This window comes from Mesorhizobium sp. WSM4820 (assembly GCF_055811075.1).
This window is the reverse complement of record NZ_JBVVQN010000029.1, coordinates 1-50,306: the sequence shown is the minus strand read 5'-3', so window position 1 is coordinate 50,306 and position 50,306 is coordinate 1. Positions and strand designations below refer to the sequence as shown.

Here is a 50,306-nt window from a genome sequence, read left to right as displayed (position 1 = left end):
GACGAAGTCAGCGCGCTGCCATCCGAATATCCGGGCTGGATGCTCGAGCGCCAGGCGGCTGGCCGGCGTCCGGCGCCTTTCGTGCCGAAGCCGTAATCGCTCGCCGTGATTGAATTCTTCCAGCAGCGGCACAAGCCGCCCAGCGACAACGTCTGGCTCGACATGCAGCGCGCCAGCCGCGCGATGCCTGCTCCCGCCAAAGCCGTCAGCCTCATCGGCTCGCCGTTGTTGACCGCGCGCTGCCGGTGATCGGGACGATCATCGGGGGTTTTGTTGCAACGGCTGAATGGGAATGTAGAGAGAGTCTGACACGAGGCCAATCACGCGGCAAGCATTTGGAACTGCTCGGCAAGGCCAACGCCGCGCCGTAATTGCTTGCGGGTCAATTCCGCAAACCAGCGTCGACTTGGTTCATGAAGCCGAGGTTCGTGTGAAGTGGAGGTGGTAGCATGCCCGCCGCATCAGCCAGTTCTTGATCGATGCAGTTTTGAAGGATAGCAAGAAATATTTTACATAACATTTACTATACATAACCCCGCTCCTGTGGCACGCTCACTTCACTAGCTGGGAACACTATGACGTAAAAGTACGTTCAATGTATTGTCGAAGTTTAACCTTGATCAACGCCGAGATTACAGGTTGAGTCGGGAACGTTGGGCGGCTTGCTGGCAGGCTGTCGCTGAAGCGAAGGCTAGTTGGTTGTGGGCCTTGATGAAGGCGTTGGATATGAAGGGCTCAATCACCTGTCTCGTAGGGCGGCGAGGCCAACTTCGTGAGTGGTAAATGGCCAATCCGAATGATGTGGCGTCTTGCAGCTGAAAGGTTGTCGTACACTCCAGTAGAGTGACATTTTGGTCCGCAACGCCGGCTGCTCCTCGACCCGTCCACGTGCACACTTCGTGCCCTTCGTCAGATGCCATGCATCTTGCGGACCGCCCTATTGAAGCGACATCCGCGGTTCGTCTAGTCTAAATAGGAGGTGGTAGCATGCCAACTAGGATAATTCAGGTTGGGCTTGGTGAATGGGGTGCAGACTGGGCTGAGACGGTCATACCTCATGTGCCCGAAGTCGAGGCGGTAAGTTGGGTCGACCCGAATCCTGAGGCGCTGCAGCGAGTGAAGCTTCGGCTCGGGGCTCCCCCGGACCGGTGCTTCCCAACTTTGGAGGCAGCGCTCTCGAGTGTCGGTGCCGACGCCGTCTTGGTTACGGCGCACGTCCGGGCCCATGCTTCTCTCGTTGAACTTGCTCTGGAGGCCGGTAAGCACGTATTGGTGGAGAAGCCGTTTGTGTCTACGATCGTCGAGGCGGAGCGCCTTGCTGATTTGGCGGACCGTTACCACCTAACACTTATGGTCAGCCAGAACTTCCGCTTCTTTCCTGCAGCCATCAGTGCTGCCCGGCTTGTCAGAGAGCAAGTACTCGGACCGGTAGGCGCAGTCCACATCGAATTCCGACGGTTCCTGAACTGTACGCCGGCCGATGAACCTTTTTATGCCCTACGACAGCCCCTTCTTGAGGATCTTGGTATCCACCACTTTGACCTGATGCGTATGGTGCTCGGGCAGGAGCCCCGGCAGGTATATTGTACCGCGTGGCAGCCGGAAGGGAGTTCGTTCAGTGAGCCGCCCGCAGCGGCTGCGACGATCATCTTCGGTCGAGGCACCGTCGTCACCTATCGCGGCAATTGGCTTAGTGGTGGAGTGGAGACGCCGTATGGCGGCGAGTGGCATTTGGAATGCGCCGAGGGCGAGATCATCTGGACCTGCCGCGGTGACCGGGATGTCACATTGGACGGCGATCACGTCAGGATTCGAAAGCGCGGCCACCCCGTAGTGCCGATCGACCTTCCCGCGACGGCATCGTTCGGACGTAGAGAAAGCTTGGCGACCTTCGCGCGCGCCGTCGAGATCGGCACCGTCGCACCGTTCGCCAGCCTGGGGCGTGACAATATTGGCAGTCTCGCTCTCATGCAGGCCGCGATCACGTCGGCGACGACGGGGCGAGTGATATCGGTCGAAACGATCAATAGCTCGCCCGAAATCGACCGCCCAGACCAAGGCTGGAGCGCGCCCTGTGATCGATGATACGTTGTGATGTGACCACGGCGTTCGCTGGTGATTCAAATCCCCGTTCATGAGGTAGATGATAGGAGGAGCAGCCCGGACCCGAAGGCCTCGGACAATGGCACCTCGTCGGCGTGAGCGCGCCATCATCGCCGCACCGTCAACCTGCCTGTGCTGCGGTTCGGCCAAGCTGGCACAGCTTGGCGAAGGAACCGCATAGTGGCAGATTGAAAGGCCGGCATTGTACCTTTAGGTTCTCCTGCTAACGAATTGACCGCCTTGGCCGGCCCAGTTTCTTGGCAGGCTCGAGGCCGAAGCAACGCGACGTCTACCCAATACAGGCCCGATCGCCGCGCTGGAGCGGCTCGTTGCAAAGACGCACACAAACCCTTTCGTTGCAACAAAACTCGAAAATAAGATTCGTAGATTCTTCACGCCGAAAATCGTTGGAAGCCTGCGGGCAAGGTCTGCGGTCAAGCGCGGCTGCAAAGATGCCGGGAATCCTTCAGACCGCCGCACGGCACGCACAGAAGGGGGCCAATGGAAAGAGCGCTGATCCTACTTGGAGGCTCGAAAATGGGCTCGGGTTTGCTCTACGTCCAGGCTGCTCAGCGTCTTGGTCTCCAGCCAATTACCCTTTCTGACAATCCAAGTCGCTACGACAATTTGGAGCGAAAGTCGTCGAGACAATCCGTATTGATACAGACGATCTGGGTGCGCTGATCCGCGAATGTTCCCGGCTCCAAAAGACCTATGAAATCGCTGGTATACGGCTGCCCGGGACTCAGTATATGCGACAGTTGGGAAGCTCTGTCGGCATTTCGATCCACCGTCGAGGCGGCGAGCCCTCTCTCATTCGTGAGGTAAGCCGCGAACACATCAACAATCTGGTCGTACTCCATGCGCTCAATCGGAAGGGCGGTTGGTATCAAACCTGCTTGCCGCAACGCGGCAAGCAAGCGCCGGAGCGCCGATCGTTCGCCCGAATCGGTACTCCAGTGTTTGCAACGTAAATGTCACGAGCACCGCACGGCTGTCCTTGCTTGACAGAGGCAGAAGTCAGATGCGGGTCGCTTTGACCCGCTTGGGCATGAACTACGAGCGGATGGCGACGATCGCCTTTGCAACGGCGGCGACGCCGCGTCGTCGAGACGGGAGTTCACCCCCGTTGTGTCCCGGATCGGGGCGATGATGTCGCCGGTTGCGGCATGACCGCGGAGAACGGGACGCCAGAGTCTTGTGGCATAAGCGAGACCATCTTCTCAGCATCCAGGGGAGCTAGGAGAATACGCACAAATCATCGCTGCGAAAGATTTTGTTCTTGCGGAACCCGCGCCGGGCGGAGCTTCTATCTCGGGGACAATCCAGTCTGCCTTGCCAACGCCCGTGATTTGGGTCCGCGTGGCAACCTCGGCCTATCTGTTCAAGGCAATGGAATCTATATGCCGCTAGCATCGGACCTTATGCTTTGCGCATGATTTCCGTCAATCATCAATGGGCTGAAAGAAGCCCAAAGCAAGCGAAGGAGGCTCGGCAGGCCCAAGCTGTGGCGCGTGTGATGAAAGGTGAAATTTCAGCGGCTGGGATGAGGGAATTGATGGACAGCGCCAGAGCCGCAGAACGACCCGCCGAGGAATTGCTTTCAGCCACCGAGGGAGGGCATGGTCGGGCGTGTCACCGCTTCGCAAATCGCTTCCGCGTTCACCGCATCATTCTTTCCGCGCTTCACATAGGGCTTCACGTAGGACGGTGGCATCAGGCGGACTTCATGGCCGAGTTCCGTCAACTCTCGAGCCCAATGATGCGATGTGCCGCACGCCTCCATGCCGATCAGGCAGGGCGGCAACTGGTGAAGAACGGCAGAACTTGGGATCGGCGCAGTGCCTTACGAACAACAACGTCTCCAGACGCGTCGACGGCGTGAATTTGAAAATTGCGCTTGGCCAGATCAAGGCCCACGGTGGTAATCTGCATGGCGGAAGGCTCCTTAGCTCGGGTTGCCTGACAGCAAACCCACTGTGGCACAGTGATGCCGAGAGCGGGAGCCATCCACCCCATCTGCTTTCAGGAACGGCGAAGGTGACGTAAAGACCAATATTAGGCGCGAACCCGACAGCCCGCGCCGAACGGCGAGTACACCCTACGACAGATTGGTGCGGGGACAGAGCGCTTACTTCGTCTGGCTCCAAGGAGTCGGTCTGTCTAGACCTGAGATCGGACGCGGACCGCGAGATCCTCAACACCCTCATTGCAGCTTTCGACGTCTTTGAAGCCATGCAGTATCGAAAAATTGGGTTTCGGGTCTGCTGATCTCCGTCGACAATATCCGCGGCTGATCACCTGCGACATCTCTGGATTCGGGAACACAGGGCTGAAGGCTTATGATCTCATCGTACAAGCTGAAACAGGTTTATGCGCCATCACCGGCAACAACCAAGGCCCCGCCCGTGTGGGTGTGTCGGTTTGCGACATTTCGGCGGGCATGACAGCACATAGCGCCATTTTTCAGGCGCTGTATCACCGCGAGGTTGCAAATTGTCTTTGAAAGATTCTTGCAACGGCTTTCAGAAAAGCGTTGCCCAGATGAAAGGCGGCGGTGCGTAGCGTAACCCCCAGGATGCAGTCGATCTCGCAATCGGACTGCCCACTGCAGGCACTCGTATTCCCGCGGCGTTAGCAAGACACCATCGATCATTCGATCGGCGGACAGTTTGCGGCGAACGAACGATCGGATTCCCAACGAAACGGGCATCCGCCACCGCGTGCACGCACAATAACGGGGTCGACGCTCTGATACCGATTCTCAAGATAACGTGCTGTCCATGGCGCCGGATAATTCGAGATCAGCGTGGGTTTGCCATCAGACCGCGGGGGCACGGAGAGGTAGGCAAAAGTGAGCAGATTGAGTCCAGAGGCGACATCGGCCAGGGCGCCGCGGAGATCAGCCTCATCGAGGGTCGCCGGAAGCTTGGGCTGACGACCACCCGGCAGGCAATTGGGCGCCTGGCCCGTTCGGGTTTCAGTTCATGACAAGTTAGCTTCACCTGCGCGGCGGCATTCAAGCGTCGCCTATGCGCGCTCGAGTGGCTCAATGCCCTTTGTGCTGCCTTCCGCCAAAAAGTGCTCGATTGAATGTCGTTCTTCGGGACATCGACGGATCGCTCGCCGGACCTTCACATCGCGAGATTCGCTGAAGTGCTGATCGGAGAAGTCGGGTCCACGCCGACTGGACGGATCCTGGCGATCACCTCAGCGACCGCATTCGGCGCGTCTCTCCGGCCGTGCGCTCAGGAAGGGGGACTGTCGTGAGTTCCTTGCCCTAAAAAGGTGACATTTCCAGCCGTGCGTCAGCCGCCGAACAGTTCCTTGTAGCCGGTCGTCACCATCCAGTTCGCCCGATCGATATGGCTGCGAACAGCCTTGCGGGCGCGCACCGGTTCAAGGACGGGGTCGATACCGAGAATGAGCTCGGCCATTTCCTCTACACTCGCATTGTCGGCGCAGGCGTCCAGGATGCGCAGGTAAATGGTGGAATGTTGCCTGTCGTAGCCCGTGATGCTGTCTGACCATGGGACCTCATCGCGCAGTGTTGAGCTTTGAGTCCCGTCTGTTCCCGTTGATGGATCCATATCTGCCGCGAACCTCGCATGTTGAACGCTGGATTCAAGACAGCATATCCCAAAATGGGATAATCCGGAACCGGGATTAGTGGCTGAGCCGGTCTTTACCTGACCGGTTCGCCTACATGCCCAAGTCACTTCGATCTGCCCGCCACCAGAGGTTTCTGGCCCAGTTGATATCGCTGCGCAAGGCCAAAGGCCTGACCCAGGCGCAGGTGGCTGAGAAACTTGGTCGGCCGCAATCCTTCGTGGCCAAGTATGAGGGTGGAGAGCGGCGTCTCGATGTCATTGAGTTTCTCGACCTAACTGCGGTGCTTGACGCTGATCCGTGCGAAATTCTGTTGAGCCTCCGGACGTAGCGGGCGCCCTCGCGCCGCGCGGAGCCACGGTTGCCGGGCGGACCAGCCCCGGTTTTCTTCGGCAATCTCAGGCGTCTCAGCCATTCCGCTCCCGCCCTGGCGCGGGCAAGGGCGGGCGCAGCTCTTCTTTGGCCCCCCGGCGGAGCAGGGTAGGCGGCACTCCCTTCTAGGCCGCCGCGTCATCCCGCAACCCTTCGCTCTCGCTTCGGGTCCTTCTCTTCGTTTCGGTCCTTCGGATGCGGTCCGCCTGGATGGCGGCCCTTCCGGTCGCAACTCGCCGCCCACCACCCGCTTCCGGGGAAAGCCGCTATTGGCGAGCGAAGGCAAAGGCAGGCAGAGGCGGGGCGCCCATGTCCTCAATTCCCGCTTTGCGGCCGTCGAGCGTCGGAACGTTCCCGTTTCCGTCTTGCTAAGGCCCGTTGCGCAGGAATCGGCGCAGGCCCCCTCGAGCGGTTCTCCGCTCGCTCGCCGCCTCGATCACAGCCAACAAAACGGGCACGAGGATTGCTATAGGCAGAAGCTGCCGAAGCATCATCGTGACGATTGCTCTTTTGCAGCTATGTTCGTTTAGCGTTCCAGTCGGGTGGGGTCTGACCAAGAATGTTGCGCACGAAGAAGTCCAGGAGTTTGCGCTCAGTGTAGATGCCTGGCACGTTGTGATCGGCACCAGGCACATAGACCATGTCGAAATCTTTTCCCGCCTTGATGAGTCGGTCGGCAAGCTGCAGCGAGGAGGACGGGTCGACATTGCGGTCCATTTCGCCCACGACGATCATCAGCTTGCCCCGCAGCCTGTAAGCATTGTCGATAGCGGAGGATTGGGAATATTCAATGCCGACTGGCCACCCCATCCACTGTTCGCTCCACCTGATCCTGTATATCCGGTTGTCGTAGCAGCCGCTGTTGGCGACCGCGACCTTATAGAATTCGGGATGGAAGAGCAGCGCGCCCACCGCGTTCTGGCCGCCTGCGGACCCGCCGAAAATGCCGACATTGGAGATATCGTACCACGGATACCTCGCGGCGGCCGCCTTGTGCCATAGAATGCGATCGGGAAAGCCTGCGTCCTTCAGATTTTTCCAGGCAACGTCATGAAAGGCGCGCGAGCGGTTGTTGGTACCCATGCCATCGATCTGCACAACGACGAAGCCCAGCTGCGTGAGCGGCTCTGTCCGCGTTGAGAAGGATTTCGGGACGCCGGAGCCCTGGGGCCCGGCATAGATTTTCTCCACCACCGGGTACTTCTTCTTCGGATCGAAATTGGCGGGCAGGTGGATCACGCCCCAAATATCAGTCTTGCCGTCGCGCCCCTTGGCGTGGAAGCTGAGTGGCGGCTGCCAGCCGGCGGCGACGAGCTCGGACATGTCGGCGGTCTCCACCTCCATGAGTGTGACATCGTCGCTGGCGCGGTAGAGCATCATGCGGGGCGGCAGATCGATGCGTGACCAGAGATCGACATAGTAGCGGCCGTCGGGAGAGAACTCGACATGGTGGTTGGCCGGCTCGGGCGTGAGCTCAGTCAGCCCCTCACCGTCGAAGCCGATGCGGTACGCATGGACGAAATAGGGGTCCTCCCCCGGGTTCCTCCCGCTCGCCTCGAACCAGATCTGGCGCTTGACCGGATCGACATGGTTGACCGCGCGGACCACCCACTCACCGCTGGTGATCTGGTTCTTGAGCGCGCCCGTCTGGCCGTCGAACAGGTACAGGTGCTCGTGCCCGTCGCGCTCGGACGCCCAGATGATCTCCTTCCCGTCGTCGACATCGTAACGAAAGATTTTCCCGGTACGGTACTGGTTCATCACCAGCGGCCGGTAATCAACGAAGGTCGTGCTGGTCTCTTCGATCAGCGAGCGTGCGCGGCCCGTGGCGGCGTCTACCTCGACCAGCCGATAGAGCTGATGCCCGCGCTGGTTATATTCGAAAGTGAAGCCGCGACCGTCTGCCCACCATTGGAGAGCGGAAAGTTTGAAGGGGTTGGAGAACAGGGCGTTGTCGATCACGATCTGGCGCTGGCTGGCAATCTCGAACAGGACCGGCTGGGGCAGCGGAAGGACATCGCCCGGCTTGGGATAGACCATTGCCGAATATTCGCGCTGCAACCGGTCCGTCGACGAATTGAGGTAGGGGACCACCCGCTTGTAGCCGGGGCGAACGCGGTAGGCCGCGAGATGGCGCGAGTCCGGCGACCAACTCAGTGTCGAAAGGACGTAGTAATTGCCCTCTGACCCATCCCGGCTCAGCGCAACATCCTGCAATCCGTCCTTGCTGCGCAGCAAAACATTGCAGTTCTTTATAGAGACGATCCATTTGCCGTCGGGCGAGACGCTCCTCTGGTCGGGGTTATTCTTAGCCGGGGGGGTGTAGACGTGGCGGAGCTGAAAGTCCGGCGCGTCCACATCCGAGTTTGTGCTGGTGCAAACATAGCTTGCAACGTCGCAGCTCCACCGGACCTGCTCAATCAGGAAGTCGAGCCTGCGACCATCCTCGGTCAATTCGAAACGCTCGAAGGGAAGATCGCCGGCCTGATAGCTCTTATGGCTCGCTTCATTTAGCGCCGCCGCCAGACGGGCATGGTCGAAGGCGGCCCGTTTCAAACCCGTGGCAGCATCGACCCGCATAAACTGCTGCTCGCCGTGGATAGTCCGGCGGTATACGAACGTGTTGGCTCCAGTCAGCCAGAACGGCCCCTCGGGAACATTCACGGTGAGCCCGCGATAGCGATCGTTGATCGCCAGTGCCCGCTCCAAATCGCTCAGCGCTAGCGGTGGATGTGCACCGTTTGAACCGTTGGACAGCGCCCCAGCGGTTGCCGATCCCGATGCCTCTTCAGTTAATAACGAGAGCGCCGAAGCGCCGATCTTGACCATATCTGTTCACCTCTTCGGTTTTCGGGAGACGCATTGTTGGATCTGGCTTTTGATCGCCGGTGTGCAGCGGCGTTGAGCGTTGCTCGAAGGAGTCAGCACGCGGTGCGGCCGAGACGGCAGTCAACATGACCCGTCGCCTACGCCGATATCCAGGAACTGGCCGGGTGAACCAGACTGAAGAGTTGGCGCCGAGCCAGCAGGGTATTTTCCATGTCCACAATGATGGAATGTTCAAAGCCCGATGACGCTTGCAATCACACTCCCTTCCTTTCTCTGTACCTGGAAGGGCCGGAATTGGGCCCGGCACAAAGTGTTGGCTATGGACATTCTCTGCATGGCTGTCGTCAGTCCGTTGATCCGTGTCCGGATGAACGATGCAATATGCGCCCCAAAGGAGATCCTTTTAGATCATGGCAATCGATCGGACTGTCTGTGTCGGGTGAACGACTTTAACGTCGCATATCCGACAGCTCGGACAATCCCAAGTCACATGACCTTGGGTGTATGTCGGTTGACAAAAGTGGACCGTCGGGCCGACGGCAAAAGGGCGCACGAGGCGCCCTTCATTCGACTCGGGCTGCGCGTAAGCCGACTTCGCCGGCGTCAGAAATGGTACGTGACGCCTGCGCCAATCAGCCAGGGGTCGAGCTCCGCCTTCCCCGTCTGCTTCGTGCCGGCCACGGTGACGTCGAAGTCTGGCTTAAGGAAAAGCTTCTTCACGTCGAAGTTGACGCCCCAGTGCTGGTCGACCATGTAGTCGAACCCGACCTGCAGCGCGGTGCCGAACGTGTTCTTGACCTTGAGATCATCGGCGCTGCCGGCTTGCTGATGATAGAAGATCGTATAGTTCACGCCGGCGCCGACATAGGGCTTGAAGGCGCCGAAATCGGTAAAGTGGTACTGCAATGTCAGCGTGGGCGGCAGCAGCCAAACCTTGCCGATATTCCCCAGCCCGCCGATCGAGCCTTGGCCTGTGATGTTGGCATAGGTGGTGCCGAGGATAAGCTCGGCTGCGACATTGTCCGTGAAGAAATACGAAATATCGAGTTCCGGCGTTACGGTGTTCGAATAGGAAAGACCGGAGCCGGGCACCGCGTTAACGTAGCCCGAATCCTCAGTGATAACCCCCAACGCGCGCAGGCGGATCTGCCAAGGGCTTGGCCATTCCCTGAACAAGGCACCCTCATCCGGGTCGCACGGTTCTGCAAGGTCTGCCGCGGCCGCCTGCTGTCCTACCAGCAACAGGACGACGGCCGCTGTGAGTCCCCGCAACACGTTCATTCGCTTTGTTGCCATAATGTTGTTTCCTTGCTCGTTAGACTTCACTTTGAATAGTCCTGCTGTGTTGATTGATATCAACAGAATACTGGCGCGAATTATTTGCAAATTCTGCGCGCATTGTTAGGCCTGTACTCACTTCGTCGAAGTTCGCCCTTGTTGATCTGCCGGTCGCCAATGAACGCTATCGGCGTGCGAGCCGATCGCGCTGCCAAGGAAATTGTCGCCAAGGCAATGAATACGGCCCGCTCGGATTGTCCTTGCCGTAGCTGTGCCCGCCTGCGCTGGTCCGTAGAAGTAAGCGGGATAGGCATCGTATTAACGTAGCCCGAATTATGTCCCCGAGGCGGAGAGGCGCAGGGGGCTTTTGGAGTCGCGATAGCCGGCTGTGCCAGCAGCACCAAGACGACGGCCGCTGTTACTCCCCGCGCCACCTTCACTCGATTTGTTGCCATGATATTTCTCCTTGCTCTTCAGAAATGGTAGACTGCAATAGTCCTGCAGTATTGATTGATATCGACAGCGTGCGGGGCGCGCATTTGCGCAAACCGTGCTCGCATTATTTGCACCTTGTCGCAGTCCTCGACCTCTACTCACTCATTCGACGCCCGCCTTTCTCGAGCTCCCGGTCGTCTATGAAAGCTATCGGCGTGCCAGCCGATCGCGCTGCGAAGGAAGTGGATGCCAAGACTGATGAATGCAGCGCGCTCCCGATTGTCCTTGCCGTAGCCGTGGCCGCCCGCGCCGGGCTCGTAGAAGTACGCGGGATAGCCAAGGGCCTGCAGCTTTGCCGCCATCTTGCGCGCGTGGCCCGGATGGACGCGGTCGTCCCGCTTCGTGGTCGCGAGCAGGATAGGCGGATAGGGCTGTCCGGGCGTCGCGGCGTGATAGGCGGAGATTTCCTTCAGGAAAACCCAATCGTCAGCCTTGTCGGGATCGCCATATTCGTCGATCCAGCTCGCGCCTGCCAGGAGCTTGGTGTAGCGGCGCATGTCGACAAGCGGAACCCTGCAGAACAGCGCGCCGAAATACTCAGGATAGCGGGTAAGCATGTTGGCGATCAGTAGACCGCCATTTGAGCCCCCCTCGGCGGCAATCCGCCTCGGCAGCGTAATGCCCCTTCGCACGAGGTCGGCGGCAACGGCGGCGAAATCGTCATGGGCGAGACGCTTGCCCTCCCTGCGCCCGGCATCGTACCAGCGGGTGCCGAACTCGCCGCCGCCGCGGATGTTCGCCACCACACACGTGCCGCCGCGCTCGAGCCACAGCTTGCCGAGCGAGGAGTTGTAGTAGGGCAGGAGCGATATGCCGAACCCGCCATATGCGGAAAGGTGAACCGGGGCATCTCCGTTCCCATCAGCCGGACCGACCTGCGTATAGGGGATCATCTCACCATCGATCGACACTGCCTCGTGGCGCGTGACCACCAGTCCGGATGCGTCGAAAGTCTCCGGGTTACGTTTCAGGATAACTGAAGCGCTGAGAGGCGGCGCGGCGTTGAGATCGAATAGGAAAAGCCGCGGCGGCGTGATCGGATCCTGAGCGCAAACCAGGACCTCTCCATTGGTCTCGTGATCTTCCGCATCGAGGGACCAGAGGTGAACAGCCCCTTGCGCGGGCACGGTGTCCAGGGCTCGGCGCGTCCATTCCTGCGGGCTCGGGGTGAACACCTCGAACCTTGGAGCAAGGTTCGCCAGGTAATCGATAATGAGCTTCCCGTCATTCCAGAAGAATGACTGCAGACAGCGCCTCTCGGCTGGTTCAAACAGGGTACTAAAACGACGTTCGCCGGCCAGAAAAGCGGAAAGCGAGATGCCGATCAGCGCGTCGGCGCTATAGGTCGTCCCGGCAACGGTCCATGCTTTGCGCGGCTTTATCGCCAGCCAATCGCCGAAGTTATCCCACCTGGCGTCCTGAGGAAGGTCGATCTCAATCTTCGGCCCGCTTCTATCACCAATGCGGACTTTCTTCTCGAGCCAGGCCAGCTGCTCGACGAACCACAGGCGCTCGCTCTCGGCGGTACGGTCCAGATGGCAAAACACACCCAAGGTTTCGGAGCCGGTCTCGAAGATTACCGGCGCGGTGAGGGGATTTGCGCCACGCTTCCACAGTCGCACGGTGCGTGCGTAGCCGCAGCGCGTGGCCATACCATCACCAAGCGCACTGGAAAGCAGAAGAGTGTTGGGGTCGAGCCAATCAATGTCGCCCTTGGCCTCGGGAAGATTGAAACCGTCGGCGACAAAGCTCAGAGAGCTGAAGTCGAATTCGCGATGCACGACTGCATCGCTGCCGCCGCGCGAGAGGCGCAGAACGGCTCTTTCCCGTCTCTCCGGCTCGATCGACGCGCCGCCCCAGATCCAGTCCTCTCCGTCGCTACCCGCGAGGGAGTCCAGATCGATCAGTAGCTCCCACTGGGGATCCGCGTTCATGTAGACGGAAAGCGTGGTCCGGCGCCACAGTCCGCGCGGATTTCTGGCATCTCGCCAGAAATTGTAGAGGTACTGACCGCGGCGCGTGACCAGGGGAATCCTGTCGGGGCGGTCGAATTCCGCTGTCAGCGCCGCCCTGTCGCGCTCGAACTGCGTCCCACCGAAGTGCTTCAGGGTCTTTGCCGACTGGCCCGCCGTCCACGCAAGTGCCCGTTCGCCTTCTACATCTTCAAGCCAAAGATGGGGGTCATCGTCGGGTGCATTCAGTGTTGGGCGGAAATCGAATTCGCTCATGTCCGGACAACCGGACGAATGAAAGCGCAATGGCTTCCGTCTGCTCTGGAAGGCTCAGTGTTGGCGGCTGCGCCCCCATGTTCGAAAACCGTGATCATCAGGTGGGTTCTTTTCAGTCGGTGCGGCGTCGCAGTGCTTTTGCGCATAGGACTGCATCTGTCGTGCCAACTGGGAAAATCGTTTCCGAACAATGCGATCGCTCTGGCAGCGTTGTGTCACATGTCCGACATCGTCGTGAATCCGACAACAAGCGCACAGCGTAATCACCGGATCAACCTCCGGCTCGGACACCGTGCAGAACTCAAGCAGTGAAGTTCACAACGACTTGACTCCAACATCTTCGCTCCGGAACGCTCACGCAGCTGGATTCAATTGGCAGATACAAATGAGGTGATGGACGCCGTGAGTGACCGAGTCGGCTGCGCCTGTGAGTCTGGACACCGCCAGCGGTAAAATCGGGGATCCGAGGAAAGCGATGGGGTCCGCTTGGCCGACCTGATGGTTGTCCAGGCCCTGCAAGCAATCTTGGCCTGTACCGTCCCCTTGATTGCATTCTTGCAGTCTGCCGATCGCGCCAGCAAGCTGCGTTCCAACGGACACATTGGAGTGGCCGCTAGGCCGACTTCGGCTGCTGGCGAACCGTCGTTCAATATGCAAGCTACGAGGGTCAGAAGACAGGGAAGCTCCGGCTCGGCGTGCTCTCGGCGAGGCAGCCAATGATCGGCGATGTCTCGCTGACGCGCCGCATTGGTATACCCGCAACAAGGGCAGTGCGGCGGCAAGTCTGCCTGGAAAATCGGCTGCAGCAGGGGCAAGCCGAGCCCGGCCGCGCTCCATCTCGAAACCGCCGGCAAAGAAAGCCCCGCGTTAGCACCGCCAAAAGAAGCGATTGCGGCCTCGCCGGTTCGTTTTTGCGGTTCCCCTGAACAGTCGGCTCAACCTGTACAACTATACAGGCTGCCACAGGGTGAAACTTGGCCTCCAATGGCGGAAAATTCCCCCAGGAGACCTACGATGACTGAGCTTATAGCGCTCGCGCTACGACAACCTACCCACAATCAGTGTGCAACCCACCGCCACGCTAATGCGCCTGCAAGGAACGTTTGGAACGCGACGCAGGAGCCGATCAATGCCATCAAACCGACTCCCTTGGCGTGCTCAGGCCGCCCTGGCTGTCGCTGCGCGGGTTCGACGGTCTGGTCGCTATTTGCGCGCGTCTTCTGCCCTCTACAGTGCCGATGGCACACGCTTCGACGAAATCGCGCCATCGACCTCTGGTGCCTTTGCCTGCGCTTTGCCAAGTGGCACGGTGTTTCGACATCCGTGGGGGCGGGCAGGGGGGCACGGTCGTGACTACAGTTCTCGTGACTGGCGTGGATGAGGCTGATTGGCGGGATGAAAGGTCGTACGACTACACCACTGGTCTGACGCCGCGCGAATGGGCCTGGGAGTTCTTACGCCGCAATCCAGCATTCCAGTGTGACGTGTTCGCTGCAAGCGAGAAGGCCAATACTTTGTCCCACCGATCCTCGCTCGACGTGGTCACGTCGGCGGGTGACCTGTCACGCTGGGGTGTTCTGTTTCGCCGAGTCTTTTGGTCGCAATTCGCTCGTTTTCTGGTCTCCGTTCTGTTGCGTCCATGTGCTGCCAGTCATTGCAGAACAGCTGTCTGCATCGTGGGCGACATTGCCCTTCGAGCTCTCGGCATTGCCATGTCGTGCGACGGTCCTGCTGGCGCCCGACAAGGGCCAGCATGTTCTTCTTCGCAATGCGGAATATACGCTCCAGCTCGCCGTCTCTGGCGCGGATATCTTGCACCCTGTTTGCCTCCGCACTGAGGCGATCTGGCCAGCAATGCTTTCGAAGCCCCGCTTGAGGGCACTCGAGTGCCTCAATGCTCTAAGTTTGAATCAACACCTGCCTGCCCGATTGTTTCCGCCGGAAAGACGCGGTCCACGTCTAACCTTCGTTCTTCGTGCGCTCGACGGCTCACTTGCTGGGGCGTCACATCGCGAACTCGCCGAAGCGCTGATCGGTCAACGGCGCGTCCATGCCGACTGGAGGGATCCTCGCGATCATCTGCGCGACCGAATTCGCCGCGCCGTCTCTCGTGGCCGCGCCCTCATGAATGGAGGGTACAGAGATTTCCTTCTTTAAGAGAGTGACAGTCCGCCCTGTGCGTCAGCCGGCGAACAGTTCGGAGCTAAACCCGTCACCACCGATTGGCCCGCTCGACATGGCAGCGAACGGCCTTCGAGGGCGCTCTGGTTGAGGCATCGTCGATGCCAAGAGGCACGTTCGTATTGTCCGATGGCCGACAATGTCGAGTATGCAAGGTACAGGAACCTGACTCTCGGGTGTTTTTAAGCGCTTTTTGACCTGGCACCGTACATGCACGCTATTCAGCAAAACACGCGGACTGAGTGGTTCCCACCTCCACGAGAGTCGCTGAATTACGCCACCTCCCAAGGCGTACCCGGCCCGGCAGCGAGCTCAGTCTCCTGCCGGGCATCCGTGTTCAGATGTACTCGCGTTCAGAACTTCAAACTAGAGGCGCAATGTTTCGCGTCCGGCTATGCGAACTGGTGCTGAAGCATTGTCAGACTTCGAGTGCGGTCGTTGTGGCTCCGTATTCACGGCAGCGACTATTTCGGCCATTGCCAACTCGAGATCCGCCTTTCGAGTAAACGTGGAAAGGCTCACTCGCAGCGTAGACTTAGCATCTTCATAGCGTCGTGAGCATGCGACGGAGCGGTGGAGCCAGCGCGGCAGGCGGAACCTGAGGAGAGACAGATTCCGCGCATCGCCAGGCGCTCGACAATCGCATCGGCCTCACACCACGGGATGGTCAAAGAGCACGTATTTGGAAGGCGCGGTGCTTGAATCCCATTAAAACGTACTTGCGGCAGGCGGATTGCCAACTCCCGTTCAAAGTTGTTTCGAAGCGCTTCGATGCCACTCGCTACACTCAGCCGCCGAGCCGCCTGTTCCGCGGCAACGGCCAGTCAGGCGGCTGCTTAGCTGTTCAGCGTCCCGCGCCGTCGCCCGTCCTCCTGTTCACCATAAAAAAAGCGGTTCGAGGCGCAACCCCTCCCTAATGTACAACGCGCCCATACCTTTCGGGCCTTGGAATTAATGCGCTGAGAGGGAGAGCAGATCGACTTCGACGAACTCGTCTGTCAGATCTATGGGTACACGACTAACAACCTGCGCGGCGTCCACGTGTAGGATCGCCTCCGGAGCGAGGCGGCGACGATATCGGTCTAACTACAATGGGTTGAACGACGCCCATCTCGTTGTCGCAGCCATGACAGAAACGAAGGCGGTGTCGGGCGTGAGTGTCGCAGTGAACGCATCTTGTCGATCCGACCTGCCCATTCGCTGGACTAGCCTACTTCGGCGCGCGAGATTCTTCGGTCGAAGACTCTTGCTTCATAGAGGTCAAGACCGGCCTGCATTGGGCTACATGGGTATACTTCGACTAAGTTGTCATGCTTATCACTTCTTTTCTGGATGCGGCCAGCTGTTCCTGCCGATAATTGCCCAGGTTGACGGCCGCCATGCGGAACGCAGAGGGAGCGTTCGGTCTTCGTGTAAAGGTGCGCTCGGCTTATTGGTTCACGATGATCTGGCCCAGATCGGCAAGGCACTCGACCACGTGGTCCGGTCTGAATGGAAACCGCTCTATGTCAGCCAGTTTCGTGACCCCAGTAAGCACAAGGGCTGTCTTCAGGCCCGATTCCAGCCCGGCGAGCACGTCGGTGTCCATGCGGTCACCGACCATGATGGTATCGACAGCTCGCACTCCGAGCCGGTCGAGCGCGTTACGCATCATGAAGGGGTTCGGCTTCCCGACGAAATAGGGCTGGCGGCCGGTGGCCTTCTCGATTAGTGCTGCGACTGCACCGCATGCCGGATGGGAGCCCCGCTCGGTCGGGCCAGTCGCATCCGGATTGGTGGCGAGAAAGCGCGCGCCCTTTGCCACAAGCTCGGCGCCAGTTGCGATCTGCTCGTAGTGGTACGAAGTGGTGTCTCCGAGGACCACGAACTCGGGGGCAAACTCCGTTATCCGGCAGCCTGCCTGCCGCAAGGCGTCGACCAGACCGTGGTCGCCGATGACATAAGCAGATGATCCGTGCTTTTGCAGTTCCACGAACCGCGCAGTGGCGAGCGCCGATGTGTAGATGTGCTCTGGCTGCACGGTGAAGCCGACCGCTCTTAGACGCTCGGCGTGATCTTCGGGCGTGAAGCGCGAGTTATTGGTGAAGATCTGAAACGGCTCAGCCTTGGCGACTAGCCCGGCGACATAGTCGACCGAGCCAGCAATCGGTTGGCCGCCGCGGACCAGGACCCCGTCCATGTCGAGCAGATGCGCTATAATCATTGGATCTCATCCCTCAATGTCTCTCGTGGATGTGCGGCCTGGGCACGTCTAGTGTCACTGTATCTTGTCCAGGCGAGAATGCCGGCGACTGTAGCGATTCAGAGCGATGCGCGAAGGGCGCTCAATTGCTTGTGCGGCAATAAGGAGGTTGCGGCGTAAAAAGTGTCCGCAACCGCTCGCCGTGCGGACGCGCTGCACCGTTGGGTTGACCACATTCGCTGTGTCAGCGCATCTGATGGACGATCGCGCGTTCTAGTTCGCGTGAACCACCTGGCGAGACGTTTCTCTGCAGAACCATCGTGATTGACGGCACCACAGTGATCCAGCATTGTCTCGCGCCGCGGACGCAAACACGCCGGTGCCTTGGCGGACTTTCCAATGGTCGGACAGCCTATCGAATGATTTCGAGTGTCGCTCCCGCGCCCAAGGTGTGATTCAGTACCGAATATTGACGCCGACCGCGAGTGGTTTACCCGTTCATTTGTTTTCGCGTTTCCGCCAAGTCAGGGTGACAGTCGGGCACCTGCGATGTCCCTTCGCGAAGAGCCTGACCCGTTCAAAAGCCTGCTAGTCGCCGAGCTTGGGGCCGCGGCAACAGAAGAGGAGGTATTGCGACTTAGGGCATTTTTGAGGCAGAGCCCGAGACACTTCGTTTTGGGGGCGGCGGCCGGGTATTGATGCTTGGCAGGAGTGAAGATAGAAAATGGCAGCGGCCGGCGTTGCAAAGAAGGGAAGGCAACAGGGCAGCGCTATGACAAGGGCGAGCGTCGATTCAAGCACGTCGGAAAGGGCGCTCATCCCGTGTTTGAATTTCACGACAGCGAGCCGAAAACGTGGGTTGGAAAATGCCCCTCAACCCTATCTGAACGTGATCGGACAAAATTGCTAAATGAGGCAATTGGGGCGCCGAACTGTGATCGGCACCTGCCCGTTCTAAAGAAGCTATACGTCGTTTACCAGGGGACATTTATGAGGCCCAAACGAGCGATTGCGGCCGAACCTATCAGGATATCCATATAAGGGTGAGTTGTCGGCGGCGTGGATCTCCTGGTACTTCTTGATGCTGTCGCCCCGCACAGATGAGATGCTTGCGGCGGTTGGATAGGATGAGCAACGTACCGTCAGGTACCGGCGCCTTGGCTCGTCGCCGCAGAGGCGGTTCAACGTACTGGGCGCCTAGATGCACACTTAAGGCGCGCAGGCCGGGGTCGCGATAGACGACCCGAACCAGCCGCAAGCAGGTTCGCCAAAGCGCTCGATCATCCCTTTGGTTCATTCTGAGCCGGAGGTGTCCATCCACATAGAGATCAGATTCCGCCTATGCAGAGATATTTCATTTCGAGGTAGTCTTCGAGCCCGTGGCGGGAACCCTCCCGCCCGATGCCGGACTGCTTCATCCCGCCAAAGGGCGCCGCTTCCGAAGACATACGCCCCGTGTTGATGCCAACCATGCCATATTCCAATGCCTCGGCCACGCGCCAGACACGCTTCAGGTTCGAGGCATAGAAATAGGCGGCGAGGCCGTAGATCGTGTCGTTGGCCTCACGCACAACCTGATCCGCCTCGTGGAAGCGAATGATCGGCGCCAGCGGCCCGAAAGTCTCCTCTTGCGCAACCGCCATCATGCTGGAGATTTCGGTGAGGACTGTGGGTTTGAAGAAGGTGCCATCCTTGCCGATACGTTCGGCCCCGCATCGAATTGTCCCACCCTTAGCAACGGCATCTGCGATGTGGGACTCGATCTTGGCCAAAGCATTCAAGTCGATGAGCGGTCCGACGTCCACCCCGGGGGCGAAGCCGTCGCCAACCGACAAGCACCGGACTTTCTCCACGAACTTCTCAACGAACTCATCGTGAACGCTCGATTGGACGTAAAGGCGGTTCGCTGAAACGCAAGTCTGGCCGGCGTTGCGGAACTTCGCCTGGATCGCGCCGTCAACCGCAGCGTCGATGTCGGCGTCATCAAAGACAATGAAAGGGGCATTGCCGCCGAGCTCGAGGCTGACCTTCTTGATCTGGTCCGAGCACTGGCGCATGAGCAGCCGGCCAACCTCGGTCGAGCCTGTAAAGCTGATCTTGCGGATCTTGGGATTGGAGCAGAGTTCGCGTCCAACGCCAGCACCTTCGGACGCATAGATCAGGTTGACGACACCGTCTGGAAAGCCGGCTTGATGCGCGAGGGCGAACATTGCGCCTGCCACGAGCGGCGTCTGTTCAGCAGGTTTGAGCACGATCGCGCAGCCCGCCGCCAAGGCCGGCGAGATCTTGCGCGCCACCATCGACGCTGGGAAATTCCATGGCGTAATCGTGCCGACGACACCGATCGGCTGCTTGATCACCAGCATGCGACGGTCTGTCGAGGGTGCGGGGATCGTCTCGCCATAGATGCGATTGGCTTCTTCGGCGTACCATTGCAGATATGCGGCCGCATGCGAAGCCTCCGACTTGGCTTCGGCAAACGGCTTGCCCATCTCTGCAGTGAGTATGGCGGCAAGATCACCGGCGTGGTCGATGATCAGCTCATGCCATCGCCACAGAACGTCGCTGCGTTCTCGGGCGGTCAGAGCCGCCCATCCAGGCTGCGCTACGTAGGCCTTTTCGATCGCAGCGCGTGTCTCCTCCACACCCATGTCGGGAAGTACTGCCAGCACTTCGCCGCTCGACGGGTTGAGGACCTCGAATGTCCGATCGCTAACTGGCGTGCCGAGCGCCGGCAGGCGATCGATGGCGCCAAACAGGTCCGCGGATTTCAGGTGGCGGACCATCGGCAGGCACAGGGGCAATACTGAATTCCTCTCAAACACTGCGGATACGCATGTCAGCAGGCGTCGGTGTATATTCCGCGTCCGGGGATGCTTATAGGGCCTCGGCCTGATGGCTGGTAGACCATTCCACTCAACTTAAAGGGAGAATTCTTGAACTGTCGTGGTCGATGGCTTGCGGTTCTCATTAAGTGACAACCTGAACAATGGACATCGGCTTCCGACCGCGCAGCCAGTTCATGTGGCCTGAACGGATCGCGATCTCTGCCATCGGAAGGGAGGCTCCCATGAGGAGAGGCGAGCCACGATTCGGCGGATCGGTCGACTGACCCGGCAGGTGCTTCGCACGCCCGCGAAAACAGCTCCGCCGGCCTTTCTCACCGACCCGAATTTATCTCCCCGAGAAAGGGAGAAGGAAGGCAAACTGGGCTGCCGGGCTCATCCTTGCCCCCAGCGTCAGGCCGACGACCATAAATGGCGGGCTCGGCCGGAAGCAGCTCCGCCGCTGCCCTGACTTGAATGAGCATCACCGATCGATCAGGCTGCGCGGCGCTGAGTGTTGTTGATGCCGAGCTTCTCGAGCTGCGATTGGAGGGGCGGGGCTGCAATCGACCTGGAGGGATCCAGTTTGTGGATAGCATAGGCGCCGATCCATGTTCCTTGGTTGCCTCACCTTGAAGACCAGGAGATGTTCCTGTTTCCGGCCGTGTCCGATTGAAGACGTCTTAGGTTCGAAACCCGACACAACTGACGCCCCGGCATCCCACCCGCGTGGCACGAATGCGTGCTTTTCTCCTTTTGATCGCGCTCTCGGTGGCACGTCAATTGCACGTGACAGTTAACGGCCGGGGGGGCCAGACGAATTGTTCCTCTCGATCAACCAACTGCGCGCAGAACGTGACGGTGCGCAAAACTGAGGGAGTAGCTGATGCGAGTAGTCGTCGTATAGATCCATGGTCACACCGGCATGATCATCGGTTCAGCCGCGCCCGGAGGTCGTCCACCGCGGCGAGGTCGAAAGCATGACGGCGGTACTGCGAGAGGGCGGCCACCAGACGCCGGGGTGCGACGGCGATAAAGAACTGCTCGCTTCGCTCGTGTGGTTTATGCCGCCCATCCGCAGGCCCGGCCCTCGGGGATCGCCTTCAACATGCGTACGGTATTCAGGGCGAGAAGTGGTCTCACCCACGTTCCCGCCATGCCCCGGCGGGCATCCCGTACACCGGATCCGGCCCGCCCCGGCATGGGCTAGCGCAAGATCATCGCCAAGAGACTAGCCCGCGATGCCGGCGTGCCGACGCCGCATTTTCGCGTGATGGTTGCGGCACCGAGGGTGCCGGCGAGCTGCGATTCCGCCAAAAGTAGGCAGCATTCTCGATCCGTGTTGATGGTGCAAGCACCTCCATCAGAACTCGCTCCAGCGCCAAATGGCATCAAAGTTTCGTAGAGCCTCGCCATCTCGACAAAGGTAGACAAGGAGTTCGGACATGCAGCGCATTTCAGGGCTGGGCCACAACCGGGGAGAGGTCGTTGGGCCAAAATCTCGCGAGGAGTTTCAACGAGCGCTAAAGATCACGCCCGGCGGCAGCATGCGTGCTGCGCAGTTCTTCGCTCCCCACCCGCCCTATGCTGTGGCAGGAGCGGCCAGCTGGATCACTGACGCGGACGGCAGCAAGGTCTTCGACTGCGCAAACAACTCCTTCTCGCTCATTCACGGCCATGCCTTTCCGCCGGTGATCGAGGCGCTGCATAAGGTCCTGGACGACGGCACCGCATTCGGGCTTCCGACCACAAGCGAGACCAGGCTCGCGGAAGCAATCACGACGCGTTCGCCGAAGCTTGAGCAGGTCCGCTTTACGAGCTCCGGCACAGAGGCTGTTATGTTCGCTGTCAAGGCCGCTCGCGCTATTACAGGGCGCCCGATGATTGCCAAGTTCGAGGGCGCATATCACGGCGCCTATGACTATGTGGAAGTGAGCCTTGATTCTGCACCAAATAACTGGGGCGATTCATCCCCTAACAGTGTGCTCTATGCCAGTGGAACTCCCGCCTCCACCGCCGCGGATGTCCTTGTCCTTCCTTACAACGAGCCCAAGTCGTGCAGAGAGCTCATCCGTGCACACCGTGAGCGCCTCGCCGCGATCCTTCTCGATCCAGTTGCTCCCCGCGTGGGCATGGTTCCGATAGAGGCGGATTTGCGGGAGATCATCCAGGATTGCTGTAACCGCTACGGCATCCTGCTTGTGGTTGACGAGGTCGTTTCTTACCGCGTCGGTTTCCGTGGCGCCCATGACATCTTCGGCTTTGAGCCGGACCTGGTCGCTTTGGGCAAGATCATCGGCGGAGGTTTGCCCGTTGGAGCCGTAGCGGGGCCTGCGTCGTACATGGCGGTCTTCGATCACACCAGGGGCAAGCCAGCCGTGTCCCACGGCGGCACGTTCAGCGCAAACCCGCTCAGCATGACAGCTGGGCTGGCGGCACTGCAATCATACACAAAGGATGCCGTGGCCCGTCTTAACCAGATGGGCGAAACGCTTCGCAGTGAAATCATCGAGCAACTCAGAAGGCGCGAACTCCCCGCGCAGGTTACCGGCGCCAGCTCCCTCTTTCGGCTCCACCTGAAGACCGAAGTGATCCGAAACTACCGGACCTCGTTCCCGAGCGCGTTGCAGAAGGCGGCGCTCGCAAAGGTGCACCTTGCAATGCTGGAACGGAGTTTTCTAATGACGACGAATTGCTCTGGCGCGCTCTCGACCCCAATGAGCGAGACCCATGTCCAAGATCTAGCCGCAGCGCTCGTGGATGCCGTTCATGAAACTTGGAAACAATCTCCGTGGGACTGATCGAGCAATGGTGGAAAGCGCAGCTTCGCGGCAGCGCTCGCGTCGGCGGCTTCGCCGGTACGCACGACAATAACGTCGAACGGCGCACCGACGACCGTTGCCATGTCGAGAACACGCTGCAATCAAATGGGCGGTCATCGGTGCCGCTCGCACCCGGTTTAACAAATTAATTTCGACCGTTAGCTGCCAATTGCGCTTGGCGCAGTATGGCAGCGCCTGGCGCGGCTGGTCCGGGATCGACCGGTAATTGTCAGCTTGCCTGCCCGTGCACACGCGCAAATCGAGGGCCGCGCGCAACGACGCCCCATCGGCTTCGCGGTTTGACTGCGGTGAAGAGGTTTGCGTTCGTTTTTCACCGAACCTCCAGCATTCCTGCCGTTTTCTGAGATTTTGCAGGGTTGATTTGCGGCGTTTCCCAGTCCTTCTACCCAGTGTGATTTGTTTTTGCTGGGAGCCCGCTTCCTGCACAATGGCCCGGACCTGCGCCCGGATTTGCTACATCTAAACGCGGGAATTTAGCAGTACAGACGTATATGTACGTGGCCATACTGCGAAATTCTTAGACATGGCTGAAATCGATCCGGGAAATCCGGAAATCCGGGAAATCCGGGAAACCGATGCCGCCCGCTCCAATCCACAAGCGCCAGATTTACGGCACCGTTGAATATCTTACTCTTTCTGCATTGCAAAAGTATTCTGTACGGTCATTCCACCCCAAACGGGACGGTGGGAAAAGATCGGCATTCGTTAACAAACATTTAATTCTCAAATAATTAACCACGCTCTGCAACACTGTTGCAGGGGAGTTACGCTATGAACAAGCTATTCTTTGGCGACAATCTTGACGTGTTAAGGGGGCAAATTAAGGACGAGAGCGTTGATCTTGTCTATTTGGACCCGCCATTTAATTCGAACGCTAACTACAACGTCCTATTTAAGGAACAAGAAGGCATTCCATCAGAAGCGCAAGCGGAGGCGTTTCGTGATACCTGGGGCTGGGGGCAATCTGCGGCCATAGCCTACGATGAAGTAGTTCGCGCCGGCGGTGATACCGGTCTTCTGATGCGTTCCCTACGCTCATGGCTAGGCGATAACGCCATGATGGCTTACCTCGCCATGATGTCAGTTAGACTGATTGAACTGCGGCGCGTTTTGAAGCCAAGCGGCTCCCTCTATCTTCATTGTGATCCGACTGCGAGCCACTACTTGAAGATCCTACTGGACGCGATTTTTGGTCACCGTGAATTCGTCTCTGAAATCATATGGCAAAGAACGAATGCGAGGGGCACAACTGGCAGGTGGCCTCGGTTACACGATACCATCCTGCATTTTTCAGCGAGCGATAAGTTCCTCTTCAATTCCCTGAAGACAAAAGCAAACCAGGCAAAACTTCCCCACACATTGATAACCGGCGCTGATGGCCTCAAGTACCAGACATTCGAACTGACAGCACCCGGCATCACAAAGAACGGGGACAGCGGCAAAGAGTGGCGGGGATTCAATCCTACGCGTATGGGTCGACACTGGGCTAATAACGATGCCGAGCGGAATACTTGGGACGTTGACGGCCTCATACATTGGCCCGCGAAGGGCGGCTTTCCGCGCCGCCGCGCCGCCACCCCGTTCGAACCAGAGGCGAGAGAGGTCGTAGTTGGAGACGTTTGGACCGATATCGACCGACTGAACCAAACGGCCAAGGAACGCTTGGGCTATCCCACTCAAAAACCAATAGCCCTGTTAGATAGGATTATCCGCGCGTCGACAGATGAAGACGCGGTGATTTTGGACCCGTTCTGCGGCTGTGGCACCACCGTTGAAGCGGCGGAGCGTTTAGGTCGGAAGTGGCTAGGGATTGATGTCACCCACTATGCAGTAACGCTCATAGAGCGCCGGCTTAGTAAGATACAAAATAGTTCGGCATATCAAGTTCACGGACGCCCCACGGATATTGCGGGCGCTCGCGATCTTGCGAGGCGCGACAAGCACCAGTTTCAGTGGTGGGCCTCTTGGCTGCTTGGCGCGCAGACCTATGAGTCAAAAAAGGGCGCCGATAGGGGGATAGACGGCAACATCTATTTTGCAAATGGCCCTTACGGGTTCGGCAGGATAATTGTCTCAGTGAAGGGGGGAGAGCATCTTGCGCCAGCAATGGTTCGGGAACTGAGCGGCGTGGTCCAAAGAGAAGAAGACGCGAACATGGGGATTCTTGTCACTCTTGCTGAACCGACTAAGGCAATGCTTTCCGATGCTGCCGGGGCAGGGTTCGTGGAGCGATCCGCTCACGGGAGGCTGCCCCGCGTGCAGATCGTAACTGTGGGGGACTTGCTCGATGGCCGTTACCCCGCAATGCCACCGTTGCCGCCGCCCGCCATCACAAGAGTTCGCACGAAGGCGGCGCGAGACCGAGACCAACTTGAACTGCTCCTGCCCTTTGATGCCCATGGGCCAAAGATTCCGAGCGGCGCAATTCTCGATCCGCGTTTCTTGGCACTAGACGGTGAGGCGTCTAGGCGGTCTTCTTCGGCTTGACATCATTCTTGGCGGGCGGCGACTTCGCCTATCGCGCTATTAGAACTGCGAGGGTACTGGCGTCGAAGCAGGTTGGCGTAGCTGCCTGGGGCCGTGATGTCGTCGGAATTTGTTGATCGGCATGGTATATTAGGGGGGAAAATAGGAGGGGGGCCGCAGGTTTCCAAGGTATACCCATTTTCAAGAACCTTGACGTACGCGGTCGAATGGGATGTCGGTCCTAAGTTCGTTTACGTCTTGAGCGGTCGTGTTATTTCTGACTTTGAGATATTCACTGTGCCCGGCCTTAATCCAATGACGGGGGAAGTTCGGCGTCCAGTCAGGGGCTCCGCCATGGACGAAATAGAAAAAGGATTGAAGACGTCGCCGTTTGTTTATTTAGTCGATGATATCGATCACCAGTTTGACATCCCCGGATGGGCTGCCGACGAACCATCATGACCCTCCCTGGCCACTCGCCACACAGTGCTGTTGCTGTTGCTGTCACGAGGTAGTTGTTCGACCCATCGCCCGCCAATCCGCGTTCCGGCATATCGCGCCAGATACCGCCCGAACCGTTTCGATGAAAATGCGCCGCTCCGCTCGATGAAGCCGCAGAGCGCTTCCCTGAGGAGCGGACTATCAGTAGCCCGGAGAGCTATTTCCCGCGTCGTGAAGGGCCAGTTTGGCAGGACTTCGATGATCTCGGCAAGTTCGTCCTTCTCCGGGTCCGCTGCCCTCTGCGCGGCCACATCGCCCCGGCAATCAACTAGCCCGAGCCAGATCAAGGAAGATCGGACCAGATCGCTCCAATCTTCGAAGCCGCCCATGGGCGAGGCTCTGTTAGGTGCGCCCGCCGACAGATAGGCGCGCTCGACCGTCAGCGCAGCTGCAACTAGTTCGGGCCGCCTACGCATGGCTAGGTCAATCGCGTCGAATTCGAAACGCCGTTCCTCGGGCCGCTCACACTTGGCGTCTAGCCTGATTTGGATCGTGCGCCGGTTCAGATCACCATAGACTGTGAGGTTGTTGCCAGTGGCGCAAATCAGGCTTGTCGCCGGAATGCGAAGCACGCGAACCTGAACCTCATCCTGCGTGAGCATTTGGCAAAGCTGATCGCTACGCAGAATGTGAGTACAGTTGTTGATGCTCAGGATCGGATCGCCTGCGAGCGCGCACGCGCCGACCCGCTTCTCGAGTTCGGCCTCGTCTGGCGTTGGAGTGATGACAGCCGCCCGCCGACCTGTCGCCATTATCGCCGCGATATCGACCACCAAGCTCTTGCCAGTTCCGGCAGATGGAGCAGTCACCGCGAACATGGGCGCGGTTTTCAGGCTGGGGCGCAGTACGCTCGTGATCAGCAGCGCCAGTGCAGCAGCGCGGTCGCTCTCGTTTACAAAGGGAAGCGCGGCGATCGGTTCCGACAAGACGGCAAGAGCTTCCACAGCTTGCCGTTTAGACGGGCTTTAACTGCCGCCAGAGCTGTCCGCCTACCAGGAGTAGGCCAGTCTTCGCTGAGGACTGTACCGTCAGGCCGGAGCGTGGGCGCGCTGATAACCGCTCTCAGTCGCGGCATGGTCGAGTTATGGCCCTTTCTCGCGAGGACCATTTTTGCCACCTCGGGCGGGCAGTCGCACGGCACGAAGTCATTAACCCGCAGATTGAATTTCATAAACAGTGCCGTTTCCGTCAGAACCTCGATAAGCGCGGCCTCAGTTAGGGTTGTGACGATCACCGATCCGTCAGGACGACTGATATTCTCGCCATGCTTGGCAACAGTCAGGGTCTGAGAGGGAGTGCGGTGGGTGACCGGGCTAACAAGTTCGTCTGCGCGTGAGAAGATGCCAAAGTCCCGGTTTGAGAGGACGGCGACCGCTTGGTTGACTGCCCGGTGGATTTCGCCCTTCACGACATTGATCCGGGGCTTGGCAGGTGGGGGCTCAGCCGGGGGCGTGGAGATCGTCTCGACCGGGCGCACGCGCCCAGCGGGCTCGCCTGCCGGTTTCTGTTGCGGTGGCGACCATGGCCTTGCGGTCGCGCATGAAGGCGTCAAGCTGATCCTTTGTCCAGCCGTCATCAACCGGGTCGGCGCAATCCCAGCCCTTTTTCGGCTGCTTGCCGCTCCGCCAGTCTGCAAACGAATAGGCGCATGTGAATTCAGATTAAGCATGCGGCTAAATCGGATCGTCTTCAGCCGCGATGCGCTGGACAGCAGCAAGCTCCGCCTTCGCGCAGTCGTCGCAAATCTCATCAAGGGTCCGACTGGTCGTCAGAGCAGGCTTGATCGTGAGGGCCTCCGCTGCCTGCATCGCCTCAAGGGGAACGGGCTTCGCGTTTGGGCGAGGAAACGGGATCACGTTGTCGTCGACGATCTGGTGTCCAGTCCTCGCGCAGAAAACTATGTCTTCGGCCATGGAATCACGCGGCAACATCGCGGTCAGCCTTGGCGGCCTCCCATGCTTCAAGATCGGATAGCCGCCAACGCAAACATCCCGGCGAGAGGCGGATCGGCTTCGGAAAGGTGCGGTCGTTCTGTGCCCACTTCCATATAGCGGCACGACAAACGCCGTAGCGCGCTCCGGCTTGCCTGTCCGTGAGATACGGAGCGGAAGGATCGGCCGGATGTAGCGTGGCCTTTCTCTGACCTTTTGTCAGGCGTCTGTGTAGATGTCATTTCTGGTCTCCATCTGTCTACGATGGAACTCATAAGTCGCAAATGGTTGCCGCCACCAATCGCCGCTGCATCCCGCACAATCGGCGCTAGATCAGCGCCGGCCCTGGAATGGCAAGAGCTTACCCTTGGCCGTACGAGCAGCGAGGAAGTCTGCCCACGCCGCCATCATTTGCCGGCGCTTTTCCATCATGTCGCCGCGCCGGTAAGCTGCCTCGACGGCGTTGCTGACCTTGTGCGCAAGCGCGGTTTCGGCCATTTCGCCGGCAAAGTTGGTGCGTTCAGACACCCAATCGCGAAACGTCGAACGCAGGCCGTGCGGCACCGCTGCGCGCTTTGACGCCCGATCCACAAACCCAGCGCCGCCTTCCTTCACGTCCGCCTCATGTAGACGCTTCATTGTCGCGCTCAACGTCATGTCGGACAGTGTGCCGCCCCTCGCAGCCGGAAACACCAGCGGATTATCAGCGAGGCGCGGCAGGGCTTTCAGCAGTGTCGCGGCATCGGTCGTGAGTGGAACACGATGTTCCCGGCCCATTTTCATTCTAGCCGCAGCACGATCCACACCGACTTTTCGAGATCAATTTCATCTCAGGTTGCGCCGCGCCTTTGACCGGCGAGCACGGTGGAGACGTTGATCTTCTTCCTGTGCATGCAGATGCGGACGCAGGCGGTGACGAGAGCGTCGCGATCGTGGAAAGGGGTATTCCACCTCCGGCAAGCCTTCATAGGCTCTTGAAGAGGGCGTGTAGAGTTCGGCCGGCGCCTTCATGGCAAGCGCTTCGTGCGGCCTTTCCTCATTGAACTCTTTGACGAAAGCCTCGAACCTCGCCTGCTGCTGCAGGATGTTTGAGCCCGGCGGCCGGGTCGTTTCCTTCTTCAGCGTCAGATGCATGCGCTCGTGGCGGCCGTTCTGCTGGGGGTGGCCGGGCCTGATGCGCTCGATGGCGATGCCGAGCCTGAGCCAGAAGACCGACAGCCTGGACAGGTTGTAGAGGCCGTTGGGCGAAGCGAAGGGCAGGCCGTTGTCGCTCCTGATGGCGGCAGGCAGGCCGCGTTCCCTGAACAGGCGGATGAAGGCCTCGATGACCGGGCCTTCCTTCGTCGGTTCGAGCGCTTCGCAGGCGAGCAGGTAGCGCGAGGCCTGGTCGGTGACCGTCAGGGGGTAACCGTCGCCCAGCCGGAACTCGCCTTTGAAGTCCGTGCACCACAACGCGTTGGGCACTGCCGCCTGTGACAGTTGCGTCCCCTCGGCCGTGAAGCGCCGCCGCTGACGGGCGCGCTTCACGAGGCCGTGACGATCGAGCACGGCATGCACCGTGCTCTTCGAGGGTATGCGGACATCGCCGGCGAGCCTCCTGATCAGGAGCTCCCTGATCTTCCTGGCGCCCCAGTGCGGCTTGCCCTTCTTGGTTGCCACGATCGTCCGCTCGATCTGTTCGGGCAGCTGGTGGCGTAGCGCACCGGCCGACGCGAGCGGTCGGTGAGCGCCTCCAGGCCATCATCCTTGTAGCGGTTGAAGATCTTGTAGCCGGTCTTGCGCGAAATCCCGAACTCCCGGCACACATCGCTCATGCCTTCGCCGTCCAGAAGACGGGCCACGAAGCGTAGACGTTCTTCCATCACCGAACACTCTCTCCACGGCATCAACACCTCCGGCCAAAAAGCCAAAAGTGTTACCCATGTGTCCGGTACAAAACGTCACCTATGTCTCAGGTCGGGCAGATATGGGTGAATGGTTTGCCGGTACTGGGGTAGAGAGTACCGTCGTTATCGAGAAACACCGGCGCTTTGATCTGAACGCCTGATAAACGCGGCGAATCGGTACGCTCGAAAATCTCCGCCAGATTGCGCTCGAAGCTCTGCTCCAGATCGCCACGACCCGGCCCTGCATATGGCCAGTGAAGATAGAATTTCTAGTGAAGCCATTGAGCCGGGTTAGCAGGACGTCGGGCGGCAGGGCGGAGAGATCGCTCGCACGCTCGACGATGGTGATGTTGGACATGTAGCGTTTGCCCGAGCGCAGCGTCGCGCGCTCGTCGCGGTCATTCAACACCGACTCAAGCCAGCCTTCAGGCAGCAGCGAGAGGATGAAAGGAGGGAGCTTGCCCGGCGTGGTCTGGCAAACAAGTGGCGGGCCATCCTGATCGTCTGGATTCCCAGCGCCACTCAAAACCATCATGTGTGAGATTGCCGAGCGGAGCGCCGTGCCACGCTACGATCAGATCGAACGCGGCTTCATTGCGCGCAGGCTCTGCGGTCACTGGACGGCGCAGGAGGAAGCGCTCGGCGTGCTCGCCTTCGCGATACCACTGGTTTTCGCGGGCAAGCGCCCATGTCGCGTCGGCAGCGCCCTGGGCGCTGCCGTATTCTTCTATGAGGCGGTTCGCGATTGTCTCGCGCATCGTCTCATCGATGGATGCCGCGTGTTCGCTGCGCAGGCGGAAAGCTTCGAGGAAGCGCTGGCGCATCGAGGATGCGTCGATCCGGAATTCTCCCATGCCATCATTCGCTTGAGCGACTGATGGGTGGTCGGGAGCTGCGTTCTGAATGATTTCCAGCGAGCGCAAGCGCGTGCGCTGTATTCGTCGCCCGCTCAGGAACAGACGGCCATCGCGGGTCGGGCCGAGAAGGACAGCGCTCGCCGCCGAGAGGTAAGCGTTGGGATACAGGTATTTGCGACGCGGACGGCGTGTTTGAGTATGGTGGCCTCGATATCCTCCCCGGCATCGACATAGATGCCGCGCTTTAGCTGGACGAGCTTGCCCGTTTCAGCCTGATAGTGGCTGCGGGTTTTATCGATGTTTTCCCCGACGAGGTGAAGGGCCATTTTCTAACTTTCTCGTATTTGAAATACGGGAAAGTTAGCATACCTGAGCTCCAGATATTAAGAAAATTGAACTTTCGCGATTTCAAATACGCGAAAGTTAATACCTTCTCGGAACGTCGAGGGTCTCCTGCTCGGCAATCGAACCGCCGGGCGAGAACCTAGTCTACGAGGGCGAGCAGGAAGAAATCAAGGCGTTCATTCTGCCACACCATGTCGGATCAGCAACAGGTTGGCGGAGTCCTTCAGCAACTATTCCTAGAACGCGAGATTATTCGCTGTCACGGGACACCAGCTAGCCGCGGGCCAACGCCCATAATGGCGGGCTCGACCGAAAGCAGTTTCTTCGCCGCCGCCCTGACTTCGTCGAGCGTCACCTGCTCGATGAGGGCAGGGCGGTGCTGGATGTAGTCTATGCCGCGCTTGTCGAGCTGCAGCCTGAGAAGCGTGGCTGAAATCGCCGTGGAGGAACCCAGATTGCTCATAGCATAGGCCCCGATCAGATACTTTTTGCTCGCTTCGAGCTCGGCCGCTGTTGGCCCGGTGTCCACCAGCTCCTTGATTACTTGTCTAATCAGGTCGAGCGTCTCCGCCGCCCTGTCGGCGCGCGTCGACGTGGTCACGACAAGCGTGTTGGAATGCTGGTGGCCTTCCAAACTAGAGGACACACCGTAGGCCAGGCCACGCTTTTCCCGCACTTCCTGGAACAGACGTGAGGTGAATGACGAGCCTCCGAGTATATCGTTTATCAGCTGCGCGGCATAGAATTCCGGGTCGCTGCGTCCGACGCCGGGAAAAGCCAGCTGGAGCGAAGTCTGGGGCAGGGCGTATGCGACCAACGTCCACTGGCCGAGCTTCGGGGTGACATCAGGTACCTGGGCGAGCGCCTGCCTCTGAGGCAAATCGCCGAACAACTGGTCGAGCCTTGCACTCAGGGCTTTAGCATCGATGTCGCCGACAACCGCCACGTGCAGCCCCTCGCGGGCGAAAGCGGCCTTGTGGAAGGCGCTTAGATCGGCGGGCGTTATGCGGGCCAGGCTTTCCTTGGTGCCCTCGGGCGGCCTCGAATACGGATGCGCGCCGTAGAGCCTGCGCCGCCATGCATCCCTGCCGATCGCGTGAGGTTCGCGCTCGTTGGCAATAATGCCGGAGAGAAGCTGAGCGCGGATTCGGTCAAAGGGTTCCTGATCGAAGCGGGGCCTGTTCAACGCGAGCCTGATGAGATCGAAAGCGGCGTCCTGGCGCTGGGAAAGCATGCGCACCGAGCCATAGATGCCGTCAGGCCGCGCGTGGAAGCTCATCTCAGCGCCGGCATCATCGAGCCGCACCTGAAAGGTGTCGCCGCCGTGATCGCCTGCGCCCTCGTCGAACAAGCCGGTCATCAAATTGGCAAGCCCCTCCTTACCGGCCGGGTCCTGGCTGGTGCCGCCGTCAAACACGAACTGGAGCGTGACGATCGGCAGCTTATGGTCTTCCACCAGCCAGGCGGTGATCCCCTTTTCAGATTTCACCTCCTGGATGTTCGCCGCAGCACGGGCGGTACACGCTGGCAGGGTGAGGAAGAAAATAGCAAGGCAAAGGACAGCCAGCCAGGAGGCGAGGCGCCAGCCTTGTCCAAAAGGAGAGGGCAATGCCTGTGGAATGGCCCTGCGGAATTGGTTCGTCATCATATCAATTTTCCTTGGGCAGGAGATAGCCGGTGGTCGAATGGTCGGACACGAGGTAGCGGGCGGCAACGGCCTTAACCTGATCGGCCGTGACCTTGCGGATGCGGTCCGGCCATTCCTCGACGTCTTTCACATTGCCGCCTGTGGCAAGCGTGGCGCCATACATGCCAGCGACGGAGACCTGCTCGTCATGGGCGAAGATGAACGAGCGGATATAGCGGTTTTTCGTCTTCTCCAGTTCGTCGCTGGTGATGCCGTTCCTGGCGATGCTCGCTATCTCGGCGTCGACTGCGGCCTCGACATCCGCAAGCTTCGCCTTGCCGCGCGGCCAGCCACGGATGCTGAACTTGCCAGCATCCAGCATGGTGCCATCGAAATCAGCGTCGGCCGCTGCGGCTATGCCCTGCTTCACAACGAGCTCCTGGTACAGCCGGCTGCGGTTGCCCCCGGCGAGAATCTGTGCCAGCAGGTCCAGCGCCTCGGCTTCGCCGGGCTCGGCGGTGCGATAGGACGGCACCACCCAATATCTGGAAAAGATGGGGACCGAAACGCGGCCATCCCTTAGCGTCAATGTGCGCCTGGTGTTCTGCACCGGCTCAGACGGGCGTTCGCGTGGCGGCAGATCTGGTCCACGCGGGACCTTGCCATAGGTCTTCTCGGCCAGCGCCTTCACGGCCTCGGGCTCGACGTCGCCTGCCACCACCAGCACGGCGTTGTTCGGCCAGTACTTGTCATAAAAAGCCACGGCGTCGTTGCGGTCCAGCTTCTCGATCTCGTGCATCCAGCCGATCACCGGGATCCGGTAGGGTTGGCTCTGCCAGAGCGTCGTGACGACCTCCTCATCGAGAAGCGCCTCCGGATTGTTGTCGACCCTCAAGCGACGCTCCTCGCGGACCACGTCCCGCTCGGTGTTGATGACGTCATCCGTGAGGGTGAGATTGCGCATGCGATCAGCCTCGAAGCTCATCATCTGCTCCACTGCCGAGGGCGCCACTCTTTCGTAGAAGGCAGTATAATCGTAAGAGGTGAAGGCGTTTAGCGAGCCCCCGATCTCCGCCACCGCGCGGTCCAACTCGCCGGCGCCGTGATTGGCCGTCCCTTTGAACATCAGATGCTCGAAGAAATGCGCGATGCCGGATTTGCCCGGAGGTTCGTCGGCACTGCCGACCTTGTACCACACCATATGGGTGACGATGGGCGCGCGGTGATCGGGTATGACGACCACCTCCATGCCGTTGTCGAGCAGGAAATTCGCTATGTCATAGGCGGCCGCCGGAGACGGCGCGGTCGTCAGAAATGCCAGCGCGGTCGCAAAAAGTGCGCCCCGCAGCCAAGCAGACGGTGGCTTCGGTTGTGGTGACCGGGCGATGGACAAGGTTCGCAGGGAAGTGAGTTGTCCCTCAATTTGAAGGTGCTGCGTCCCTGTCGCCCCCACTGGGAGAAGGTGGATCCGTGGGCAGCGCCGGTCCAGACGAGCCCTCACAATGCTGCCAGGCCCGGCTGGGATGTCAGTTTTGAGTAGGTCGGCGAAAGGTGGGGCGGCATTTTTCTGTGTGGGGATCATGGGACGACTCTCCTGCGCGTTTTGCATGACCCCGCAGGAACCGTGCCAGATGAGAAAGCCGTTTCGGCGATGCGATTCAACGGACTCTGTGTTGCCTACCTCCGACATTGTCCGACGTCAGACACCGCCGACTGGGGAGCCTTGCCGCTTAAAGAGGTGGCTAGGTGAAATACCCTTAGGACTGCGGCGAAGATGGTGGCGTTAGCGCGCGCCCGTAGTTGCTGGTCCGCGTACTCTTGCTCACATCGGCCGATCGCAGGTCCCTAACAGGACTCCAAACCAGCGATAGACGCGGTTCTGGAATTTACCGGAGCGTTTCAGAACTTGTGTTTGCCATTTGAAGCGCCAGCGCGGGAGACGCTGTCCGCGACAGGCGGTCATGATGGAGCTTGCGAGCCGCTTTAGCGATTTGACCGGGCTTTTGCTATTTTAGCTTTTGCTGCCCTAAAGTCTCGGATATGAAGCGGACCTGGCTTATGGCCTGCCTACATTGAATGGTTACAAAGGAATACACTATGGCGACTGGAACGGTGAAGTGGTTCAACAGCACTAAGGGATTCGGTTTTATCCAGCCTGACAACGGAGGTCAGGACGTTTTCGTCCACATTTCCGCTGTCGAACGAGCAGGCCTCTCGACCCTTAATGAGGGCCAGAAGATCAACTACGAGGTCGAACAGGACCGCCGTACTGGCAAATCATCCGCTGGCAGTCTCAGCAAAGCTGGCTGACCTTTTTCTGCTTCTGCCCGGCAAGAGCCGGGCAGAAGTGCCACTGACCGCGCCATAGGAGCGGGCAAGAACACGGATCCCGGCCGACTGGGGCAGCGGATTGTAGCAAGCTGCTAAATTCTACTGCCACACGATGTTGCAAGCGAAGAGGGGCGGGTCCCAGCCCTCTTAATTTCTGCAGCAGATGCTTATCGCATTCTCGATCGAGCGTGCCGGGGAATGAACGAGCAATTCAGCCAGCCTCCAGCGATCGACACCTCCTGGATCAAGCGGGCAGGGTACATTGGCCCTGAGGGGACCTGGACCCATCAAGCCTCGCTGGACCTCTTTGGTGACCAAGTTGAACTCGTTCCGTTCAGCGACGGATTGTTCGAAGCATATGAGAATGGCTGCGTCGATGTTGCATGCGTCCCAGCTACGACCTCTCTGGTCGGAGCCACTCCCTACCTCGACCAAGTCTTGAGCTTGAGGTCTCCCACGATTATCGCCGAGTACCCGAAGGTCCTGAGCTACAGCCTCATGGCCAGCAAGGATGCGAGTTTCTCGATGATCGCTAAGGTGGTGGGCCACCCCGTGGCCTTGCAGGAGGTGGCCGGGTGGCTCGACGAGAACATGCCCAATGTCGAGCGAGAGAGCTGTACGGGAGCGACATCTTTCGTCGCTAAGCAAAAATCTCCCTCGATAGCGGCATTTGGTCCTGCGCTTGGTGCCAAGCTGTACAATCTGCAGATATTGCGAACAGGAATTGAAGAAGGGCTGCATAACGTTACGCGGTGGTGGGTGCTCGGGCACAGGACCCCTGCGCCGACAGGATTTGACCGGACGACACTTCACCTCCGCGTTTCAGAGGAAAATCTCGGTTGTGTCCTGAACAGGTTCTCGAATGACAATTTAGCCGTTCTCAATGTCTATCAGCGTCCGACCTGCGAGCGGCTAGACACCCATCAGTATGTCATCGATGTCGCTGGACACGTTTTGACGCACCCGGCGCTGGCCGCGTTGGCGGAGATTGATGGCCTGAGAATTCTCGGATCGTACCCACGTCGCTATTAGTTGTGGCTAGGCTAGGCTAGTTTCCGTCCATAACCCCAAAACTGTTGATCTTATCACTGACGAATAAAAGCCTGCCGCATCGAACTTGATGCGATGTACACGTAATGCGCGAGCGATGGACGAGATCATCGCGCCGACGATCTTGTCGTTCCGCCAGTTTCTTGCCTGCGAAACGGTAGTATTCATAGGCACAGATGTCGACCGGCCGGGCATCTCACAAAACCAGTGACCGTTGTATGACTGTGACGCGTTGTGGGCGGCACGCTCGTCCATTCGGGAAGGTCCAACACTTCAATCCGCGCAGGGGCGCCGTGACCGGGGCCTGCGGCATTTTTACGAGCGTGCCGTTTGGCACGAGCTTATCGCTTTGGCGCCCCTCACGCTGCTTGGCTGTGCTTTATGGGACAACCCGGTCGAGAAAAGCATCGAATGCGGCCGCAACAGCGCGAATCACGAAGCGATGCTCTTGCCGCACCCGGATGAGACCGTTTTCGATGTCAACTACCCCGTCCTCGGCCAGCTTCGCCAGGCGTTCAGTTGAATCGAGAAAGCGGATTGGATCGAATCCATAGGCCGCACAGATTGCCGGCACATCGGCCTCCAAATCGCACATCAGCCGCTCGATGATTGCGGCTCGCACGCGGTCTTCGTCTGTGAGCCGGTAGCCTTTTGACGTTGCCAGACGGCCCCCTGCTATGTGCCGGCTGTAGGACTCGTGTGTCACCTCGTTCTGGACGTAACCATCGCCGACCCGCCCGATAGCCGACGCGCCGAAACCGATCACGGTTTTGCAGGTGTCGGCCGAGTAACCCAGCGAGTTACGGCGTAGCCGACCGCGGGTCTGCGCCAGCGTAAGTTCGTCGTCCGGCAAGGCGAAATGGTCGAGGCCGATCTCTCGGTAGCCGGCCGCAACCAGCGTATCTGCCACGGCCGCAGCCTGTTCGGCGCGGGCGACGCTGTCCGGCAGCGCAGTCTTCTCGATCAGGCGCTGATTCTTGATCACCGATGGAATATGCGCGTAGCCGAACACCGCAAGCCGGTTGGGACGCATGGCGGCGGTTGCCGCCGCAGTCTGGACGCAGGACTCTACCGTCTGATTCGGGAGACCGAACATGAGATCGACGTTGATGCCGCTTACTCCATGCCGGCGCAGCTCTTCGACGGCAGCGGCCGTCTGCGCCTCGCTCTGGACCCGGTTGATCGCTTTCTGAACAATTGGATCAAAACTCTGCACCCCGAGACTCGCGCGGCTCACATTGGCTGCTCCCAGTGCCTCGGCGATCTCGCGCGTGAACGTGCGCGGGTCAATTTCGACGGCGATCGTAGCGGGCTCCCTGAACGCGAAGCGGCGGCGCAGGAGTTCGATCATGGCCAAGAATTCCGCTGCCCCGATCAGGGTCGGGGTTCCACCGCCGAAATGCACGTCGTTCACGACGAGCCTCTGCGGCACTTGCTCCGAGACCAAACGGATCTCGTCACGCAGATCGGCCACATAGTCGAGGATCGGACCATGGTTGCGGGCAATCGTGGTCGGAAAGCCGCAATACCAGCAAATCGATCGGCAGAACGGAATGTGGAGATAGAGCGACACCGGATCGTCAGCCGGCAGACCTCTTAGCCATTCCTCATAGCTTTCTGCGCCGACCGCTGCGGAGAACTCCGGCACAGTCGGATAGATGGTGTACCAAGGCAGGAGAGCCTCGCGATGTTCTTTCAGGATAGAAGTCTGCAACAGTTTCCCTCCCAAGTTGACAACTGTCCTCCTTTTACCCCTGCGATCTCCTGTGTCTCTGCGCTATGTCAATTCCATTCCGCTTCGCGCCGTGTAATCACACCGTGCAAGGAAAAGGCGGGATTTGATCCCGCCTTTCGATGTTTCGCTCACATCATGCCGATCGAGCCGCCAGCCCCACAGCGGGTCTGGATGAGGAAGAAGTCACGCTGGTACCTTCTTTCTGGACCGCTTCTCCGGCGCCGAGACTTCAGGCTCTTTCGGTTTGCGGCCGAGTCCCATTGTCTTGGCCAACGCAGAGCGGGCAGCCGCATAGTTCGGCGCGACCATGGGATAGTCCGCCGGCAGACCCCATTTGGCGCGATATTCATTAGGGCTCAGCCCGTAATGGGTCGACAGATGACGCTTTAGCGATTTGAATTTCTTCCCATCCTCAAGGGAGACAATGTAGTCCGGCGTCACCGATTTTCTGATCGGGACCGCCGGCGTCAACACCGTCGGCTCTTGTGCCGAGACGCGACCGGCCGCCGTGCCCTTCAAAGCTTCGTGCACTTGGCCGATCAGGGCTGAAAGGTCCCCCACCGGAACGGGATTGTTGGAAACATAGGCTGAGACAACATCTGTGGTAAGCTGGATGAGGTTGTCGATGTTTTTGAAGTCTTCTTCTGGCATGAAACTCTCCGGTGGATTGGTCTGCGGAGCGTCGCTTCTAGTGGTGATTTCCGGTGAAAGCAACAAATGTCACGACAGGATTGTTCGTTGCTCGTCCAAGATTGAGGTCTATAGCACCACATCACGCGGTCGTGACACTGATCTGCCTGGTAGTCGCTGTCCCATAACTGCGCCAGTGTCCGCCTTTCCGTTCCGATCTCGTCCGTCTGAATTGCAGAGGGAAGACGCAGAAAGCTTGTAAACCATGAGCCGTGCACTCGATGGGGGCAGAAAAGCTTGCGCGTATGAAACAGGCTGGCGTTGCGCCAGCATGTGGCGACAGGCCACAGAACCGACCAAACCCTCAGGCGAACAAACAGCGACTGCGCGCGCGCCACCATTGAATCCGCCGTCGGGCGATGAATCGCAGTCAATGTCTCCGCCGCTCGATTGGCTTGGTCGACAGGCACGATTCCCTCGATCCGCTGATCTAGCGCAGGGCGTTCGCAGGCCGCATGTGGAGAATGGTTTCCGTGCACATCGTAAGGACTCCATTTATGAAAATTCTATTCCCTGCGGTGGCTGTTGCGCTTGTGGCAGCCACAGCTTTTGCTGCGCAGTCCATTCCGCCAGACCTCAGAGAAACGGCACTGGCCACCTTCAAGCCCTTGCCATTCACGCCGGCGCTCGCCAACAACCCGAGCACGCCGGACAGGATTGCCCTCGGCAAGGCACTGTTCTTCGATCCACGCCTCTCGTCCTCAGGCGTTTTCTCCTGCAACTCGTGCCACAACCTGGCCACCGGGGGCGACGACAATCGTGAAACTTCGATTGGCCATGGTTGGCAGAAGGGGCAGCGCAACGCGCCGACGGTGTTTAACTCTGTCTTCAACAAATCACAGTTTTGGGACGGTCGCGCCGAAGACCTGAAAGCTCAGGCCAAAGGGCCGATACAGGCCGGTGTCGAAATGGCCAACACACCGCATCGAGTGGTCGAGACGTTCAAATCGATGCCGCAATATGTGGAGTTGTTCCATTCAGCTTTCCCGGATGAGGCCAATCCCATCACCCTCGACAATCTAGTCAATGCACTCGCAGACTACGAGGCGACACTGGTCACGCCGGCCCCCTTCGACGCCTTCCTCAATGGCGATGAGACCGCCATCGGTCCCAAAGAGAAACAGGGCCTGGCCCTTTTTATCGAAAAGGGCTGCTCGTCCTGCCATTCCGGTGTCAATATTGGTGGGGAAGGCTATTATCCATTCGGCCTCGTTGAGAAGCCTAGCGCCGACATTCTGCCGGAGAACGACAAGGGACGATTCGCCGTCACCAATGTACCCGAGGATTCCTATGTTTTCCGCGTGCCGTCGCTGCGCAACGTAGCAATCACCGCGCCATACTTTCATTCGGGCAAGGTCTGGGACCTGAGCGAGGCCGTCGCCATCATGGGCACCACCCAGCTTGGCCAAGAGCTAACGCAAATCGAAATCGATCGGATCGTTGCCTACCTTAATTCGCTGACCGGAAAGCGACCGGAGATCACATATCCCATCTTGCCAACTGAAACGCCCACAACACCTCGACCTCGATCCTAGGCATTGGGAAAACAGGCGATCGCGTCGGGGGCCAATGAGCATTCCTTGACCGATCTGGGCGAATGGCCACAAGCGCAGCCGTCCGATTGGGCCGTGATACGTCGCGGCACGATTGAGCGTCGCATGTTGGTGGCATGAGCCACTGCCTTGCACCAGCGATGCCCCTCGCGGGGAGATCGACGGCAGCCAGGGTGGCGTTCCCGTCAGCACCTCCGCAAAGTCACATCGACCAGTCGCCCTGCCAGTCCATCACCACCTTGCCGGAATTGCCGCTCTTCATCGCCTCGAAGCCGGAAATATAGTCGTCCACGCCGATGCGGTGCGTGATCAGGCCGCTGACATCCAGCGGACCCTGCACCAGCGCGATCATCTTGTACCAGGTCTCGAACATTTCGCGGCCATAAATGCCCTTGAGATGCAGCATCTTGAAGATGACCTTGTTCCAGTCGATCTCGAAGCCGGTCGGCGCAATGCCCAAAATGGCGATCTTGCCGCCATTGTTCATGGTGTCGATCATGTCGCGGAAGGCGGGTGCCGCACCCGACATTTCGAGGCCGACGTCAAAACCTTCGGTCATGCCGAGCGCCGGCATGATATCGCGCAGCTTTTCCTTCGACGCGTCGACCACATGCTGGACGCCGAGCTTTTTCGCCAGCGCCAGCCGCACCGGGTTGATGTCGGTGATGACGACCTTTCGCGCGCCGACGCACTGCGCCACCAGCGCACCCATGATGCCGATCGGGCCGGCGCCGGTGACCAGCACGTCCTCGCCGACCAAATCAAAGGACAGTGCGGTGTGAACCGCATTGCCCAAGGGATCGAAGATCGCGGCGATCTCGTCGGGCACGTCGTCGGGGATCGGCACGACGTTGTGCTGCGGTATCGCCAGATATTCACCGAAGGCGCCGGGCCGGTTGACGCCGACGCCGAGCGTGTTGCGGCACAGGTGGCCCCTGCCCGCCCGGCAGTTGCGGCAGTGGCCACAGACGATGTGGCCTTCGCCCGATACGCGCTGGCCGACCTTGTATTCGGTGACCGCGGCGCCGAAATCGGCAACCGTTCCGACGAACTCGTGGCCGGTCACCATCGGCACCGGCACGGTCTTCTGCGCCCACTGGTCCCAATTGTAGATGTGGACGTCGGTACCGCAGATCGCGGTCTTCTTGACCTTGATCAGAACGTCGTTCGGGCCGATTTCCGGCACCGGCACTTCTTCCATCCAGATGCCCGGCTCGGCCTTGGCCTTGACCAGCGCCTTCATCATGTTCGACATCAGAATCTCCTTACACGTAGTGTGGTGCGACCAACCGCTCGACCGCACGGACCGCCATATCGCCACCGTGCTTGCCGGCAGCCTGAGCAAGGAGCGTGAGCGGGCCACTTCCTCCCGCAGACCTGGCAGGCGCCTTCCCCAGCTGGTGAAGCTACCGGCAGGGCAGGAGGTTCACCGCTTCTACACAGCCTAGCGGGAGCCGATCTTCTTTGACCGCTCGACCGACGGGCGGTTCAGCGCTCCCGACGGCTCCTATGGCGTTCTGATGAGCCCACCAGCGCGAAGCCATGATTGGTCTTGGGATCTGCAATGTCCTCACCTGAAGCTGTTAGCTGGTTTCGGTTTGCACTCGCCACAAGCGAGCGTAAGCGCCTTCAGTTGCCACCAAATCAGCATGCCTTCCCTCCGCAACAACCCGCCCCTTGTCCAAGACCACTATCTTGTCGGCGCAACGGACGGTGCTGAGTCGATGAGAGATGATGACTATGGTCTTGCCGCCCCGACGCAGATCCTCAACCACTCGCAGGACAAACGCCTCGGCGACCGAGTCGAGAGAGGAGGTTGCTTCGTCGAGGATCAGGATCTCCGGATCCCGATACAGAGCCCGAGCCAACGCAAGGCGCTGCTTCTCGCCTCCGGAGAGGCGTACGCCGCTTTCGCCTAGATAGGCCTGGAAGCCACCGGGCCAGCGCTCGATCACCTCCCGCAGCCCTGTTTGATCGCAGATTTGGAGAATCTTTTCGACGTCCGGCTCGAACTCGCCAAGGGCGATGTTGTCGATCACCGAGCCCGAGAACACGTCGACCGATTGCGGCACCGCAGCCACAACCTTGCGCAGGGATACGGTCGAGAGGTCCTGGAGGGCATAGCGGCCTATCCGTATGTGTCCACCCTCAAGCGGGTAGACATTCTGCAGCAGCGCCGCAAGGGTGCTCTTGCCCGAGCCGCTTTCCCCCACCACCGCTGTCATTTCCCCCTGACGGAAGGTGACGCTAAGATCCTGGAAAAGCTCGAGCTGGCTACCATGGCGGAACGTGACCTTCTCCAGGTGGATGTCGCCAATGTCGGATTTGTCGGCATTGATGCCGCCACCGCTTCCCGGCTCCAGGTCGAAGATCTCGAACAGGCGATCCGCCGCGATAAAAGCATCCTGAACGATCCGGTTGGTCTGAATCAGACTGGCAACCGGCCGGGTGACATAGCCCAGCAAGGTGTAGCAGGACAGTAATTCGCCGGGCGTGATGGTTTGATCGAGGGCAAGCGTCGTTCCGAACCACAGCAGCACGATGGTGAATAGAGTTGCGAGGAAAGTCGAGGTACTGTATCCAAAGATCGAGATCAGGCCGGAGCTGTAGACGGAATGAAGCATCTTGATGAAGCGGGTCTCCACCTGGAAGTTCGCGAAGCTCTCCATGCCGGAGATCTTGATCGTGGAGACAGCTCCGAGTGACTCCACCAGTTGCGTTTCAAGTTCGGCAGCGTTCTCCATCATGGCGCGCTGTCGATTCCTATGCAGCCGGTTGATGGTCCAATAGACGGAGAGGTACAACGGGATGGAGGCCGCCACGACCAACGCGATCTTCCACGAGTAGATGAACATCAGTCCTAACGAGAACAGTATCATTAGCACGTCGACGAACATGTTGATCGAGACGTCGTTCAGGAAGCTCCTGATCTTCACCGCGTCATTCATGCGGGAAATGATTTCGCCCATGCGCATCGTGTCGAAGAACTTCTGAGGCAGGCTTAGGATGTGATTGTAATAGCCAAGGATTAGGTGGACGTCGATCTTCTGTCCCGTTTGCAGGACGAGCCGGTTTCTGAGGAGATTGATTACGACCTGTACAATCAAGATCAGCAGCATGGCGACGCTCATCAGGTTGAGCAGATTTCGGTTGCCCGCTGTAATCACATGATCGACGATTTTCTGGACGTAAATGGCCGTCGAGAGCCCAAGGATCGTCGTCACCAGGGCCCCGGCGAGAGCCTGCGCCATCGCCGCCTTGTGTGGCGCAAGCAGACGTACGAAACGACCTAGGGGTGAGCTGGTCTCGTCGCGGCGCTTGAAGGTGTCTGCCGGAACCAGGAGCACCAGGGCGCCAGTCCATTGCTTTTTGAATTCCTCGTGCGCCAGCTTGCGGATTTCACCATAGGCTGGGTCCATGACGATGACCCACCTGGCATTGATCGCCTGGACTACGACGAAGTGATGCAGGACCTCGTTGACGATTACGTGCGCGATGGCGGGCTTGGGGATCTTGTATAGGCTGTCGAAGCCACCCTTTACCCCCTTGGCAACGAAGCCCAGCTTCCGGGCCGCTTCCATGAGGCCCAGCACAGTAGTGCCGGAGCGGTCGGTCGAGGCATACTGCCGGACGCGCGACAGCGGCAGCTTGTAGCCATAGAAGGCCGCGACAGAAGCAAGGCTGGCGGCCCCGCAATCGGTGATGTCGCGCTGCTTGAACTTGATGGCTTTGCTCGACATAGCGGCTCGCTGACTTTTTGGAAAATGAAGGATCAGTGGCTCGCCAGGAGCGGATTGAGCCAATCGTCGGCCTCGTTGTACAGGAGTCCCAGGACACTGCGGTCACCCAGGAGGAAGCGGGCCCGGACGGTCATGCCTTTCTTCAGGTTACCGATGACCCCGTGCTTGAGGGCGAGGTGGCGGCGAGAGAGCGCGCAGCGGACCTTGAAGACCGGTCTCCCGTCGTGCAGGGTGAAGTCGTGCGCCACGTCGAGCACCGTCGCGTCAATGACACCCCATTGATTGTAATTGAAGGCATCCACTTGGAGACGCACCGACTGGCCCGGGCGGACAAAGCCGATGTCGTTGGGGGAAACGAAGATTTCCGCCACCAGTTCACCATCCGGCGAAACCCAAGCGACGGTTTGCCCGGCCTGGACGTAGCTGCTGGAAGCGAGGCCCGAGAATTGCTCGAGAGCGCCTGACACGGGGGCTCGAATGAGAGTCAGGTCCCGTTCGCTCTCAAGCTGATGCACGGTGGCCGTGAGTTCCTGGAGGCGCAGGTTAACGTCGAACAGCTGCTGGTTCCATTCGGCCAATTTGCGCCGGGCGAGGATCTCGCCCTGGATCTCGACATTCTGAAGTGCGAAGGCGTTTTCCTCAACGGACTTTGCCGGTGCTACAGCAGCGGAGAGCAGTCGCTTAGCACGCTCAAGTTCCGCGGCCGCATTATCGCGGGCATATCGGTTCTCCCGCAGCAGGTTGAGGAAATGGGCGCGCTCGGCCGTGGCTGACTCGGTTAAGAGGCGGATCGGGTCCTTGGCTTGCGTGCCGGAGGAGATCAGGGTTTCGAGGTCACTGGCAAAATCGCTCTTCGCGCGAATATCGCCTTTAAGCGCCCTGAGCTTTTCCTCAACCACCCCATCATCGAGGGCGAGGATCTCTTGCCCCTGAGCAACCAGATCGTTTTCGGCGGCAAGGATGCGGGAGATGCGTCCGGAGACCGGCGCCACCAGGGGCGTCTTCTCGACGGTGGGTCGAATAATACCGGCACTTTGGAAAGATACCATTACTGTGATGAAAGGCAGCGAGACCAGCGCCGCAGCCACAGAGAGCAAAATAATCTTGTAGATGATCAAAGATCTATCTGATCCTCGAGAAAGGATGCTCTCTGCAGTGCAGTTGGCAAGTTCAGGAATAAGTGAGATATTGATCACGGTCTCGCTGGTCACAATGATATTGATCTATGATGTTGCCAATCATCCACCATGTCTTCGGCGCGTACTACATCAACGAATCCTACAGCAGAAACTGAGGCTATGAACCAAGGGCCACCGGAAGTCGATGATCCCGCTTCTCGGGTTAACTCGGTCAAGCCGTATACTGATATGTCGGTATCCATTGTTTTCCTTTCCAACATTCAACGATGAAAGTCGGCGATCATTCTGCAGCTCGGCAGCACTCCCCCGCGCCTAAAGGCGGCAATACCCATGCCGACTACGCAAATAGAGGCCAAAAAGGCGTTCTGTAGCTTATTCCAAACCCAACTGAGAGTGCGTCGGCCGTACATCACGCATACGACAAACCAGGCGACATCTGCCTGGAGGTGACCGAGGTCAACCCCAGGCGGCGCGAATATTATGGATCTTCTTAATGATGCTTAATATATGTTATCACGGCTGCTATACCCAGTGCTATCGCAGCAACTCCGCCAAATACTGCCGACGCCAGCCAGAACCACCCTCCGGACGTTGCACATGCTTCTTCGCGCGTTAACTCGGTCACACCATAGGCTTGCAGATTGGTCTTCATTTTTTCTCCTTTCTTAGAGCTTGAAATGTAAGGGTGAATCAGTGATTTGGGTCGGCGACTTTTGCCCCTATGCTTACAGCTGCAAGGCCGAACGTCCCCAAAATCGCGAAAGCTATTGCCCAAAACATCCCTCCCGAAATTGCAGATGCTTCTTCGGGAGCCAAATCGGTCACACCATAAGCTGACATTTCCGCCTTCATTTGTTTTCTCCTTTCCCAGAGCTCAAAATAATACGATGAATCAGTAATGCACGCTCGGCGGCGTGTGCCGCCGTCCAACGAGAACATCAAGAGTCGTGCCAACTGCACAGGAAGCTCCGGAACAGCGCTTATGCTTTTTTGTTTCGGCGGCTTAATTGAGAGCGCGGCGGCACGCCGGGCCGAACATCACGCTGTCAGCGCGACAAACCAGGCCACAGCTGCCTGGAGATGACAAAGGTCAACCCCAGAGCAGTCGCGAATATTATGGATCTTAATGATGCTTAACATATGTTATCACGGCTGCTATACCAAATACTAACGCAGCAACTCCGCTAAATACTGCCGACGCCAGCCAGAACCACCCTCCCGACGTTGCACATGCTTCTTCGCGCGTTAACTCGGTCACACCATAAGCTTGCATATTGGTCTTCATTTTTTTCTCCTTTCCTAGAGCTTGAAATGTAAGGGTGAATCAGTGATTTGGGTCGGCGACTTTTGCCCCTATGCTTACAGCTGCAAGGCCGAACGTCCCAAAATCGCGAAAGCTATTGCCCAAAACATCCCTCCCGAAATTGCAGATGCTTCTTCGGGAGCCAATTCGGTCACACCATAGGCTGAGATATCGGTCGTCATTGTTGGCCCATTCTAGTGCTGAATAAGAGCATGAATCAGTGATACCGGTCGGACGCGTATGCCGCCATACCACTAGAACATCAAGAGTCGTGCCAACTGGGTAGGAAGCGCCTCAGAAAAACTGTTCTGCACGTTATCAATGGCTTCACTGAAAGCGCGGCAACACGCCGGGCCCAACATCGCCGTGTCGCTAACTCGACAAACCCGACAGTAGGGGCCAACCCAAGGTGCGTCGGTCTCCTTAGGTCGGCGCTGAGGTCCGGGTTCGTACGTCGGGCCGCGACCGGGACATCCATTGTGCAACCGAAGCTACGTCATCGAAGCGACGAGTCCGGCTGTAACGGACTCGACTGGATCGGCCGCTATCTCGATGGTGCCGGTGCTCAGGCGGCATCCTCAAGCGTTGGCCCTCGGTGAAGTGTCTGTTGGCCGCTGGCGCCTGTGAGAGGCTGCAGCTCATGGACAAAGCCGTCTTCCTTCATTTCGTGGCGAAATCATCCGTCCTTCGGACGACCAGAAGCGCTTCCAGATCCTGCCCGCCGCTGAGTCGTCGCGCGGACCTTCGGCTGGACGACAAGGGTGGGGGGCCTCGCACGCGTCTTCGAGCAGTGCGCGGCTTTTCGATGCCGTTCCTTCTGCCTTGAATTCGATCCGCGAATCCCGCTGGTCACATGTTTGCCGGTCACACTGGCCCAGCGACCTGCGCCCGCTCTTTCTCCCGCAGCGCGCATGCGGCAGCGACCATGTTCATGAGGGCAGGCCGGACCTCCTCCCATTTCCTTGTTTTGAGGCCACAATCCGGATTCACCCACAGTTGGCCGTCCGACAGTCGCGCGCGGGCAAGTTGGGCGAGATGTAAAATTTCGCCGACTTCCGGGATACGTGGTGAGTGAATGTCGTAGACGCCAGGACCGATGTCATTCGGATATTTGGACTTCGTGAAGGCGTCTAGCAGTTCCATTTTGGAGCGCGACGTCTCAATCGAAATCACGTCCGCGTCCAGTTCAGCGATCGAGTCGATGATCTCATTGAACTCAGAATAGCACATGTGGGTGTGAATTTGGGTCGCGTCCGCTACACCCGTTGAAGCGAGCCGGAAGCATTCGACAGCCCAGCCGAGATAATGTTTCCAGTCGGACTTCCGCAGGGGCAAGCCTTCGCGAAACGCGGCCTCATCGATCTGGATCACCCTTGCGCCAGCTCTTTCCAGGTCGGCCACTTCATCGCGGATGGCGAGCGCGATTTGGCGGCAGACCTCGGCGCGGGGTACGTCGTCGCGCACAAAAGACCAGTTAAGAATGGTCACTGGGCCTGTGAGCATGCCCTTTACCGGCTTTTTCGTCAGCGACTGGGCAAATTGCCACCAGAGGACCGTCATCGGATTGGGCCGCGATACGTCGCCGAAGATGATGGGAGGGCGCACGAGCCGGGAGCCGTAACTTTGCACCCAGCCATGCTGGGTGAAGGCGAGGCCGGACAGCTGCTCGCCGAAATGCTGCACCATGTCGTTTCGTTCGAACTCGCCGTGTACCAGCACGTCCAGCCCGATCTCCTCCTGCCAACGCACAGCCGCCTCAGTCTCCTTCTTCAGGAAGGCCTGGTAGTCGACATAGCTCAGCCGGCCCTTCGCGTGAGCGGAGCGCGCCCTGCGCACCTCGTGCGTCTGCGGGAAGGACCCGATGGTCGTCGTCGGGAACGGCGGCAGGCGGAGCGTGTCGGCCTGGACTCTCGAGCGCTTGGCAAATGCGCGCTTTCGTTGCTTCATGACGCCGTCAATGCTGCTAATTCGACCGTGGACGAGCGGATCATGGACCTTTGTAGACATTGCGCGCGCGGCGGCCGCCTCGGCAGAAGCTTTCAGTGAGCCTGCTACGGCCTCCCTGCCTTCGGATAAGGCTTGGGCCAGCACGAGCAGCTCTTCAGTCTTCTGGGCGGCGAATGCCAGCCACGAACTGACGTCCACATCCAGCGCGGTCTCCATCCGCAGGTCCATCGGCACATGAAGCATCGAGCAGGAAGGCGCAATCTCGACGCGATCCAGCGGCCAGCCGGCAACGACCGGCTTGATGCGGTCGAGAATGGCAGCCAGGTTCGCGCGCCAGACGTTGCGGCCGTCGATCAAGCCAAGTGAGAGCACCAGATCCTTCGGTGCGAGCCGACCAACCGTCTCCAACTGCTCGGGAGCGCGCACGAGATCGAGATGTAGGCCCGCCAGGCGCAGCGAAAGCGTGGTCTCGAGATTGTCCCCGAGCGGCCCGAAATAGGTAGCCAGCATAATTTTCAACTTGGGCGCGGCTTTCGACAGCTGGCCGTAGGTGAATTCGAAGGCAGCTCGTTCGATCGGGTTAAGATCGAGCACAAGCGCCGGCTCATCAATCTGCACCCAGTCCGCCCCCGAGAGCTCCAGCGTCCGCAGGAGTTGCTCGTAGACGGGCAGCAGCCGCGGTAGGAGCGCTATCGGATCGAAACCCTGGTCGGGAGACTTCGCCAGCTTGAGGAAGGTGACCGGTCCAAGGATGACCGGGCGTGTATGGATGCCAAGCTCTTTTGCCTCCAGAAAGTGATCGACTGGGTTCGTCGACGAGAGCGCGAATGTCTGATCCTGGCTCAGCTCCGGCACGATGTAGTGGTAGTTAGTGTCGAACCATTTGGTCATTTCCATCGCGGTTACGCGCTGCCCCTGAACTGCATGCCCGTGACTGGCGTGTCCACAACCCGCAGTATCGCCTTGCGTCCCGCGCGCCATCGCGAAGTAGATGTCGAGCGGGACCTCGCCGCCCGTCCAGCCGTAACGAGCTGGCACGGCGCCGACCATTGCTGCGGTGTCGAGCACATGGTCATACAGTGAGAAGTCGTTCGACGGGATTTTCGACACGCCGCGGTCGTGCTGCTCGCTCCAGCTGGCGGCACGGAGTGCCTTCGCCGTCGACAGAAGGTTGGCAGCAGAAGATTTTCCGGACCAGTAGCTTTCGAGCGCGAATTTCAGTTCTCGCCGGCGACCGACACGCGGCATGCCAAGCGTTGCTATGGGAACTTGCTGGGAGACATTCATTCCATACCCCGATGGTTGCGGCGGGGACAAGGAAGGCGCTAGCAGGCCGGCATAAACGCCGAGCTGCCGCGGCCACCAGACACCCCGCCCGTGGACGTTGTTTACCGTGGCAGGTCTCCTGGCTCGCGGGTCACAGCCTCTGCCCCGTCTTCCCGGGGCAGTTCGCCCCAGTGACATTGATGGGTTTGGCTCGCCGCTTACAGTTGCGGGGGCAGCGCCGGCATTGCACCGGCTTCCCTCTTAGCTCTGCTACGGCAACGCCTAGCGGAGAACCACGACACGCGGACAATCGCAGCAGCCCGCTTTGTTGTCAATGAGGTATAAAGAAATGTTTATGTGTTTATGTGAACTGTTCACCTGCGGCTCCCAATTCGGAGGTCGCCGTAGAGCTGAGCCTTCTGCGCCACTCTCCGGTGTGCGCAGGCTGTGCCTGGCCGCTCGGGCAATCTGCCATTTGTACGATCCCGTCCCAAAACGACTTCGTCAAAAATGGCGCGTGTTGGCCATTCATGATCGGGCAGTACTGGCCCGAAGTGCGACAACGTTCCTGAGCCTCAACAATCAGAAATTTGGAGAAAAACCGCCATCCTTCTCGGACTGGTACGCGTTCGATTTACACGCGCTCGTCTGGACAGCCTGCACAACAGGAAGGTGGGCAACACGTGGCGGAAATGCCGCCCTACAGCGAACCCGCCTGTTCAGCCTCGCGGCGCAAATTCTGCCGGGGTCTGGGGCCGATCTGCTGGATCACCAATCCGGCCGCCAGTGAGCCAAGGTCGCCGCAGGTCTGCAGGTCGCGGCCTTGCGTGTAGCCGTAGAGGAAGCCGGCGGCATAGAGGTCGCCGGCGCCGGTGGTGTCGACCAGCTCGCGGATTTCCGTCGCATTGATGGTGACCGTCTCGTCGCCGCGCACGATGACCGAGCCCTTTTCGGAGCGGGTGACGGCGGCGATCTTGCAATCCTTGCGGATCTG

At 59.3% G+C, this 50,306-nt stretch carries 34 protein-coding genes, 6 pseudogenes and 1 riboswitch; of the genes and pseudogenes, 13 read left to right on the top strand and 27 right to left on the bottom strand.

Annotated features, from left to right (window positions below; genetic code table 11):
• The first annotated feature begins 105 nt into the window (after positions 1–105).
• The 3 genes and pseudogenes from AC0L2R_RS31330 to AC0L2R_RS31320 all read left to right on the top strand — a co-directional run.
• A complete protein-coding gene (locus AC0L2R_RS31330; RefSeq protein ID WP_473513500.1) occupies positions 106–249 on the top strand; it encodes a hypothetical protein in 144 nt (47 codons plus the stop codon).
• Positions 250–987: 738 nt separating this feature from the next.
• The gene (locus AC0L2R_RS31325; protein WP_473513499.1) at positions 988–2,085 is read left to right on the top strand and encodes a Gfo/Idh/MocA family protein; all 1,098 of its coding nucleotides are present in this window, start codon (positions 988–990) and stop codon (positions 2,083–2,085) included.
• A 519-nt stretch (positions 2,086–2,604) separates the two neighbouring features.
• Positions 2,605–2,896: pseudogene (locus tag AC0L2R_RS31320) on the top strand (ATP-grasp domain-containing protein); the annotation flags it as partial.
• A gap of 828 nt (positions 2,897–3,724) precedes the next feature.
• Here AC0L2R_RS31320 and AC0L2R_RS31315 read toward each other — a convergent pair.
• A pseudogene (locus AC0L2R_RS31315) lies at positions 3,725–4,038 on the bottom strand (IS110 family transposase); the annotation flags it as partial.
• A gap of 167 nt (positions 4,039–4,205) precedes the next feature.
• Between AC0L2R_RS31315 and AC0L2R_RS31310 the strand changes: the two are divergent.
• Positions 4,206–4,594: pseudogene (locus AC0L2R_RS31310) on the top strand (CoA transferase); the annotation flags it as partial.
• On the opposite strand, the pseudogene AC0L2R_RS31305 reads toward AC0L2R_RS31310, so the two are convergent.
• A pseudogene (locus AC0L2R_RS31305) lies at positions 4,582–5,055 on the bottom strand (autoinducer binding domain-containing protein). The pseudogenes AC0L2R_RS31310 and AC0L2R_RS31305 sit on opposite strands and share 13 nt — an antisense overlap.
• A 356-nt stretch (positions 5,056–5,411) precedes the next feature.
• On the bottom strand, positions 5,412–5,693 hold the full coding sequence (locus tag AC0L2R_RS31300; RefSeq protein ID WP_473513497.1) for a DNA -binding domain-containing protein: 282 nt from the start codon (positions 5,691–5,693) through the stop codon (positions 5,412–5,414).
• A gap of 116 nt (positions 5,694–5,809) precedes the next feature.
• On the opposite strand from AC0L2R_RS31300, the gene AC0L2R_RS31295 reads away from it, so the two are divergent.
• A complete protein-coding gene (locus AC0L2R_RS31295; protein ID WP_473513495.1) occupies positions 5,810–6,043 on the top strand; it encodes a helix-turn-helix domain-containing protein in 234 nt (77 codons plus the stop codon).
• A 557-nt stretch (positions 6,044–6,600) separates the two neighbouring features.
• Here the strand turns inward: AC0L2R_RS31295 and AC0L2R_RS31290 are convergent.
• The 3 genes from AC0L2R_RS31290 to AC0L2R_RS31280 form a co-directional block, all read right to left on the bottom strand.
• Positions 6,601–8,913, bottom strand: a complete 2,313-nt coding sequence (locus AC0L2R_RS31290; RefSeq protein WP_473513493.1) for a S9 family peptidase — start codon at positions 8,911–8,913, stop codon at positions 6,601–6,603.
• A 603-nt stretch (positions 8,914–9,516) separates the two neighbouring features.
• Complete coding sequence (locus tag AC0L2R_RS31285; protein ID WP_473492074.1) at positions 9,517–10,194, bottom strand: OmpW/AlkL family protein; 678 nt, start codon at positions 10,192–10,194, stop codon at positions 9,517–9,519.
• A gap of 590 nt (positions 10,195–10,784) precedes the next feature.
• Positions 10,785–12,914 carry a prolyl oligopeptidase family serine peptidase gene (locus AC0L2R_RS31280; protein WP_473513491.1) on the bottom strand — a complete coding sequence of 710 codons (2,130 nt, stop codon included), beginning with the start codon at positions 12,912–12,914 and terminating at the stop codon, positions 10,785–10,787.
• Between the two features lie 1,238 nt (positions 12,915–14,152).
• On the opposite strand from AC0L2R_RS31280, the gene AC0L2R_RS31275 reads away from it, so the two are divergent.
• A complete protein-coding gene (locus AC0L2R_RS31275) occupies positions 14,153–14,752 on the top strand; it encodes a transcriptional regulator domain-containing protein (protein WP_473513509.1) in 600 nt (199 codons plus the stop codon).
• 16 nt (positions 14,753–14,768) lie between these two features.
• On the top strand, positions 14,769–15,071 hold the full coding sequence (locus tag AC0L2R_RS31270) for a DUF2285 domain-containing protein (RefSeq protein WP_244602886.1): 303 nt from the start codon (positions 14,769–14,771) through the stop codon (positions 15,069–15,071).
• A 1,453-nt stretch (positions 15,072–16,524) separates the two neighbouring features.
• Here AC0L2R_RS31270 and AC0L2R_RS31265 read toward each other — a convergent pair.
• A complete protein-coding gene (locus AC0L2R_RS31265; RefSeq protein ID WP_473513489.1) occupies positions 16,525–17,298 on the bottom strand; it encodes an HAD-IIA family hydrolase in 774 nt (257 codons plus the stop codon).
• A 1,307-nt stretch (positions 17,299–18,605) separates the two neighbouring features.
• Positions 18,606–20,081 (bottom strand): NAD-dependent succinate-semialdehyde dehydrogenase, encoded by a 1,476-nt coding sequence (locus tag AC0L2R_RS31260; RefSeq protein ID WP_473513488.1) that lies wholly within the window; start codon positions 20,079–20,081, stop codon positions 18,606–18,608.
• Between the two features lie 1,466 nt (positions 20,082–21,547).
• Here AC0L2R_RS31260 and AC0L2R_RS31255 point away from each other — a divergent pair.
• From AC0L2R_RS31255 to AC0L2R_RS31245, 3 genes are all read left to right on the top strand, one after another.
• The gene (locus tag AC0L2R_RS31255) at positions 21,548–22,903 is read left to right on the top strand and encodes an aspartate aminotransferase family protein (protein WP_473513486.1); all 1,356 of its coding nucleotides are present in this window, start codon (positions 21,548–21,550) and stop codon (positions 22,901–22,903) included.
• Positions 22,894–23,073, top strand: a complete 180-nt coding sequence (locus AC0L2R_RS31250; RefSeq protein ID WP_473513485.1) for a hypothetical protein — start codon at positions 22,894–22,896, stop codon at positions 23,071–23,073. Before AC0L2R_RS31255 ends, AC0L2R_RS31250 begins: the two co-directional genes overlap by 10 nt.
• 643 nt (positions 23,074–23,716) lie before the next feature.
• Complete coding sequence (locus tag AC0L2R_RS31245; RefSeq protein WP_473513483.1) at positions 23,717–25,432, top strand: DNA methyltransferase; 1,716 nt, start codon at positions 23,717–23,719, stop codon at positions 25,430–25,432.
• 395 nt (positions 25,433–25,827) lie between these two features.
• Here AC0L2R_RS31245 and AC0L2R_RS31240 read toward each other — a convergent pair whose 3' ends face one another.
• From AC0L2R_RS31240 to AC0L2R_RS31200, 9 genes and pseudogenes are all read right to left on the bottom strand, one after another.
• Positions 25,828–26,838: a hypothetical protein gene (locus AC0L2R_RS31240; protein ID WP_473513481.1), complete on the bottom strand. Its 1,011-nt coding sequence runs from the start codon at positions 26,836–26,838 to the stop codon at positions 25,828–25,830.
• Positions 26,805–27,320 carry a hypothetical protein gene (locus tag AC0L2R_RS31235; RefSeq protein ID WP_473513479.1) on the bottom strand — a complete coding sequence of 172 codons (516 nt, stop codon included), beginning with the start codon at positions 27,318–27,320 and terminating at the stop codon, positions 26,805–26,807. Before AC0L2R_RS31235 ends, AC0L2R_RS31240 begins: the two co-directional genes overlap by 34 nt.
• 265 nt (positions 27,321–27,585) lie before the next feature.
• Positions 27,586–27,825: a hypothetical protein gene (locus tag AC0L2R_RS31230; protein ID WP_473513478.1), complete on the bottom strand. Its 240-nt coding sequence runs from the start codon at positions 27,823–27,825 to the stop codon at positions 27,586–27,588.
• A gap of 4 nt (positions 27,826–27,829) precedes the next feature.
• On the bottom strand, positions 27,830–28,066 hold the full coding sequence (locus AC0L2R_RS31225; RefSeq protein ID WP_473513507.1) for a helix-turn-helix transcriptional regulator: 237 nt from the start codon (positions 28,064–28,066) through the stop codon (positions 27,830–27,832).
• 110 nt (positions 28,067–28,176) lie between these two features.
• A complete protein-coding gene (locus tag AC0L2R_RS31220; RefSeq protein WP_473513476.1) occupies positions 28,177–28,626 on the bottom strand; it encodes a tyrosine-type recombinase/integrase in 450 nt (149 codons plus the stop codon).
• A 56-nt stretch (positions 28,627–28,682) separates the two neighbouring features.
• A pseudogene (locus tag AC0L2R_RS31215) lies at positions 28,683–29,729 on the bottom strand (integrase core domain-containing protein); the annotation flags it as partial.
• 77 nt (positions 29,730–29,806) lie between these two features.
• Positions 29,807–30,912: pseudogene (locus tag AC0L2R_RS31210) on the bottom strand (type II toxin-antitoxin system HipA family toxin); the annotation flags it as partial.
• A 278-nt stretch (positions 30,913–31,190) separates the two neighbouring features.
• Positions 31,191–32,576, bottom strand: coding sequence for a M16 family metallopeptidase (locus tag AC0L2R_RS31205; RefSeq protein WP_473513506.1), 1,386 nt, complete (start codon positions 32,574–32,576; stop codon positions 31,191–31,193).
• Between the two features lie 4 nt (positions 32,577–32,580).
• A complete protein-coding gene (locus AC0L2R_RS31200; protein ID WP_473513474.1) occupies positions 32,581–34,167 on the bottom strand; it encodes a M16 family metallopeptidase in 1,587 nt (528 codons plus the stop codon).
• Between the two features lie 488 nt (positions 34,168–34,655).
• On the opposite strand from AC0L2R_RS31200, the gene AC0L2R_RS31195 reads away from it, so the two are divergent.
• Both AC0L2R_RS31195 and AC0L2R_RS31190 read left to right on the top strand, forming a co-directional pair.
• Positions 34,656–34,868 (top strand): cold-shock protein, encoded by a 213-nt coding sequence (locus tag AC0L2R_RS31195; RefSeq protein ID WP_008874821.1) that lies wholly within the window; start codon positions 34,656–34,658, stop codon positions 34,866–34,868.
• A 219-nt stretch (positions 34,869–35,087) separates the two neighbouring features.
• Positions 35,088–35,921, top strand: a complete 834-nt coding sequence (locus AC0L2R_RS31190) for a prephenate dehydratase (RefSeq protein ID WP_473513472.1) — start codon at positions 35,088–35,090, stop codon at positions 35,919–35,921.
• 397 nt (positions 35,922–36,318) lie between these two features.
• On the opposite strand, the gene hemN is transcribed toward AC0L2R_RS31190, so the two are convergent.
• Positions 36,319–37,653: an oxygen-independent coproporphyrinogen III oxidase gene (gene hemN, locus AC0L2R_RS31185; protein ID WP_473513504.1), complete on the bottom strand. Its 1,335-nt coding sequence runs from the start codon at positions 37,651–37,653 to the stop codon at positions 36,319–36,321.
• 204 nt (positions 37,654–37,857) lie between these two features.
• On the bottom strand, positions 37,858–38,325 hold the full coding sequence (locus AC0L2R_RS31180) for a Ros/MucR family transcriptional regulator (RefSeq protein WP_065011147.1): 468 nt from the start codon (positions 38,323–38,325) through the stop codon (positions 37,858–37,860).
• A 536-nt stretch (positions 38,326–38,861) separates the two neighbouring features.
• On the opposite strand from AC0L2R_RS31180, the gene AC0L2R_RS31175 reads away from it, so the two are divergent.
• Positions 38,862–39,899: a cytochrome-c peroxidase gene (locus AC0L2R_RS31175; RefSeq protein WP_095780368.1), complete on the top strand. Its 1,038-nt coding sequence runs from the start codon at positions 38,862–38,864 to the stop codon at positions 39,897–39,899.
• 220 nt (positions 39,900–40,119) lie between these two features.
• Here the strand turns inward: AC0L2R_RS31175 and tdh are convergent, their stop codons facing one another.
• From tdh to AC0L2R_RS31135, 8 genes are all read right to left on the bottom strand, one after another.
• A complete protein-coding gene (gene tdh, locus AC0L2R_RS31170; protein ID WP_473513470.1) occupies positions 40,120–41,172 on the bottom strand; it encodes an L-threonine 3-dehydrogenase in 1,053 nt (350 codons plus the stop codon).
• Positions 41,173–41,500: 328 nt separating this feature from the next.
• Positions 41,501–43,657: a peptidase domain-containing ABC transporter gene (locus AC0L2R_RS31165; RefSeq protein ID WP_473513468.1), complete on the bottom strand. Its 2,157-nt coding sequence runs from the start codon at positions 43,655–43,657 to the stop codon at positions 41,501–41,503.
• 32 nt (positions 43,658–43,689) lie between these two features.
• Positions 43,690–44,775, bottom strand: a complete 1,086-nt coding sequence (locus tag AC0L2R_RS31160) for an HlyD family secretion protein (RefSeq protein ID WP_065007344.1) — start codon at positions 44,773–44,775, stop codon at positions 43,690–43,692.
• Positions 44,776–45,286: 511 nt separating this feature from the next.
• Positions 45,287–45,448, bottom strand: coding sequence for a hypothetical protein (locus AC0L2R_RS31155; protein WP_156768246.1), 162 nt, complete (start codon positions 45,446–45,448; stop codon positions 45,287–45,289).
• 38 nt (positions 45,449–45,486) lie between these two features.
• Positions 45,487–45,648 (bottom strand): hypothetical protein, encoded by a 162-nt coding sequence (locus AC0L2R_RS31150; protein WP_473513466.1) that lies wholly within the window; start codon positions 45,646–45,648, stop codon positions 45,487–45,489.
• A gap of 271 nt (positions 45,649–45,919) precedes the next feature.
• Entirely contained in the window at positions 45,920–46,081 is a 162-nt protein-coding gene (locus AC0L2R_RS31145) for a hypothetical protein (protein WP_156768248.1), read from the bottom strand.
• A gap of 882 nt (positions 46,082–46,963) precedes the next feature.
• Positions 46,964–49,309, bottom strand: a complete 2,346-nt coding sequence (gene metE, locus AC0L2R_RS31140) for a 5-methyltetrahydropteroyltriglutamate--homocysteine S-methyltransferase (protein ID WP_473513502.1) — start codon at positions 49,307–49,309, stop codon at positions 46,964–46,966.
• A gap of 115 nt (positions 49,310–49,424) precedes the next feature.
• Positions 49,425–49,625, bottom strand: a riboswitch (cobalamin riboswitch).
• Positions 49,626–50,012: 387 nt separating this feature from the next.
• The coding region (locus AC0L2R_RS31135; protein WP_473513464.1) for a PfkB family carbohydrate kinase at positions 50,013–50,306 on the bottom strand (294 nt) is incomplete at its 5' end.

Excerpts from the sequence above, each read along its gene's own strand:
- AC0L2R_RS31325 (WP_473513499.1), top strand. The coding sequence starts at position 988 with ATGCCAACTAGGATAATTCAGGTTGGGCTTGGTGAATGGGGTGCAGAC.
- AC0L2R_RS31300 (WP_473513497.1), bottom strand. The coding sequence starts at position 5,693 with ATGGATCCATCAACGGGAACAGACGGGACTCAAAGCTCAACACTGCGC.
- AC0L2R_RS31295 (WP_473513495.1), top strand. The coding sequence starts at position 5,810 with ATGCCCAAGTCACTTCGATCTGCCCGCCACCAGAGGTTTCTGGCCCAG.
- AC0L2R_RS31290 (WP_473513493.1), bottom strand. The coding sequence starts at position 8,913 with ATGGTCAAGATCGGCGCTTCGGCGCTCTCGTTATTAACTGAAGAGGCA.
- AC0L2R_RS31285 (WP_473492074.1), bottom strand. The coding sequence starts at position 10,194 with ATGAACGTGTTGCGGGGACTCACAGCGGCCGTCGTCCTGTTGCTGGTA.
- AC0L2R_RS31280 (WP_473513491.1), bottom strand. The coding sequence starts at position 12,914 with ATGAGCGAATTCGATTTCCGCCCAACACTGAATGCACCCGACGATGAC.
- AC0L2R_RS31275 (WP_473513509.1), top strand. The coding sequence starts at position 14,153 with ATGGCACACGCTTCGACGAAATCGCGCCATCGACCTCTGGTGCCTTTG.
- AC0L2R_RS31270 (WP_244602886.1), top strand. The coding sequence starts at position 14,769 with ATGCTTTCGAAGCCCCGCTTGAGGGCACTCGAGTGCCTCAATGCTCTA.
- AC0L2R_RS31265 (WP_473513489.1), bottom strand. The coding sequence starts at position 17,298 with ATGATTATAGCGCATCTGCTCGACATGGACGGGGTCCTGGTCCGCGGC.
- AC0L2R_RS31255 (WP_473513486.1), top strand. The coding sequence starts at position 21,548 with ATGCAGCGCATTTCAGGGCTGGGCCACAACCGGGGAGAGGTCGTTGGG.
- AC0L2R_RS31245 (WP_473513483.1), top strand. The coding sequence starts at position 23,717 with ATGAACAAGCTATTCTTTGGCGACAATCTTGACGTGTTAAGGGGGCAA.
- AC0L2R_RS31230 (WP_473513478.1), bottom strand. The coding sequence starts at position 27,825 with ATGGCCGAAGACATAGTTTTCTGCGCGAGGACTGGACACCAGATCGTC.
- AC0L2R_RS31220 (WP_473513476.1), bottom strand. The coding sequence starts at position 28,626 with ATGAAAATGGGCCGGGAACATCGTGTTCCACTCACGACCGATGCCGCG.
- AC0L2R_RS31205 (WP_473513506.1), bottom strand. The coding sequence starts at position 32,576 with ATGACGAACCAATTCCGCAGGGCCATTCCACAGGCATTGCCCTCTCCT.
- AC0L2R_RS31200 (WP_473513474.1), bottom strand. The coding sequence starts at position 34,167 with ATGCAAAACGCGCAGGAGAGTCGTCCCATGATCCCCACACAGAAAAAT.
- AC0L2R_RS31195 (WP_008874821.1), top strand. The coding sequence starts at position 34,656 with ATGGCGACTGGAACGGTGAAGTGGTTCAACAGCACTAAGGGATTCGGT.
- AC0L2R_RS31190 (WP_473513472.1), top strand. The coding sequence starts at position 35,088 with ATGAACGAGCAATTCAGCCAGCCTCCAGCGATCGACACCTCCTGGATC.
- AC0L2R_RS31180 (WP_065011147.1), bottom strand. The coding sequence starts at position 38,325 with ATGCCAGAAGAAGACTTCAAAAACATCGACAACCTCATCCAGCTTACC.
- AC0L2R_RS31175 (WP_095780368.1), top strand. The coding sequence starts at position 38,862 with ATGAAAATTCTATTCCCTGCGGTGGCTGTTGCGCTTGTGGCAGCCACA.
- tdh (WP_473513470.1), bottom strand. The coding sequence starts at position 41,172 with ATGTCGAACATGATGAAGGCGCTGGTCAAGGCCAAGGCCGAGCCGGGC.
- AC0L2R_RS31165 (WP_473513468.1), bottom strand. The coding sequence starts at position 43,657 with ATGTCGAGCAAAGCCATCAAGTTCAAGCAGCGCGACATCACCGATTGC.
- AC0L2R_RS31155 (WP_156768246.1), bottom strand. The coding sequence starts at position 45,448 with ATGAAGACCAATCTGCAAGCCTATGGTGTGACCGAGTTAACGCGCGAA.
- AC0L2R_RS31150 (WP_473513466.1), bottom strand. The coding sequence starts at position 45,648 with ATGAAGGCGGAAATGTCAGCTTATGGTGTGACCGATTTGGCTCCCGAA.
- AC0L2R_RS31145 (WP_156768248.1), bottom strand. The coding sequence starts at position 46,081 with ATGAAGACCAATATGCAAGCTTATGGTGTGACCGAGTTAACGCGCGAA.